Here is a 57671-nt window from a genome sequence, read left to right as displayed (position 1 = left end):
GGTCAGCTCCCCAAGCTTTGATCCCAATATCTTTGTCGGAGGCGTAAGCACCAAAGATTACAAAATTTTATCCAATGCTTTGCAAAGACCTCTTTTTAACCGTGCAGTACGTGGCGTTTATCCTCCGGCATCAACGATTAAACCATTTGTAGGGCTGGCGGGACTGGATAAAGGTTTTGTCACCACCTCTTCCGAAATCTGGGATCCTGGCAAGTTCAAATTACCTACCGCAAGTCATGTTTACAGAGATTGGAAAAAAACAGGACATGGCGTTGTTAATTTTAAACGGGCTATCGCTGTCTCTTGCGATACGTATTTTTATCAATTAGGTCATAAAATGGGAATAGCCAATATTGAAGACATGTTGGTTAAATTTGGACTTGGACAACTCACTCACGTTGATCTTCATGAGGAGGCTAACGGTATTGTTCCCAGCGCTCGTTGGAAAAAACAAACCAAAGGCGTTTCCTGGTATCCAGGCGACACATTAATCTCGGCTATAGGTCAAGGTTTTATGTTAGCAACTCCCCTGCAAATGGCAAACGCTACTGCATCTCTGAGTCAACATGGCCAAAGGTTCAGGCCACATTTACTCACCAAAACGGTAAACAGCGATACAGGAGAAATTGAAGAATACAAACCTGTAGAAGAATACCCCGTCTATCTAAAAGACGAAGCCAATTGGGATATTGTAGCCGATGCCATGCACAGCGTGCTGACCAGTAATGAAGGTACTGGATATCGGTTTGGACGCAATCCACCCTACCCTGTTGCCGGAAAGACCGGAACAGCCCAGGTATTCAGCGGCAGGCAGTATGAAAAATCAAAATACGAAGACATCCCGGAGGCACTTCGTGATAACTCCTTGTTTATCGCATTTACTCCGGTTGACAAACCAGACATAGCGATTGCCGTTGTGGTTGAGAATGATGTCATTGCATCAACAGTAGCTCGTAAAGTCCTCGACGCCTATTATCAAATACATCCGATTAAAGTGAATCCATGAACAGACATCATTCCAAACCCGTGTACCGATTTACTGCAAAAGCGCTGCATTTGGATTTTCCATTGCTTGGTTTATTATTGACCCTCATTACTTTTGGTCTTTTGATCCTTTACAGTGCATCTAACGCCAATATGGGTATGATTTTACGTCAATCCATGCGACTTATTATCGCATTATTGATCATGCTGGTTCTTGGATTTATTCCCCCTCATAAATATAAAATCTGGACTCCATGGATTTATGGCACGGGTTTAGCGCTTCTTTTGGCGGTTATGTTAATGGGAAAAATTGGCAAGGGAGCGCAACGATGGCTTGAGCTTGGGCTTTTTCGTTTTCAACCATCTGAAATAATGAAACTTGCGGTTCCCATGATGGCTGCCTGGTATTTTGATCGCCAAGCGAATCCGGGAAGTCTGCGCTCTATATGCATTGCCGGAATAATCATTTTTATTCCAGCACTCTTGATTGCCAAACAACCTGACCTGGGTACTGCAATAATGGTTGCGTCAGCAGGGTTGTGTGTGGTATTTCTTGCCGGAATTCGTTTTAAATTAATTTTATTGCTGATCATACTGATGGGTTTGGCTGTTCCAGTTGTATGGCACGTCATGCACGATTACCAAAAACAACGAGTTTATACTCTACTCGACCCCGAACAAGATCCACTGGGTGCCGGTTATCATATAATCCAATCCAAAATAGCTATAGGATCAGGCGGGCTAATGGGTAAAGGCTGGCTAGAGGGCAGCCAATCCCATTTAAATTTTTTACCAGAACATGCAACGGATTTTATCTTTGCAGTAAGCGGTGAAGAATTTGGCTTTGCTGGTGGATTTGCCATTATTGCACTTATTGTTTTAATCTCGTTGAGAAGTTTGAATATTGCCAGTAATGCCCAAACCAGCTTTACCCGATTGCTTGCCGCAAGCCTTGCCATGTCTTTCTTTTTATCCGGTTTTGTAAATATAGGCATGGTCATGGGAATTATACCAGTCGTGGGAATTCCTCTCCCATTGGTTAGCTATGGCGGCACTGCTATGGTTACATTTTTAGCCAGTTTCGGGATATTAATGTCTATCAGTTCGCATCGAATTTTATTTAACAGCATCAATTAAAACCGGTTATGACAATTGGCGTTGCACTTACAGCAACGCCGCTACCGGCCCGTAGCTTCTTCTGTGGATTATACAAGGTCCCAAACGAACTAAAGCCTCTCTATGTGCAACTGTAGGGTATCCTTTATGATCCGCAAAACCATATCCAGGGTAAATTTTATCAAGCTCCTCCATTTCCTCATCACGTAATACCTTCGCAAGAATAGACGCAGCACTTATCGCAGGAATCAGGCTGTCCCCCTGAACAACAGCCTTACAGGGCATAGAAATTTTGGGAATATGAATGCCGTCAACCAAAACAGCTTCAGGCACAACAGGCAAAGCCTCTACCGCCCGCTGCATTGCCAGCAAGGTGGCATGATGAATGTTTAATGCATCAATTTCCTCAACTTCTGCTCGTCCATAAGCAAATGCTAAAGCGTTTTCTTTAATCTCTAATGCCAGCTGCTTGCGTTTTTTTTCACTCAATTTCTTTGAGTCTGCAAGCCCTGCGAGAGGCTCTTTTAAAATAACAGCAGCTGTAATTACAGCACCTGCCAAGGGGCCTCGCCCAACCTCATCTACTCCGGCAATTATTAAAGCGTTATCAAAATCCATTGTATTATTCTCTCTAATCAGTAAGGTGTGAGATAATACCCCGATAAAATTGATTTATCACCTAAGAAATGCGATCATGCGTACAAATTATTAGCAAATGAAGAACCATGAATAAAATTCGATGCGCCGTAATTGGTGTTGGTTATCTGGGTCGATTTCATGCCCAAAAATATAAATTAATTCCTAATGCAGAATTGGTTGGCGTGTGCGACAGAAATCCTGATGTAAGCACTGCGGTAGCCAATGAGCTGAATGTAACCCCTTTTTTTGATTATCGTGATTTATTTGGCAAAGTTGATGCGGTCAATATAGCCGCTACAACAAACAAACATTATGAAATTGCAAAAGCATTTTTGGAACAAGGCATACATGTTTTAATCGAAAAACCAATAACCGAAACCGTAGCTGAGGCAGAAGAGTTAATCCATCTTGCAGCAGCTCATAACGCCAAGCTCCAAGTCGGTCACCTGGAACGATTTAATGCAGCTCGCCTTGCGGTAGAGCCTTATTTGGATAACCCCTTATTCATTGAATCCGAGCGTCTTGCTCCTTTTAATCCAAGAGGAACCGATGTCAATGTGATTCTGGATTTAATGATTCATGATATTGATATCATTCAAAATATGGTTAAAAGTCCAATTTCCTCTATTGTTGCACAAGGAACGCCAATATTGACCAAAGAAATCGATATTGCAAACGCCAGAATAACTTTTGCAAATCAATGTGTGGCCAACGTCACGGCAAGCCGCATCAGCTTTAAAACAGAGCGAAAAACTCGAATTTTCCAAAAAAATTCCTATATTTCGATTGATTATCATAAAAAAAAGTTTGCTGTATTTAAAAAAGGGACTGGTGAATTATTTCCAGGAATTCCTGATATTACCAGTGTTTCTCAAGAGTTCGAAAAAGGCGATGCCTTACTAGAAGAAATAAAAGCGTTTATCCATTGTATTGAACAAGACCACACGCCGCTGGTAACAGGACAAGAAGGACGTGATGCGCTGCAAACAGCAGAACAAATTACATCGCTAATCCATAATAATCTCAGCGAACACTATGCTTAACACGAAACATGTAGTCATTGTTGCAGGCGAAGAATCCGGTGATGTGCATGCGTCAGTTTTAATAAATCAGTTAAAAATGGCATATCCCGGCATACGCATTAGCGGTATAGGCGGCAAACACATGCAAAAAGCCGGTGCTGAGCTTATTTCTGATTTGGCACGTTATGGCGTTACTGGATTTACTGAGGTATTTGCCTATTTTAATATCATTCGTAATGCATTTAATGCTATAAAACATCATCTTAAAACTCAAAAACCCGATTTATTAATTCTTGTTGACTATCCCGGCTTTAATTTAAGATTAGCAAAATATGCAAAGAAAATATTAGGGCTGAAAATTCTCTACTACATCAGTCCACAAATTTGGGCCTGGAAAGCTAATCGAATACATACGATCAAAGAGTGTATTGATAAAATGGCAGTAATTCTGCCTTTTGAAAAATCAATTTATGAGCAGGCTGGTGTACCAGTGTGTTTTGTTGGGCATCCTCTCGAAAAAAAAATATCGTCTACTCCCGATGCTGTATCCTGCAGAAAAGCTCTGCAATTACCATTAGATTCGCCTGTATTTGCTCTTCTGCCAGGAAGTCGCACCCATGAAATCGAACGCCATATGCCTGTTCTAAGAGACACAGCGAAACGAATACATGACGAAAACCCAAAGATACATTTTGTTATTCCCATTGCAGGTACTGTTAATGAAGAGAACATTCTCTCCTTTTTTAGAGAACTCAATCTACCCATTACCTTTGTGCAGGGCAAAGCTTTGGAATGTATGTCAGCTGCTGATTTTGTTATCGTTGCATCTGGAACCGCATCACTTGAGTGTGCTTTGCTCCAAAAACCTATGTGCATCATATATAAATCTTCATTTTTAACCTATCTCATGGCCATGCGCTTGATTAAAGTGAAATATCTTGGCTTGTGTAACCTTCTGGTTAATAAAATGATGATCAGCGAATTTTTACAATACGATTGTAATGCTATTGAAATATCTCGATATATTTCTCGTTTTCATGAAGATTCTGAGCAGCCAGACAAAATGATCAATCAGCTTTCGGCCCTAAAAGAGTCTTTGTCCGCAAACAAATCCGACTGCTCTTTGTTTGAACTCGTAGAGAGTGAATTGTCCTAAAAAAATGCGTGGTTTTCTTTAGAAAATATAGATAATCAATTAACCTTCATGTACAATAAATCTTGCTTTCATTTATTCAAGTGCGAGCAATTGGATTGTATGATTTAATTAATAATAAGGAAGTTAAGATGAATGTCATTGATACACAAGCGGCGACTCAAAGCATCAAACAAGAACAAGGTCTACAAGATTTAGTGTACAGTTTGGTTACCCGCTTTCTTGCCGAAAATAAATCCAAATCAATTGATGATCTTTATGACATGATTTTGTCAGAAGTTGAGCCACCTTTACTTCAGGCCGTTATGGAAAAACGCCGTGGCAATCAATTGCAGGCTGCCAAAATGTTGGGAATCAGCCGTGGTACCATCAGGAAGAAACTACAACGTTATTTCGGCACCAAATATTTTCGCTTAACTGACGAATAAAACCTGCTTATTCGGATCAGGCTCGTTTAACGAGCCTTTTTTTTTACCAAGATCCCGGCCGGGGTGCTTCACTGAAAAAATGGCGAACATTCAGTCTTAAGTGGTGCTCTTGAAAAACCCTGTCGCATCAATTAATTTTATTCCCTGCCCAAATAGGGGTTCTTCCACAGGATCCCTATAAGTTGTTTTATCATTTAAAATTACATGCCTGCTTTTATATGTTGTACCTATATCTTAGGTAATTAATACGATAGTTCTTCAAGAAACTCTTCTAAATTATGAATTACCGCCCTAAGAGATTGGTTCAACTGGCTTATTTCTGCAACTTTAAAATCTTTGGTTGCTATAGATTGCATCATGAATCCCTGCTTTTCCAGTTCCATGCAGGCTTTTTGAGCTTTTTCGGTCAGAAAAAAGTGATAACAGCGTTTATCTTTTTTATTTTGCTTTCGCCGGATTAATTCATCACGTTCCATACGCTCCAAAATACCCACAACAGTTGGCTGCTTCAATCCGGAACTTTTGGTAAGTTCTTTTTGATTTTGACCGTCTTTTTCCCAAAGTCTAACCAAAAAAATAGTCTGGCTGTATGTAACTCCCAGTTCTTCCAAATTGATATTGGCCGTACGCTCGAATAAACGAGCTGCCTTTTTTATTAAAACGCCGGTATGTTCATCAAGATTAAATGTCATTTCTTCCCCGTATTAGGGCTTCTTAGTGGGAATTTACGTAATTTCCCAGAACACCCTTTCACCCCTTTTTCTCTTAGGGCGTTAGCTAGTAAATTGTTTTATTTATTATTCAGGTTCAGTCAACCCATTTTTTATTGATTACCAACATGTCGCATTGCGACAAAAAAGTAAAGCTATGACTGACTTTGGAGTATTTCACAAAAAAAAATATGTGCATTAAAGAACTTTTTTATCTGGAATTGATTATTCAAATCCATTTAATAAATTGTCCACTTGAATAGAATACACATCAATAAAAGCCCTTTTTACCGCCCCTATTTTTTGATAAAAATTTTGCCCTTGCATATTATCCTTCATGCACCACAGATTCAAACGCCCAATATTTTTTTCTTGGGCAATTAAAGCGAGTTGATCCATATAGTTGATTCAGATCATTAACTCGCACTGTTCTGATGGTATAATCAACACTGGTTTTATCCATTCACTCCTCATATCACTCAGAAAGCTAATCGGTTGAGATTCAAAAATTGACCACCGTTTTTAAAGAAAAGAGCCAGTATACAGTTAACCACAGTAAAGCTAAATGATGCAGCTTATATTTTATTATTAGTACACAATAAAAAGATGGCTGACACTGAAATACGAAAAGAATTCTATAAAATTATTTTGCAGTAAACATCACAACAGCTCATCCCCAAAAATAAAAAATCCGCACTATATGCCAGCGTTTTATCTGGCGGCAATATTATAAAAAGAAAATGTCATTATTCAAGCCAAATAAACGAGCATCAATCAAACCAGAGTCTACAGCCCAAACCAGCAAGGAGTTCAGAGGGTAGTTATGGTAATCCCTTACCTCTTGCAAAGTCTTTTTTTAAGTGAACCAGATAAATTACATAGGACGCTATATATATTGACAAGCTCATTGTCTCCGAGTAATCTGCCCTCTGAGAGCACTCTCTCTTTGTTCAATATTTTGAAAGGATATCAGATGTTAATAAATAATTTGCGTTTTATCTCCCTGGCTTCATTACTCTTCGCCGGTACCGCTTTTTCAGGCACTTCCGCTCCTTTACTTGCTGTCGTTGAAGAAAATGCCAATCATGTCAGTATCTATAATCCGGAATCTGGCAAAAAACTCGGCAGCTTGGAAATTGGCTTTTTACCGCATGAAATCGCAGTAACCAAAGATGGAAAAACAGCTTATGTCAGTAATTTCGGCATTAGGGATTATGATAGTGGCTCGGGTACGCCGGGAGCATCTATTTCAGTCATTGATTTACCAAGCCTAAGTGAACAATATCGTTTATATACTTTCGATCCGGCGGATTATAAAGATTATGAGCAAATTGATAGTGCACCGCACGGCGTCAAATTACGTCCTCCTTATGAAAACCAACTATTCGTCAACGTTGAAAAAGGACACAAAGTGTTGGTTTTTGATGTTAATGAGAAAAAACTGGTTAAACAAATTCCTGTAAATTCTAATACGCATAATCTGTATTTTTCTCCTGATGGCAAAACCTTATGGTTGATGGCTGGCAAGGATGGAGTCATACGTGTCGATGCAGATTCGGGACAGGTTACCGGTTCAGTAACACTTCCCACTGCGGTGCGCGGACTTAAGTATACGCCTGACAATCGCTATTTGATGGCTTCAGCAGTAAATCAAATTGTTTTTATTGACCCAGATAGCATGACAATTCAAAGACAGTTCAACAACTTGGGGGTTGGCCCAATTCTATATTCCGATATAACGCCTGATCAACGCTATATCATCGCACCGGCTGCCTTTGATCATCAAGTCATTGTTATTGATGTCGCATCGGGTAAAGTCATTAAACGACTGGTTACCGGATTGAACCCGATAAATGTCCTTATAAGCACTGATGGTCAATTTGCTTATATATCCAATGCAACAGATAAACACATTTCCAAAATTGACCTTAATTCCTTTGAGGTAACGTCCTTCCGAACTCATGAAGGACCAAATGGATTAGCCTTTATTCCCTCTTTTAAGAATAAGGCACATAAAACCCTGACATTGGGTGTTGCACTACCCTTCACCGGTTCAGATGGCCTCAAGGGACGAGAAATGATGCGTGGTTACGAATATTGGCGTAGTACTCTGACGAAAGCAGGTGGACTTGTCATTGATGATCAGGCTTATGATGTAAACATTGTTTATCTGGATACGGAATCTCAACCTGAGAAACAGACAACCCTGACCCAAGAATTGATTAGCCAATACAAAGTACAAGTTTTGCTCTCCACTTACGGTGATGCAGCTTATGCACTTGAAAAAAAACAAGCAGAGTCGGCGCAGATCCTGATTACCCCAAAACTCACCGAAGCGATGCCGTGGCAGCCTGATGATCTGGCCAGAGGGCATGATTATTTTATAACGACGCATCTCTATGAGCGAGGTTATATTGCACAATATAATTTTAAACCGTCATCTTGGTCAGCTCAAGCCACAACGACAGGCTTGCTTCTACAAAATGCGCTGCAAACAGCTCATTGCCTGGATAAGGATACAGTGACCAGAGTATTCGATGAAAACCACTTTGATTTCTTTTATCCTTACAATAATGGGAGTGTCAAATAATGTTTCTAATCATGCGAGTTTTATTAATTCTAGGAAGCATGATAAATTCGAGCTTTGTTTTCTCTGCAGCTTCCATAGATTATGTCTTTGCTCCAGAGGATCAAAGACATGTGCTTTATGTTCCAGATCATAACACACGTTCCCCAGCAATTCTGTTATTACATGCCAGTACAGGTATTGAAAAAGTAAATTACGATTGGGCGACACGCCTTAAAGATCGTGGGTATGTTGTTTATATGATTGACAGCTTCAAACCTCGAGGCTGGGAAGACAGGCGTTCAGTTGGTTGGGAAAAAGCAACCCAGGCACAACTCGAAGATGTGTTACCAGCTTATGAATACCTTCGTCAGCTCCCTTATGTTGATGCGTCACGCATTGGTATCCTTGGTTTTTCCATGGGAGGATTTGATGTGCTTAACGTTATGGAAGCAAACCCGGCTTCTGTGCAAAGATGGCATAATTTGCCATTCAAAGCTGCTGCTTCATTTTATCCCGTATGCCATCGTATTGCTGCAAGTACACAACTACGTAAAAACACCAAAGTGTTCATAGGCGAGGATGACGACAGAGCCCCCACATCCGATTGCATCCGTTTAATAAAAAACAGTCATTCATCAGATAATCCAGTATCGATTTTGATTTATCCGAACGCATTGCATGGATTTGATAACTTTGAATTCCCAGAGTCCAAAGAAATTGTTGATGAACAAGGCGAACATTATCATATTGGTTTTAATGAGCAGGCCAGACAAAAATCCCTGAAGGATCTGCCCGATTTTTTTGATGCTGTTTTAAAATAAATTTATGAGGAACCTTGAATAATGACAACAATTGCTATCGTAGGCATGGGAATCAGTGTTACAGCTAGCTTTTGTCAAATAGTTAACCATTTGTTATCTATAGAGCCACAGCTTGAATCCGACATAACCATTGCGCTTTTTGAAACTAGGGAAGATCATTTTGCTACAGGAGCCGCTTATAGGATAGATGCACCGCATATTTGGACGTTAAACAATCCAGCAAAAGATTTCAAATTTATTCCAGACGCACAACCTTTGAGCGACTGGATTACAGATAATCTTGCGAATTTACGAATCCAATTTCCGGAAATGAATGAAGAATATTGTCCTCGTGCAGTAGTAGGGCATTTTCTTAAGGCGCTCTATGCTAGCCACAAAAGTAAAGCGGAACTTCACGGTATAAAGGTAATCGAGCATTTTGAGAAAGTTCTTGATTTCGATCCACTGGACGCTGATAGATGGTCACTTAAAACACAAACATTACAAATTGAAACCGATTTTTTGTTTTTGTGTTTCGGACATGTACCTGCACATCATTACCCTCATCTGGAATCAAAACCCGGCTATTATTCAGTAACAACGCCACTCTCCGCTTTCGATGACATCCCTTCAGATGCGCCTGTTTACATATTGGGTGGACAAGCCAGTTTTGTTGATTATGTTGTTTGGCTGGCAGTAACTAAAAACCACCAGGGAATGATGACATCCGTAACCAGAAACCCATCCATCATTACGACAAAAGGCAACCCGGATACTTGTGATCCAGCACCTTTGGAAGTACTAAAAGAATCGCTCCTCACTCACACGCCATGCAGTATGCCGTTTTCATCAGCCAGGGATTTTTTTTGGAGAACATATAAAATGGCTGCAAAAGATCCAATTGATCCTCAGGCACAACCGTCTACATTGACAGCGTTATCTTATCAACTGGCTAAATATGAAAAACAAACTTTACTGCCAGAATCGACACCTTGCGGAAACATCGATGAATTACGAGCCTTTGTTAAAGCCTTCTATTTCAATGGTACCTATGAAGCATTTTGGTCTGCATTAACAGCCGAGGGTAAAGAGTCTTTTAACAGATTAATGTACACGCAAATAATGGCGTATTTAACAGGCATTACTCCTGTTAATACACGATTATTATTAGAATTATACAATTGCGGTCGAGTTATTGAAAAATCGGGATTGGTAGATGTTGAGTATGATGAAGAAAGTCAGGAGTTTTTACTTCGCTTTTCAGAGAGTGGGGTAGAAAAGGCAAAATACCTAATCGATACTTCAGGCTATAGCTATGACCTTACCTATTGCAACCTGGACTCACCTTTGCTTCAAAGTGCTTTAGTAAAAGGAGTACTGGTTCCAAAACCCTTTGGTGGTATTGAAATAAATGACGCCGGTCAGCCTAAAAATATCAATGGAAAAGTTCAACCCACCCTCTTTTGCATTGGACCGGTTGCTTCTTTTGGTGATAAATACCCGACACCGCACGCTTCTTTTATGGTTTACAATGCCTCGGATAAAGCAGCAACAATACTGGGTGATTATTTGAAGATGCCGTCTGGTACCAGTCAAAGCCTCAATAACTATTAATCAGGATAACACCATGTTTACTCAATTGATTCTATATATTTTTATCCTGATTTATCTTATTAATAATGCTTTTTCTGTTCGGCAAAGTATCCCTTCAGTATAACGCAACCACTCACTACATTTAAATTTTAAGGACGATTTATATGATAATGCCAAGAGTAAGAAACCCAATATCAATAATTTTAATACTTGTTTATTCTAGTAGTAATTTGTTTGCAAGTACGATAGAAAATACACCAATAAACCAGAAAATAAAAATTGTAGGAAGAGAGGAAGGATTAGCATTTTTTAACCTTAATGTAACAACCTTTTATTTTACTGAAAAAGAATGTGGAACTGATTGTAGGCGCATTATGTTAACTTCAAATGAACATAATACCACTGGAACAATATCATTTACCCTCCAGGATAGGCATTACTGTCATGCTTCCGAGGGTAAGATCACTATTCCTTTTACTAACAATGGTAAATACATTACCACTCCTTTAAAAACATATAAGGTACGCCTTATGAGTCAATGGTGCCCATCTATATGGCAGGATGTCATCGTCACGGGAGACCCAGAAAATGGGTTTAAAATTAAGATTTATAGAGCAACTGAATGAAAACTCATTAACTAAGTCAAAAGCCATCTTTGATGGCTGCCTAAATGTTCTATTATGATAAGTAAAGGGATAGAAGTAACAAAAGGAGATTCTGGAGGGGCCTGATTGAGCGATATGCAGTGTTTTAAATGATAAATAACGACAGACTCGTTGGATTATTCAAATGCATAGTGAAATTACTTTGGGCTGCCTAATGGAGCTGTGCATAATATGTGACCCATCGTAGGTTTACTCAGGTATGTTAAAAAAATCCTCCCCCTGCGTTTTATTTAATGCTCCTCTAAAAATACGAAAATTCTGGTAATCCCTCATTACATTCGGGATGACGAGAGAGTTCGTCATTCTGAGCTTTGCAATGGATCTCCTAAAAATGGCAGGATACCAAATTCAGGAGATCGCTCATTGCATTCGAGGTCACGAAGTACGCTTAGAGATGCTATTTATTATGAAGCAGCAAGAAGCTTGTTCACTCGATTGACGAAATCAGCCGGATTATCCAATTGACCGCCCTCAGCTAAAACAGCCTGTTCGAACAACATAGTCACCCATAACTCGAACTGACTGTCATCCTGAATATCATGCAATCTTTTGATCAATACATGTTCTGGATTAATCTCAAATATGGGTTTACTGACGGGTACTTGCTGTCCTGCTGCTTGCAAGATCCTTTGCATTTCAAGTCCCATGTCTTGCTCATCGGCAATAATACAAGCTGGTGAGTCTGTTAATCGGTTAGTAATCAGTACGTCTTTAACTCGCTCACTTAAAATGGTTTTAATGTGCTTGATAACTGGCTCAAGTGTTTTTTCCTGCTCTTTGATCTGCTCAGCAGACTCTTCGTCATTAAACTCTACTTTTCCTTTGGAAATTGATTGCAGTTTTTTGCCAGCAAATTCACTCATATAGCCCACAAGCCACTCATCAATTTTGTCACTAAGTAACAAGACTTCTATACCTTTTTTCTTGAATATTTCAAGATGAGGACTGTTTTTCGCTGCGTTATAGCTCGATGCCGTAATATAATAAATTTTATCCTGACCTTCCTTCATACGGCCTACATACTCTTCCAAAGTAACTTCCTGTTTTTCAGAACCGCTCACGGTCGTAGCGAAGCGTAGTAATTTGGCAATTGCTTCTTTATTTGCAAAATCTTCTACAGGCCCTTCTTTAAGTACCAAACCAAATTCATTCCAAAATTTTTGATAAGTTTCTTTATCATTTGTACTCATTTTTTCCAGCATAGCCAGAATACGTTTGGTACAAGCAGCACGAATACTTTCTACCTGTTTGTTGTCCTGTAAAATTTCTCGAGATACATTGAGAGGCAAATCACTGGCATCTACAATACCTTTTACGAATCGTAAATATCGTGGCAAAAATTGTGTTGCATCATCCATTATAAATACACGTTTAACATACAGCTTTAACCCATGTTTTGATTCATGTTGCCATAAATCGAAAGGCGCATGGCTTGGGATATACAGTAACGTGATGTACTCATGCTTTCCTTCAACATGATTGTGCGACCAGGAAAGAGGATCCATGTAATCATGAGAAATGTGCTTATAAAGCTGTTTATATTCCTCATCGCTAACATCTGATTTTTGCATGGTCCATAATGCGGTGGCCTTATTCACCGTTTCGAATTCATTGGATTCTTTATCTTCTTCCGAGACTTTTTTCATCTCTATTGGCCAACAAATATGATCTGAATATTTGCTGATAATGGACCGAATTCTCCAGTTACTTAAAAACTCATCGTTTTCATCTTTCAAATGCAATGTTATTTCTGTTCCACGAGACTCTTTCTTCTCATAGCCAATGGTGAATTCACCATCTCCATGAGATTCCCATACAATCGCCTCTTCCGCTTTTAAACCGGCACGTCGACTTTTAACAGTTACTTTATCAGCGACAATAAATGCAGAATAGAACCCTACTCCGAACTGGCCTATTAATTGAGAATCTTTTGATTGTTCACCTGTGAGCTGACTCATAAATTCTTTGGTGCCTGATTTGGCTATGGTACCCAAATTCTCAACCGCTTCATCCCAACTCATGCCTATACCGTTATCAGATATAGTGATGGTTTTCAGTTTTTCATTAACCCCAATTGTAATTTTTAAATCAGAATCGCTTTCATAAAGCGAACTGTTAGAAAGTGCTAAAAAGCGTAATTTATCAAGCGCATCTGAGGAATTGGATATTAATTCACGAAGAAAAATTTCTTTATTGCTGTACAATGAATGGACAACCAAGTGCAGCATTTGCTTGACTTCGGTTTGAAAGCCCATTGTTTGTTGTTTGCTAACCATTACACGATCTCCTGTTCTTCATTTAAGAAATAATGGTTCCTATATGAGGGTATATTCTTAAATTTCAAGTAGCAGTGGATAATTAATCCGCAATTACTTACAAATAAAACCTGTTATTCAAACAGATACTATCACTCAGGATTGTCTTAAAGCATTACCACTCAAATCCAGCCATAGTCAGGGTTCCTCCTGAATGAATAATCAATACATTACCTTGCAAATGCTGTTGTTCTGTAAATTGTCTTGCAGAATGAAATAATTTTGCAGAATAAATGGGATCAGCCAGTATGCCTTCTTCACGAGCCAAACGTTTGATTTCACACCGAATGGTATGATTTAAAGAACCAAATGACTTCGCAGTAGAGGGATAAAAACAATGAACTTTATGAGGGATCATCCCTATCCAATCATAGAGCTTCGTTTTAAACGTACATTCATCATCAGCCAGTAACAGCACATAAATCATTGCCTGGTGATTGATATCAGTCAACCCCTTAATTAATCCAGCAGCTGAAAAGCCTGTACCGGCATCAACAAAAATGTGTTGAAATTTGATTCCTGTTAGCTTTTCATTATCTATAATGTCCTTGGCAAGGCTTATAGCACCCTCCATTGCGGCCGTAACACTGGCTCCTTCTGTAAGAACAAATCCCGGCTCTTTAAGATCTTTAAGGTACTTATTGGCGAGATCATTAACAACTGACCAATCATTCCTGTTCACCCAAACAATTTCGTGTTCTTCCAGAAATAGACGACTTAATTTAAAATTACCCCGTATTTCAGCAGTTTTCGGCTGAAGCAAAAAAGCGGTAACCCTCATTTGAAACTCTCTTGCGATTTGCAAAGCAGCGAGCAAATTATTGGACTGTGGCCCAGCTATAATGATTAAATGCTTGATGCCCTCATGAAGTAAATAAGGCATTAAACTGGCATATTTACGAATTTTTGAGCCACTGATACCACAGCCCAATTCATCATCTCTTTTGGCGTAACACACCACCCCATGATTAGGGAAGTGATTGAGCCTATGAATTCTGCTTGATAAATTCCACATACGAAGCCCAAACCTGTTATAAACTTAGTGATCTCTGATAAAATCCAAATGATGAGCTGATGAGGATGATTCATTGAATCGGTATCCGGTATCGTTAAACTGTTTTATGCCATCAACTGAATCAATTCTATTGTGCATCAAATATTTTGCCATTAATCCCCGCGCTTTTTTAGCATAGATGCCTATCATTTTAATTTGGTTATTTTTATGTTCATAAAAATTAATAGTCACAACAGGATAGTTAATTTTTTTTATATCAATGGCTTTAAAGTACTCACTAGATGCCAAATTAATTAAAACAGGGTTTGGATCATGAGCCAAATGTTCGTTTAAAGCAGCAGTGACTGGCTCACGCCAAAAATCGTAGAGATTTTTTCCTTGAGGATTGTTTAATTGAACCCCCATCTCAAGTCTATAGGGCTGAATTCTGTCCAAGGGTTTTAGAAGCCCATAAAGACCCGATAAAATGCCTAAATGCGATTGTGAATAAATGATGTCGTCATAATTCCAGGTTTTGGCTTGTAATCCTTGATATACATCACCCTGAAATAAATACAAAGCCGGATATGAATCTAAACCAGAAACGTCTGCACATTGAAAGCGTTGATATCGGTCGTAATTTAAAACAGCCAAATCCCTGGATAAATCCATTAATTGTGCAATATCCTCACTAGTCTTGGATTTCATTATTTTTGCCAACAAAAGCGCCCTGTTAATTAAAACGGGTTCCGTTGTTTCGTTGGGAAAAGGTTTGGTAATGGGTAATAACTTTTTTGCAGGAGACAAAAGAGTAAACATGAGCGGCATACCTGTGAACACGAATAACAATCAGCCTAATCTAACAGCATTTAAAAAAAACGCCAAGCCCAAAAGCAACACCAGAGACTTATGGTATCTCATTTTGAGTTAGTACCGTTATGACACATCTCATTCCATGCGTGTCTGGTAATGAGAAAAATCGATGTTTTTTTAGTTTCTTCTGGTTCCCGGAACCATACCCACTCGAGGTCTATGCATAAAAATAGTAATATTTTCACTGGTAAGAAGCACTTCACCTTCAGAATTAATGATCTGAACAGCTAATGTATGTTTTCCCCTGTAAATTCCATTTAACTGAAAGACCAGATTCGGCTGAGGTTCACCCATTGGAGCACCATCAAACAAAAGTTGCAAATTATCTCCATCAGCCAGTGCAGGCTCCATTTCAACAGCGACCAGAACAAATCCTTGATTATTTCGTATAGTGGCTTCATTAAGTGGTTGAATGATTGCAATTTTTGTGTATTGATTTTGTTCTTCTTGGGCTGTTGATTGTTGTTCCTGATTTTGCTGACCACCCGTATTTTGGCCTACAGGAGGTGAATACCCTGGAACATTAGGAATAGTGATTTGTTCTGAACCAGGATGAGGCTTATCGCTAAAATGAACTACTCCTTGGCTGTCAATCCATTTGTAAATTTGCGCATGTGCAACACTAATCATCAAAAAAGATGTAACAGCCAGAAGTAGCCTAATCATTGGTTGATTCCTTAGAGACTGTAATAAAGCTCAAATTCATAAGGATGCGTCAAGCTTCTGATTTTGGTGATTTCTTCTTCTTTCATCGCAATATAATTGTTAATGAAATCTCGGGTAAACACATCACCGTGCAACAAAAACTCATGATCCGTTTTCAGATGATCCATAGCCTGCTCCAGTGAAGAACACACAGTCGGAACATCAACAAGTTCCTCAGGCGGCAAATCATAAAGGTCTTTATCCATCGGTTGACCTGGATGAATTTTTTTCTGAATTCCATCAAGACCAGCCATCATCATAGCGGCAAAAGCCAGATAAGGATTAGCTGTTGGATCCGGAAAACGCACTTCAATGCGGCGACCTTTAGGATTATTCACATGCGGAATACGAATTGCAGCGGAGCGATTTCTAGCTGAATAGGCTAATAAAACCGGCGCTTCAAACCCAGGAACCAACCGCTTGTAACTGTTAGTTGATGGATTGGTAAAAGCATTTAGCGCACGAGCGTGTTTAATAATTCCACCAATATAATAAAGTGCGGTATCAGACAAACCAGCATATTGATCGCCTGAAAATAAATTGACGCCGTCCTTGGTTAAGGATTGGTGGCAATGCATGCCGCTTCCGTTATCCCCAACTAAAGGTTTAGGCATAAATGTAGCAGTTTTGCCGTAATTATGAGCCACGTTATGGATGACGTATTTTAAAATTTGTATTTCATCTGCTTTTTGAGTCAGGCTGTTAAAGCGGGTAGCGACCTCACATTGGTTTGCGGTTGCCACTTCATGATGATGCGCTTCAACTACAGTACCCAAAGATTCTAAAGTCAAGCAAATAGCAGATCGGATATCGTGTGAGGAATCAACTGGAGGTACAGGGAAATAACCACCTTTTAAGGGAGGACGATGACCTATATTGCCACCTTCCATTTCTTTACCAGAATTCCATTGTGCTTCATCAGAGTCTATTGCATAAAAAGAACCACTGATATTAGTTTCCCAGCGCACATTATCAAAAAGGAAAAACTCAGGCTCTGGACCAAAATTTACAACGTCTGCAATTCCAGTAGATTGCAAATAGGCTTCGGCACGTTGAGCAATAGAACGAGGGCAACGCTCATAACCAAGCATGGTCTGAGGGTCAACAACATTACAACGTATAAAAAGAGTATTATCCTGAAAAAAGGGATCAAGCTTGATTGAATTTAAATCAGGTAGCAGTGCCAAGTCAGACTGATGGATTTTTTGCCAACCTTTGAAGGAAGAGCCATCAATCAACTTTCCATTTTTGATAAAATCATCGTCTATTGCTGAAACGGGTAGAGAAATATGCTGTTCTTTACCACGAATATCAGTAAATCTCAGATCAATAAATTTTGCATCATGTTCCTTTATTGCATCAAGTACTACATTTATACTCATTTTATAATCTCCTGGATAGTCCGGATATAGTGTACCTTAAGTGACTTATGAATCCCAATAGATTACACTCTATAGTTTTATCCTTCATCTAAAAGAATATGGGCGCATACCAATACCAGGCGCTGAAGAAAAATGGCAGTGTGAACAAAGGGGTTATCGAAGCGGATTCCGAGCGCCATGCCCGACAATTATTAAGAGATCAGGGCTTTATACCTACCCAGGTTCATGCGCTGGCTCAGCAGCGCACAGGCAATACTAAAGGTAAAATTTCCGCAGCTGATCTCTCATTATTAACGCGACAATTAGCCACCTTGCTTGCGGCAGGAATTCCTGTAGAGGAATCCTTGCGAGGCGTTAGCGAACAAACTGAAAAAGATAAAGTCAGAGAACTAATCATAGGTATTCGCGCCAAAGTTCTTGAGGGATATGGGTTAGCGCAGGCTATGTCTTATTACCCTAACGCATTTCCAGAACTCTATAGGGCTACTGTGGGCTCAGGGGAGCAAACAGGTCGACTTGATTTGGTTTTGGAAAAGCTGGCTGATTACACCGAAAATCAACAACAAACCAGACAAAAAGTACAACAAGCGCTTATATACCCCATACTGATGATTCTGGTCTCTACGGCCATCATCAGCTTTTTACTTACCTTTGTTGTACCCAAAATAATAGAAGTGTTTACCAATAGCGGTCAAACCCTTCCGGGTATGACCGTGCTTTTAATCAAGATAAGCGATTACATCAAGTCTTATGGTCTGTACAGCCTGGCTGTTTTAATGATGATGGTAGTAGGGTTTAAAAAAAGTTTGAACAACATCAAAATTAAAACAACATGGCATTATTTTTTATTAAAATTACCCATAATATCCTATCTGGTAAAAACCATTAATGTTGCACGATACATCCATACCTTTGGTATCTTGTTCGCCGCAGGCGTTAGCGTACTTGAAACCATGCGTGTTTCAGCAAGCCTGGTTACCAATGTCGTAATGCGCCAGTCTTTTGATACGGCAACACTCAGAGTAAGAGAAGGAAGCGGAATAAGTGAAGCTCTGAAAGAAACACATTATATTAGCCCTATGGCCATTCACCTAATTGCCAGTGGTGAAAAAAGTGGCCAACTTTCCAATATGATGGAAAGAGCAGCGAGCCATTTGGATAATGAAGTCAAACGACTTATTGATACGTCTTTAACTCTATTGGAACCTTTAGTCATTTTATTTATGGGGGCAGTTGTTTTGTTTATAGTCCTGGCAACATTATTGCCTGTATTTTCTATGGAACAACTGGTGGCTTGAACGACAAACATTATTTATTCATCACCGAAACAGAAGCATGTTATAATTTACCCTAAAGTTTTGAGAGGAACATCAATGAACAAGCAAAAAGGTTTTTCTTTAATCGAAATTATGGTTGTTGTTGTTATCTTAGGCATTCTCGCATCTATTGTCGTGCCCAAAATCATGGGACGCCCTGATGAAGCACGAAAAGTAAAAGCCAAACAAGATGTTCTGGCCATTCAAAATGCACTGGATCTTTATAAGCTCGATAACGGGTTTTATCCAACCACAGATCAGGGTTTAATCGCTCTTGTCGAAAAACCAACCAACAACCCCTCTCCTGCTAACTGGAAACAATATCTCAAATCGGTTCCTAAAGATCCATGGGGCAGAGATTATTTGTACCTCAATCCGGGACAACATGGAGATGTTGATGTATTCACTCTGGGTGCAGAGGGACAACCCGGAGGCACAGGCATCAATGCGGAGATTGGTAATTGGGATGACCACTAATCGAGGCTTCACTTTAATCGAGATCCTCATAGTTATCGTGATTTTAGGCATTACCGCAGGTTTTGCCTTAATTTCTTTTGGGGACTTTGGAGAAAGCAAACGCATTCGGTTTGCGGCAGAACAAATGGCAAACGCAATACGCCTGGCGCAGCATCAAGCAATTCTGGAAAGCAGTACTATGGGACTTCGTATTGACAGTCGCAGCTATCAAATTTTGAAATTTCAGGAATCCGGGCAATGGAGCCCAATATCGAATAAAGGGATTTTTAAAATAAATTACTTCCCTAAAAATGCAGTTATTACCCTAAAAACAGGCAACAAAATCTCTGGGGGAACTCCGGCGATAATAATCAACTCATCGGGAGACATGACTCCATTTGTCATTATGTTTGCCAATATCAAAGAGGAAATGGTGACTACTTTAACAGGAACCCATAATGGCACTTTATCGTTTGATGCGGTAAAACCTCAATGATCCCTCAACGCAAAACTCAAATTAATTTATGTGGATTTACATTAATCGAGGTATTGCTTGCCCTTGCAATTATAGCTATTGCTTTAACCGCTTTGTTAAAAGCGACGGCGCAAAACATTGAAAACACCCATAGACTCAAAGAAAAAACCATCAGTCACTGGATTGCAATGCAGGGTGTTTCAATGATTCAGTTAAATTTGTTACAGATAAATCAAAGCCAGGAATCAACCCAGGCGACAAAAATGTTGGGAGAACAGTGGTACTGGAGAGCAAAAATTAGCAACACACCTATAACTAAAGTCCAACAGATTACTATTTCAGTTAGCTCAAAACAATCAGGACCATTCAGAGAAGAATTGATTGCGTACAGGTATTTGCCATGAAGAAGTTTAAGGGCTTTACCTTGATTGAAATTTTAATCGCTCTGACAGTATTCTCTATTTTAGCCACTATTACCTCTTCAACTTTATACTACGCCTTTAATGCCCGTGCTCGAGTTAATGAACAAGCCGAGCGTTTAAACGCATTGCAATTAGCAGTAAGTATAATCCAGCAAGATACTATCCAGGTTGTTGATAGACCTGTTAGAGGAAATGAAATGCGTCTTTTTCCCGGATTTGTTGGACAACCACGTTATCTGGAATTCACTCGAGACGGGATCATTAACCCCAAAAGTTCTGAAAAACGAAGCAGCCTGAAACGGGTTGCATTAATCTGTGAGGACGAAAAACTGATACGTCGAACCTGGTCAAGCCTTGATCCTTTAGACAGAAATGATTATGAAGATAAAGAGTTGGTAAATCATTTAAGCGATTGCTATTTCAGCTACCTCAATCAAAATCTAAACGTTTTATCAGAATGGCGAGAACAAGCGCTTGCCCAAAATCAACAACAAGAGCCCTTTCCCAAAGCCATCCAACTCAATATGACCCTGGATGATTGGGGTAAATTAAACTTTTTGGTTGTCATAGCGGAGGCACTTTATGCATCCACGTAAAGCACTTTTGGGAGGCGCTTTGCTTACTGCTCTATTTATCATGACCCTGGTCGCTATTGTTGCGACTGCCATGAGCACACGCCTGCAACTGGATATATACAGAACTCGTTTGATGATTATTCACGACAAAATGTATCTTGCCTCACAGGGAGTTACATTTTGGTCTTTAAGTGAATTAAAAAATAACAAAAATAAATTTACTCAGGCTAATGCTCAAGGAATGGTTAAAGAATTCCCTAAAAATTATCAATCGATTTATCAACAAGTCACTCTGTCAGGGGGGCTTTATGATCTGCAAGCTCGCTTTAACCTCAACAATCTGCTCGAAAAACAATACGAATTATCCTTTAGTAATCTTCTGGGTATCCTTGCTCCTAATTTGAATACTCAGGATAAGAAAAACTTCGTCCTGGCGATAAAAAACTGGCTTGGGCCTTATGATCTTGCTCAAGGTAACGATGTATTTGCTTCTTTTTATCAATCACAAAAACCCGCATATAATTCCAGCCATCAGATCATGAAAAGCCTGTCTGAATTACGACTGGTAAAAGACGTTAGTGCTTCATTATATTTGGCTCTTGAACCTTATATTACGGTACTGCCTGAAACAACACCGGTTAATATCAATACCGCATCTCCAAAAATACTCATGTCTCTCGGTAATGGTCTTAATAGTGCCCAAATAAACGAACTTATGATGGCCAGAGGCGAAACAGGCATTACTCAGCTTAAAGAGATTAATGATCTGGTCAGGAAAATTGACCTGCCTATGAAACAAATAACCGTAGAAAGCACTTATTTCCTAAGTATTAGTGTGGCTCAAAGTGATGAATTTAAACTGAAAGTTTATACTTTGCTCAAACGTGACAAAGACAAAAAAGGAAAAATATCTGTTCGCATTATAAGAGAGAGTATGAATTACATGTAATTCCCAACGCCCATATCATTGGCAATTACTCTTAAATAATACTCATAGTTTCGTTAGGGTGCTAGTCATCAAAATTCTGCTGGACTTTCAAAGGTCCAAGTCCCTTGATGAATTTGTCGCTTTCCATTTTTTCTTGATCGGTAAGCTTTCCTTCCAAAGCCTTGAGTTGTTTTATAGCCTCTTCATTTTTGTTATCCGCCGCAATTTTAAACCAGGCATAAGCCTTAACCCAGTTTTTATCGACACCCAAACCTGCCATATACATGTAGCCTAATTTAGCTTGTCCAACGGAGTTACCTTGACTCGCTGATTTACCAAACCAATACGCCGCTTGTTGGTAATCTTTATCTACTCCTGTTCCAGTCAAGAGTAATTGTCCCAATTGCACTTGAGCTTCCGGTTGCCCTTTTTCTGCAGCTGCCTGATACCAATAGGCCGCTTTTTTGGGATTTGCCTCTACGCCATAACCTTTTAAATAATAATAAGCCAAATAAGTCTGTGCATTAACATGACCATGATGCGCAGCTTGTGAGAACCAATAGAAAGCGGCAGCATCATCAGCGGGAACTCCACCCTGCTCCCCACTGTACAACAACCCTAAACTGTACTCGCCTTTTTCATCACCTTGTTCGGCGGCTTTTTGATACCATTCCAGTGCTTTGTTAACATCTTTGGGCGTTCCTTTACCGGTCATATAATGATATCCCAAATTAACCTGAGCCTTACTGTATCCTTGCTCAGCTGCTTTTTGAAACCACTTAAATGCATTGTCTTCACTAAGAGGAACACCATCACCCGTGGCGTACATCAAACCCACATTTCTTTGTGCAATAGCATTTCCTTGTTCCGCTGCCTTCATATACCATTTAAATGCTTCATTATAATTTTGTGTAACCCCTTTTCCAGTATCATATAAAAAACCAAGGCTTAGCTGAGATAAAGGGTTATTTTTGTCAGCAGATTTTAGATACCATTGATGGGCTTGTTCCAAATTTTCGGGAACACCATATCCATACTGATGCATGCGCCCCAATAAATACATGGCCTCCTCATTTCCTTCTTTAGCAGCCTGCATAAGATGAGGATAAGCAGTAGTGTAATCGCCATTTTCATAAGCAGCAAAACCGATCAGCTCATCTGCAAACGCCGTATTGATAACAAACATCAACAAGCCAAGAACAAAACTGCGCATGAGTGCTCCAATTGAACTCCCTTATTGTAAAGAGTAGGATATTAGAGCAACAAAGCAAGTAAATGAACAAAATTAAAGGGTTAATAAAGAAAAACTCCCCAGCACATTATTCCGTATCCTAACACAGTAAAGATCAAGAATAAGGTGCTGGGGAGTTGCAATAAACCGGTCACCTGTTAAAAACGAACACAATTATAGGGCTTCAAATATCGCTGCCGCTCCCATGCCGGTACCTATACACATAGTCACCATACCGTAACGACCTTTTGTTCTCTTTAATCCGTGGAGTAATGTTGCTGTTCTAATAGTTCCTGTAGCACCTAACGGATGTCCCAAAGCAATCGCACCGCCAAGGGGATTAACTTTTTCGATATCAAGATTAAGCTCTTTGATAACTGCAAGCGCTTGAGCAGCAAAAGCCTCATTAAGCTCAATCCAATCGAGTTGATCCAGACGAATACCTGCACGTTTCAGAGCTAAAGGAATCGCTTTAATTGGCCCTATTCCCATGATTTCAGGAGGAACACCCGCAACAGCAAAACTTAACAATCTCCCCATAGGTTTTAGATTATAAAGTTTCAATGCTTTCTCACTTGCCAGTAACGCTATTCCAGCCCCATCACTGGTTTGTGAGCTGTTTCCTGCGGTGACTGTACCTCGTACTGCAAATACAGGCTTTAATTTGGCAATCACATCATAAGACGTATCTGCTCTTGGACCTTCATCCTTGCTTATAGTTTTATGTTTCACAACAACTGATCCTGTCTTTAAATCAGCGTGTCGCATAGTGATTTCTATTGGACTGATTTCAGATTCAAAATCACCACGCTCTTGAGCAGCAATAGCTTTTCTGTGACTCGCAGCAGCAAATTCATCTTGTTGTTCACGAGAAATTTCCCAGCTTTTGGCTACATTTTCAGCGGTAATACCCATTCCGTATGCTATAGCGACATCTTCATCTTTAAAAATTGCAGGATTAGCGGTGTATTTATTTCCGCCTAAAGGAACCATAGACATACTTTCAACACCACCGGCAAAAGCCAAATCCATGTCGCCATTTTGAATGGATGCCGCTGCAGTAGCAATACTCTGAACACCAGAAGAACAAAAACGATTGATGGTCATGGCCGGTATGGACTGCGGTAAATCAGCCAATAATGCGGCAATACGAGCAACATTCATTCCTTGCTCAGCCTCAGGCATGGCGCAACCAACCACAATATCCCCAATTTCTTGCCAATCGACAGATGCATGTCTTTTGGTTAGTGAGCGGATGCTGTGTGCAAGCAAATCATCAGGTAATGTATGACGGAAAACACCTCGTGGTGCTTTGCCAACTGGAGTGCGCAATACATCAACTATATATACATTGGTCATTCTCAGATCTCCTTTCTTAATTGCGCAGTGGTTTGCCAGTCTCTAACAAATGACTGATCCTTGCCTGAGTTAATGGGGTTTCGGCCAAGGCAATAAAAGCCTGTCGTTCTAATTTTAAAATCCAGTCTTCATTAACCAACGTTCCTTGATTCACATTACCACCACAAATTACTTTGGCCAGCTCATTTGCAAGAAAATAATCGTGCTGAGAAATAAAACCACCCTCCAACCAGTTAATTAAACCGGCTTGTAATCGAGCATGCCCCTCTATACCTGCTACTTTAAAATTCCTTGCAATTGGGGGTAGATAATTCGCCGCTTGCATGGCTTTAACTTTTGCTAGCGCAACAAATAAGACTTCATTGGCATGCATGACTACAGAATCAGTGTGACGCATATAACCCATATTAATGGCTTGTGTGGCGCTTCCGGCAACCTGGGCAGTCGCTATCTGCTGATAATAAGGTTGGATAAAGGTGAGCAAATCTGCTTGATGAGCATGATGAGCAGCTCGCAAGGCCATTTCTTTACATCCACCACCAGCCGGAATAACCCCTACACCCGCCTCAACCAGACCAGGATAAGACTCAAACGCTGCAACAATTGCAGCACAATGCATCATCAACTCACATCCACCACCTAAAGCTCTTCCTCGTAATGCAGCAATAGTGGGTATGGAACTGTATTTCAAGCGCATAACAACACGTTGAAACTGAGCAATCATTTCATCAAGAGCGTTGAATCTACCCTCCTGAATTAAAGAAGAAACAAGGCGTAAATCAGCGCCTGAACTAAAATTGGATGCATCATTTTGATGCACTATCAGTCCTTGACATTCACGTTCAGCCACGTCAAGCGCAGCCTCAAGACCATCGAGAACAGATTGACTTATGGTATTTGCCTTGTTTTTAAAATGAACAACGGCCACATCATCTTTAAGATGCCATAAACATACGCCTTCATTTTCATAGATGATATTCGTAGTAAACGATGTTTCTTTTAATACTCTATCCGGAAAAAACTGGCGGTTATATACAGCCAGAGAACTTCTGGGCTGATACTTGTTCGAATGGGGAGAATAAGCGCCATGCTCACTATAAAACACTTCAAGGTGATTGAGCCAGTCCGGTAATTTCACTTTATTTAAGGAAGAGTTGGCTTCAATTGATTGACTAATACAGTCAGTCATTAGACGTAAACCTGCCAATTGCCAGGTTTCAAAAGGCCCCTGCATCCAACCAAATCCCCAGCGCATAGCCAAATCAACATCTCTGACGTTTTCAGCAATTGATTCAAGGTGATACGCACAATAATGAAACAAATCTTTGAAACAAGCCGCCAGAAATTGTGCTTGTTTATTATCAGAAGAAATCAGGCTTTGCATGCGAGCAACCGGATCGCTGATCTTCATTATTGCTTTTACTTCAGCGCTTACCTCTGATTTTGCAGCACCATATGTACCCGATTTGATATCGTAAACTTCTATTGTTTTACCATTTTTTCTGTAAATTCCCTGCCCTGACTTTTGCCCCAGATGCCCGTCTTTGATTAAGCCTAGCAACCACTCGGGTAATTTAAAACTACTGTGCCAGGGATCATCTCGCAATTGTTCATGCATGGTATGAATCACATGTTGCATGGTGTCCAAACCAACAACATCCATAGTACGAAAGGTTGCCGATTTTGGCCTACCCAATAAAGGGCCGGTCAGCGCATCAACCTCATCGAGACTCATGCCCATAGACATAGTGTGATGCAAGGTTGTTAATAACGAAAAAACGCCTATACGATTAGCAATAAAATTAGGAGTATCCTTGGCTCGTACTACCCCTTTACCCAAGTGACTTGTTAACCATATTTCGAGATTATCCAATAAATCTGGAGAAGTTGTATGGGCAGGAATGAGTTCAGCAAGGTGCATGTATCTGGGTGGATTAAAAAAATGAACGCCACAAAAATTAGTTCTGTGCTGTTCTGGTAAAACATGACACAAAGAATTGATGCTTAAACCGGAAGTATTACTAACCAAAACAGTATGTTTGGAAAGATAAGGCGATATTTTTTTATACAAGTCTTCTTTCCAATCCAATCGTTCAGCTATTGCCTCTATAATCAAATCGCATGAAGATAAATCCTTGAGGTCATCTTTATAATTACGAGCCTGCAAATAGGTAGCCGTTTGTGCTGATGCGAGAGGCTCAGGTTTTAATTTACTCAAATTAGCGATTGCCTTATCAATTAATCCATTAACAGGCTCTTCCCTGGCGGGTAAATCAAACAACAAAGTTTCTATTCCAGCGTTTACACAGTGCGCAGCAATTTGTGCTCCCATAACACCCGCACCCAGAACCGCAACTTTCTTGATGAAAAATGGTTCCTGCATTATTGTATCCTCTTGATAAGTCGTTAAATGAATAAATTCCACTATAGCCTCTGACAAAACGATAAACCCAGTACTATCAACACTACTTTAAATAATCAAAATTAATTGATAATAAAGATCTGTTAATCGTATCAATCTAAGTCAAATTAAAACGTATGCCTTGAGCCAAAGGCAACTCATCGCCCCAGTTGATCGTATTGGTTTGACGGCGCATGTAGGCTTTCCACGAATCAGAGCCTGATTCTCTCCCACCGCCAGTCTCTTTTTCACCACCAAAGGCACCGCCAATTTCAGCCCCTGATGTACCGATATTAATATTGGCAATACCACAGTCACTTCCACAAGCACTTAAGAAGCGTTCAGCGTTCTTTAGATTTTGCGTAAATAATGCAGAAGACAATCCTTGAGGAACACCATTCTGCAGTGCTATGGCTTCATCTAAAGAGCGATAAGACATCACATATAGAATAGGCGCAAAAGTTTCTTCCTGCACGATATCCCAATGATTTTTTACATCACAAACTAAAGTAGGCTGAACAAAAGATCCTGCTTGTTTGATGACATCGCCGCCAAAAACAATCTGTCCTCCAGCATCCTTGATTCTTGAAATAGCGCTTTTAAACTGTTCTACCGCATTTTGATCAATTAAAGGCCCCATTAAGTTACGACTATCCAAAGGGTCGCCTATAGTTATTTGTTCGTAGGCATGTTGTAACCTTTTAATAACACTCTGGTATTGAGACTCATGGACAAATAACCGTCGTGTTGACGTGCAACGTTGACCTGCTGTTCCTACCGCACCAAATACAATTGCAGGAATTGCTAAGTTAAGATCGGCTGTTTCATCCAGGATTATTGCATTGTTTCCTCCCAGCTCTAAAATTGTTTTACCCAGCCGAGCAGCGACTTGCGCTGAAACTTTTTTTCCTACCGCAGTAGATCCTGTAAATGAAATTAACGGGATGCGGGGATCATCAACCATAGCTTCTACAACATCATGCGATTCAGGTACTATCAAACTGAATATTTCAGGGCAATTATTTTGCCTCAAAACACTATTGCAAATGTGCTGAACTGCTACAGCGCATAATGGTGTTTTCGCTGAGGGTTTCCAGATCGTCACATTACCGCAAATTGCAGCCAAGAATGCATTCCAGGACCATACGGCAACAGGAAAATTAAATGCCGAAATCACACCAATAATTCCATAAGGGTGCCACTGTTCATACATCCGGTGATTGGGGCGCTCTGAATGCATGGAATTTCCATACAACATTCTCGATTGTCCCACTGCAAAATCGGCAATATCAATCATTTCCTGAACTTCACCGTCGCCTTCCTGTTTTGACTTACCCATCTCTAAAGACACCAGGCTGCCCAAGCTGTCTTTATGCTCTCGTAAAGCCTGTCCTATCTGCCGAATTATTTCACCACGTTTTGGAGCAGGAACTTTTTTCCAGGCCTCTGCCGCCAGTTGAGCACGGCTCATAATCTGCTCGTAATCAGCCATAGTACAGGTGGCAACATCTGCAAGCTTTGCTCCATTCGCAGGGCAATATGAAGTTAGAGTATGTGAGTGGTGTTCGCTTTGCCAACCCTGGCCGCTAAAAGCGCCTGGGTTGATGTCTTTAATATTCAGCTGCTTTAATAAATCCATGAAAACTCCTAAGCGTAGTATTGACCAAATCGATTATTCAGCACTTTGTCCAGATGGAATTCTTCCTGTAAAATAAGGCCCTTGTACTCGTTAGCCTGTCCCAATACCAAATCAACTACCGCACAAACTCCAGAGGCTGTGCTTACCTGAATAGCAGACCACTCCAGCCCACGAATTGTTTCAGGGTATATTTTTTTGACGTAACTTTTTTCAGTTAACTCACCCTGCTTGATTCCCTCAACAGTGACGTACACAATAACGATGTCCTGATATGTTTTGGGAATGGCGTTTTCCAGAATGCGTTTTAAGGTCGAACGGTCATGGTTTAAACGTAAGTCATTCATTAAAAGGCGCATTTTCTCACAATGCCCGGGGTATCTCATGGTCTTATAATTCATGGACTTGACCTTGCCAGAATAAAGCTCGCCCAAACTGCCAAGACCGCCTGAAGTATTAAATGCTTCGTATTCACAACCATCAATTTGGATGGATTCCAGCCCCTCTAGCGGCGCCATTACAACAGCTTTGCCATCCTCAATACCGTAACAAGGATTTCCATACTCATTGATCACGCCGTCAGTAGACCAGGTTAAGGAATAATGCAGCGCATTATTGGCTCGTTGTGGCAGTGCCCCTACTCTGAGCTTTGCATGATGACACTGCTCAAATTCCTGCATCAAGGAATTTGCGGCGATACTGATAAAACCGGGTGCTAACCCACATTGAGGTACAAATGCAGTTTGAGCGTTTTGGGCTATGACTTTTACTGCCTCGGTAACAGCAGTGTCTTCTGTCAAGTCGAAATAATGTGCTCTGGCTGCTTTAGCAGCAGTAGCAACATGGGTGTTTAAAAAATACGGCAAACTGGATATGACCGCAATTATTTTATGTTTTTCAATGTAGGCTTGAGTGGATTGTTCGTCTTTGACATCCAAAGCAACCGTTTTAATTTCAGGCAATGCGTCCAGCAAGCGAATCACGTCAGAGCCATTAAAATCTACATCTGCCAAATGAACCTGATAAGCTCCGCTATCTGCCAATAAACAAGCTATCAAGCTACCTATCTTCCCTGCACCAGTAATCATTACGTTATACATACAATCCCTCTCCTTTGTAAACGTGATTATCCTACACAAAATAAATCGGATTTAACAGACAAAGGCAACAAAATCACTTCGAGAACACATAGATCTCACAATGGTTCATTAATTATCAAGTATATGAAGCTTGACCTGCAGGGCATAGTCATTTATCTTGACCCATTTCATTATTAGAATTGTCCATGAACCCAGCAACCCTCTCCGACTCAGTCTTAATGGAATCCCCAATCCGTGTTAACTATTCCTCATATTTAGCAGTTTTTTTTGCAGGTCTTTTAGGGCCGTTGGGATTTGCTCCCTTTCACATGCCTGGGTTGCATATAGCCAGTCTTGCCTTGTTATTTTTCTATGCACAGCAAGGCATTAAAAAACAGAGTTTTTTGCATGGTTTTCTTTTTGGTTTGGGTTATTTTGGTTTGGGAGTCTCCTGGGTAATTATCAGCATTCACGATTACGGTCAGCTTAATTATCTGCTTGCAGGAATATGCACTTTGGCTTTTATTGCATATCTTTCTTTATTTCCAGCCATAGCTGTATATCTTTTTACAATTCTCAATAAAGCACATAACAAACGAAACCGCATCCTGTTGTTTAGCGCTCTGTGGTGTCTGAGTGAATTGCTGCGTTCTCACTTGTTCAGCGGCTTTCCCTGGCTAATTACAGGCACTACTCTGATTGATACACCAGTCAAGTACCTTGCGCCAATTATTGGACTGCAGGGTTTGAGTTTTGTTGGTGTCTTTCTGGCATGTCTATTAACCCTTGCATTAACGGAACGGTCTGGCAAACGATTTGTGTATCTCAGTGTATTTGTTCTTATGCTTATCCTTCCATATGCCGGAAAATACATGCACTGGACAGAGGTCAAAAAAAATCCAGTAACTGTTGGCGTTGTGCAAGCGAATCTTTCCATGCGTGACAAATGGGATGAGCATTTATTCTGGGATCTTTTGAAATATTATGAAAAAACCACAGAACAACTTTTAGGAAAACAACTGATTATTTTACCGGAATCAGCAATTCCTTTGCCAGCGACTTATCTCGAAGAATATCTGGATAAATTGCATGAAAAAGCGCTTAAAGCAAAAAGCGCATTGATTCTTGGAATTTTACAACCTGCTGATAGTAACGAAACCCACTATTATAATTCCATAATCAGCTTGGGAACAGCTCGTGGCGAACACATCAAAGAACACCTTGTGCCATTTGGAGAGTACATACCCAAACCCTTTTTAGCAATTAACCGATGGATGAATTTACCAGAGCCCAACATTTTACCCGGTACGCTTCATCAGCCATTAATGAAAATAGCCAATCATCCTATAGCCAGTCTGATTTGTTATGAAATTGCTTACCCTAATCTGCTTAGAGTGCAAATGCCCAATGCGCAATGGATAGTTTCTATCAGCGACAATGGCTGGTTTGGCCGTTCGCTTGCCAGCTATCAACAATTGCAAATGGCGCAAGTACTTTCTCTACTCACTGGAAGATATCAGGTTGTAGTGAATAATGACGGCCTTTCTTCTGTAATCAACAGTTATGGTGAGATACTTGATAGCCTTCCTCCTTTTAGTTCGGGGATTTTACAAAGTGAGATTTTTCCTGCCGTTGGGTCAACCCCCTGGATTTACTGGAATGAATATCCAGTGATTTTAATCTGCGCAACTGTAGTTATTTTTGCTCTTTTTTTAAGACTAAGACGATTAACTAAGCAATAATCTATTGCTGGCGAGGACAAGAGGGGTTATCCTAAGCGCTTTACAGTCACTTACTTTACTGGACTATGGAAAATACCTATAAACCCCAAGAAGTTGAAGAACAAGCTCAACAATATTGGCATAAAAAACAATGCTTTAACGTAACCGAAGACTTAAACAAAGAAAAATTTTACTGTTTGTCTATGTTTCCCTATCCCAGCGGAACCCTGCATATGGGGCACGTCCGTAATTATACCTTGGGAGATGTAATAGCTCGCTACCAAAGAGCTCTTGGTAAAAATGTTCTGCAACCCATTGGTTGGGATGCTTTTGGTCTTCCTGCTGAAAATGCAGCAATTAAAAATAAAATTGCTCCAGCAGTATGGACCAAAAAAAATATTGCAGCAATGAAAGAACAGTTTCTCCGCTTAGGTAATGCCTATGACTGGAAGCGTGAATTGACCACCTGCGATCCTGAGTATTATCGTTGGGAACAATGGTTTTTTATTCGTTTGTTTGAAAAAGGACTGGTCTACAAAAAAAATGCCGTAGTCAACTGGGATCCGGTTGATCAGACGGTACTTGCTAATGAACAAGTTGTTGATGGGCGAGGCTGGAGATCCGGCGCATTGGTTGAGCGTAAAGAAATATCACAGTGGTTTATTAAAATCACAGCTTATGCGGATGAACTATTAAGCTCGCTTGAAACACTTGATGAGTGGCCTGCACAGGTAAAACAGATGCAGCGTAACTGGATAGGTAAATCCATTGGAACTGAAATCTATTTTAACGTCAATAATTATCCCAAACGCCTGAAAATCTATACAACCAGACCAGATACCCTGATGGGAACGACCTATCTTGCTGTTGCTACTGATCATCCGTTAGCCAAAGAAGCAGCAATTCATAATCCAGAGGTTAAAGCATTTCTTGACAGTTGTCAGGGCACAAAAATGGCCGAAGCAGAACTGGCAACCATGGAAAAACGAGGCGTAAATACAGGCATGACTGCAGTTCATCCTGTCACAGGAGAAGACATACCTGTCTGGGTTGCCAACTTTGTTCTGATGCAGTACGGCTCTGGAGCGGTAATGGCTGTTCCGGCCCATGATCAGCGTGATTGGGAGTTTGCTCATAAATACCAATTGCCAGTCAAGGAAGTGATCAAACCTGAGGATGGCAAATCCCATGATTTTTCACAGTCTGCATATACGGGCGAAGGTACATTAATCAATTCCGGCGAGTTCAATACCTTGCACTCGACCAAAGCTGTAGAACTGATAACTCAATACCTGGAAACTCATGAGGCCGGTAAAGCCACCATTAATTACAGACTAAGAGACTGGGGAGTTTCACGACAAAGATATTGGGGTACCCCCATTCCTATGATACTTTGCGAACAGTGCGGTATCGTTCCTGTTCCAGATGAAGAGCTTCCGGTCACCTTACCGGAAAATGTTGAGATCACCGGTGCAGGCTCACCCTTGGCTCAGTGCTCTGATTTTGTCAACGTACTCTGTCCCAAATGTGGCCAGGATGCTATGCGAGAAACAGATACCTTTGACACGTTTATCGAATCCTCTTGGTATTATGCACGCTTTGCGTGTAAAGGTCAGGAAAGTGCGATGTTAGATGACCGGGCTAAATACTGGACTCCTGTTGACCAATACATCGGTGGTATAGAGCATGCGGTGATGCATCTTCTTTATGCTCGTTTTTTCCATAAACTAATGCGAGATGAAGGATTAGTCAATTCCGATGAACCTTTTAAAGCCCTATTAACCCAAGGAATGGTCTTAAAAGACGGTCAAAAAATGTCCAAGTCGGTTGGTAACGTGGTTGATCCTAACCACCTGATTAATACTTATGGCGCAGACACCGCTCGACTTTTTGTCATGTTTGCTGCACCACCCGAACAATCATTGGAATGGTCAGATACAGCTGTTGAAGGCGCACACCGTTTTCTTAAGAGAGTATGGGCTTTTGCACACCAACATGTAAACTTGTTTGTGGATATCAATGACATTATTTTAAGTGGTAACGGTACCGTAGATTGGCAAAATACCGAAACCCGTCTAAAAAAATCACGGCATGTAGTGCACCAGATCCTGGCTCAGGCGAATAATGACTACGAAAGGAACCAATTTAACACTGTTGTTTCCGGATGTATGAAATTATTTAATGAAATGTCCAGTTATGACATACAAACTGAAGAAGACAAGTTTTTTATTCATTCGTGTATGAGCATCTTACTCAAACTACTGGCACCCATTACGCCTCATATTTGTCATCACATCTGGCAACAGCTAGGCTTTGAAAAAGCCATAATTGACGCACCATGGCCTAAAGTTGACAAAAGTGCCCTAAAGACAGATGAAGTTGATTATGTTGTTCAGGTGAACGGAAAGTTGAGAGCTCAATTTACCGCTAGTGCCGAAGCTACGGAAGAAGAGTTGATAGAAAAAGCCAAACAACATGCCAGCAGCTTTCTTGAACAGGTGACTGTCAAAAAAGCAATAGTAGTGGCACACAGGCAATTAATCAATCTGGTCGTAGGTTAATGAAAGCGAGATACCTGCTCAGTTTGCTTTTATGCGTTCTGTTATCTGCTTGCGGATTTCATCTACGAGGGATTATTGAAATCCCTGAGTGGTTAAACAACGTATCTATTATCTCCAGGGATGGAGATAAAGACCTGATTAGTAAAATGAAAACCCAGTTGGAAGGGTACAAAATTGATGTAAATCCTGATCCCTCTAAAGCAAAATACTGGCTGATTATCAACAAATCTAATGTACATCAGCAGATCATCAGCATAGGGGCAAGTACAACTCCTAGGCAATATCAGTTAATAATGACCACCGTGTTTTCACTACAAACACCCACAGGCCAAGTGATCAAAACACCAAAACAAATCACGGTCACTAGACAACTTACGGTAAATAATAATAGAATTCTTGGCTCTAATGAGGAAGAGAACATTTTATTAAGCGAAATGCATCAGGATACCGTAATTCAGATTCTCAACCGGATTAGCCACAAATAATCAATTAATTTATTGAATGGCTCTACGATTATATCCTTATTGATTTTCGTAAAAGGTTTATGCCATTTTAAACAAAGTTACATCACTACAGTCGATTAAACTATAAATAACCGCCATTTGATGCATACAGAGAATCTCAAAGGAATGGCACCATGATACAACGTGGAGATCTCTCTAAACATTTGGGATGACATTGATAGTTCATTTAAATTTCAATCGGCTGTAGTAAACAAACAAAACGTCTACCTAAGATCAGTATTCAGATTGCAGAATGACCAATACGGATAGGCTGAACACTAAAGAGAAGCGATCATGCAAATTAAATATCAAGCACTGATGCAACAAATCCAAAAAAAAATTGCGCCTGTTTTCGTTGTAACTGGCCAGGATAATTATCTCATTGACGACTCAGTGCGTAACATCAGATCCGCAATCAAAAAGACATATGACTGCGATGAAAAGATGATTTCAGTTCAAAACTCAGAAGACTGGAATGAAGTTATAGAAGAGGCAAACAGCTACTCTTTATTTGCTGACACCCTTCTACTTAATATTCTTTATGATAAAAAATCAATAGATGCTGCTGGAAAGAAAATTCTGGGAGAGTACCTTAAATCGATTAATTCTCGTTGTTTCATAGTGATTAGAGCGCCAAATGTTCCATCAAAACAATTAACCTGGTTATCCAATCATCAAGAAGTTGTAGTCATTGTAGCTTACCCACTCAGTACTGAGGCATTAAAAGGCTGGATTCAATCCCAGTTTAAATTAAATAATTTAAATGCAAAGTCTGAAATTACCGATTTAATTATTCAGTATACTCAAGGAAATATGCTTGCTTGCGCTCAAGTCATTGAGAAACTGGCTTTGTGTTATCCAGAGGGCAGTCAAATGACGCCTCAAATGGTATCGGAACATTTGTTTGATCAATCCGAACACTCGCTCTATGAACTGGTAGATGCCTGTCTTCTGGGACAAGCAGACAAAGCCATACACATCTTAAGACAATCAGCCAACAATAAATCTGAACCAACTCTGGTTTTATGGATGCTTACTCAAGAGGTGCGTCAGTTACTCCAACTGAGCTTTAAGACTCGTATAGGAACACCCCTGCAAAATGCATGCAGTGAATTGAAAATATGGCCGCAAAAAGTTAATTTTTACCAAGTAGCCAGCAAGCGATTTGATGAGCCCTATTTACGACGATTACTTTATTACTGCAAAGCTATTGATGAGCAAATTAAATCCAGTATCAATAACCAGACATGGAATTCTTTAGAGAAACTGACCCTGGCGCTTAGTTTAGGAAAACAATGTACAGTTTAGCTATCTTTGGTGGAACCTTTGATCCGGTTCATAATGGACACATTCAAACGGGTATCACCATACAAAACAATTTTCATTTTGATTCATTTTGCTACCTTCCTTGCAAAATACCAGCACTTAAGCCGCCCGCTCATGCAAGTAACGAACAAAGAATAGAAATGCTGCGGTTGGCTTTAAAAAACCGCCCTGATTTTTCTGTTGATTTAAGAGAAATCAAACGTAATTCACCATCTTATATGGTTGAAACCCTGAAGAGTTTTAGAAAAGAACATCAAAATGCATCAATTACTCTGATTTTAGGATACGATTCTTTTATTTCCTTACCCCAATGGCATCAATGGACACAAATTCTTACTCTGGCAAATATACTGGTAATAAACAGAAATCACTGCAAACAAACTGCTATACCTGAAGAATTAAATCCATTTATGATACAACATCGGAATGACAGCAAAGACGCCTTATTAAACACTAAAGCAGGTACGATTTGTTTTTTTGATGCGGGCAACTATCCAATTTCGTCTACCGATGTGCGCAATAAATTAAGAAATAAACAAGACGTAACTAATGCCCTACCGCAAAGCGTTTATGAATACATTAAACAGTGGGCATTGTATCAATAATATTCTCAGTTTTATCAACGGTTTTAACCTGTTGGATAAACTCAGGTATGTGCGAAGAGAGTAAAGAAACCAAAGGATCGAAATGGGCATATAGCTTTGAATCATTAGAATACTGTTGATAAGGCAAAGAAGTCAGCTTTACTGCAACCATAAGTAAGGCCACAATAAAAACGCCACGTACAAATCCAAAACCCATGCCCAAAGTTCGATCTGTACCACTTAAACCGGCTCGTTTTAAAATAAAGCTAAGAATGGCATTAACCACACCACCGGCGAATAAAGTAGCAAACATGATAATGATAAACGCAACCGCAGTTCGAGCTGATTGATCCTGTATGTAGGATTGAAGCCAAGGATCCAGATTTTGCGAATAGTTCATTCCTAACCAAATGGATAAAATCCAGACACACAAGGCTACAAGCTCTTTTACAAAACCACGAAACAAGCCGGTCAATACCGATAAGGCAATTACGGAAATAATGGCAATATCAACCCATTGAAAAGGCATAGTTAACTAACTCCGGTATTTACAATAAAGCCATTCAACTGCATGGCACTCGCTAATTGATTCTTTAATTTCATCACGTCAAGTTTACGAGGTGAATGTCCAACGTACACTTTATAGATAGCCCCATTTCGGTTTGCAATCTTCACAAAATTTGCTTTATATCCCTTACTGCGTAGGCGATTAACTAAAGACTGGGCATTCGTTACTTGTGAAAATGAAGCCAATTGCAGCGCATAAACGTCTTTTTTATTAATGGCTGCGAGTTTTGGTTTGACAACAGAAACAGAGGTTCCTCGTTTTGCAACGGGATTATATCGGGAAACAGCAACGACAGGATGCTTTCTTTGTTTCACAGCGGCAATAACGGGTTGTTTGGTTACTGTTTGTTTTTTTATAGTCTGTTTTGCTGTTGAACTGGCGGCTTGGTTTAAGGCAATTTGAACTCGTTCTGGTTTAGTAATTGATTCAGCCTTGGCGACAGAACGTTCTTTTTTCGACACAACCAAATCCGATTTTATAGGCTCTGCTCGGACAAGATCCGATAAATGATTTTCTGCTGAAACCGGAGGAATTTTAACTTTTGCAATCTTGATTGTTTTGAACACGTCCTCTTCGTTTGCAGAAATTACTTCAGGAGCTAACGGTTTAGGTGGTAACTTGACGTGAACGTTATAATTTTTTTCAATATTTTGACTGGATTTTTTTAAAACAGCAGGGGCAAAAATAGCTCCTAATGAAATAATAACTGCCAGACCAATTAAACGATGTTTCAGTTTCTCATCCATTACGAGTTTCATTGTATCTCCTTCTGCTCCAAAATATGATGTTGGGCAGCCATTACCTGACTAACCGTAAAAAATGACCCGTAAACAACGATTAAGTCATCTGAATCAGACTGACTTAACGCATGTTCAAAGGCGAGAACCGGATCAGTATAACAAAAATCCACATTCAGTGCTGCATTTTTAAATTCGGTCATCAATAACTCACTGCTTGCAGCACGTTTATTATCCAATTGTGCAGGATACCAAATATTAATACAATCACCTAAAGGTACAATTAAACCAGAAATATCTTTATCCTTCAATGCAGAGAAAATTGCATGCACTCTTCCGTTAATTCTCATTTGCTTAATTCGTGCTGCCAGGAGCCTCGCAGCTTGGGGATTATGAGATACGTCAAACAAAATTTGGCGATTATTGAATTTAATTAGTTGTAATCTACCAGGCAAAAAAATGCTCTTCATTGCAAGCCGGTAATGTTCATTTACAACAGGTAACTCATGCCCCAGCAAAAGAGAAGCGGTAAGGGCCGCAGATGCTGATTTAAGCTGAATTTGAGGTACAGGCAATTGATCAATTACTCTTCCAGAAAAATGATGAGTCCAATGAGATTGATGCACTTGATAGGAATAATGTTCATTATACAAAAAACCCGAGCAACCGATCTCATCTGCACGCTTGAGGATGCTTACTGGTGGTTGTTCGTCAGCGTAAACAAACGGTTTTTTATGGCGCAAAATACCTGCTTTTTCATATCCTATGGCATCTAAAGTAGTGCCTAAAAATTCTTGATGGTCATAATCTATGGTTGTTATAATCGCCAGATCCGCATCAAGGATATTCGTGGCATCCAAGCGACCGCCCAAGCCTACTTCCATAATCAGCACATCAAGCTTTTGTCTTTTAAAGTGCCATAACGCTGCTAAAGTTGTCATTTCAAAATAGGTCAGTTCAACTTGTCCTCGCCCTTCCTCAACGGCGCAAAAAGCACAACACAAATCGTCATCAGATACAGACTTCATGTTCACTCTTATTCGCTCATTAAAACGAACAAGATGTGGTGAAGTGTATGCACCTACTTTATATCCGGCAGTATGATAGATGGTTTCAAGAGCACGTACGGTAGAACCTTTACCGTTAGTACCTGCAACGGTAATTATTTTAGCCTCAGAGACAAGAAGACGCAGTTTTTTTGCCACTGATTCAATGCGAGTCAGTCCCAGCTGGATTTCTCGGGTGTACCGAGACTCCAGACTGGTAAGCCAGTGGTTTAAATCCCACTCGCTTAAAGGATTATGCAAAATGACTCCCTGTATTTTTACCTGTCAGTTTGGCCACGAGCTCTGCAACAGTAGAGCGCAGATTTTTTCTTTCAACGATCATATCTATATGCCCATGCTCCAGCAAAAACTCGCTGCGCTGGAACCCTTCTGGCAGGGTTTGTCTTACGGTTTGCTCAATAACTCTTGGGCCTGCGAAACCGATTAAAGCATTTGGTTCTGCGATGATGATGTCACCAAGACTGGCAAAACTTGCTGAAACACCGCCCATTGTAGGATCAGTCAGGACCACAATAAAAGGTAATCCTGTTTCAGCAAACTTGGCTAATGCTGCAGAAGTTTTCGCCATTTGCATCAAAGAGAACAGACCCTCTTGCATGCGCGCACCACCGCTTGCTGTGAAACAAATGTAGGGACGCCTTTCTCGGGTTGCGATATCCACAGCCCGCACGAATTTTTCGCCAACGGTTGCCCCCATTGAACCACCCATAAAATTGAATTCAAAAGAGCTGACCACGACGGGCTGTTGCGCTAAGGTTCCCTTAACCACAACAAGAGCCTCTTTTTCACCTGTTGCCTTTTGGGCTTGCGAAATTCTGTCTTTGTATTTTTTTGAGTCTCTAAATTTTAACCTGTCTTGCGGTTCAAGCTGAGCGGCAATCTCTTCCTGACCGGACTCATCAAGAAATTGAGCAATTCGAGTTCGCGCTGAAATTCGGTGGTGAAAATTACATGATGGGCAAACCATGAGATTTTTTGCCAACTCAGTACTGTAAAGAACTTCATTGCAACCCGAACATTTAACCCACAATCCCTCTGGAACTCCCTTTTTTTGTGATGTTTCAGTACGAATACGGGAGGGTAACAGTTTTTTAAACCAGCTCATAAGTCAGAACCTATATAGTGAATCGGTTAATATTATACACAAAACATAAACAAGCTGCATTTTCTCATTATTAAACATTTAAATCCACTTAATAAAACAGCAAAAATGTACCATTATGCACTTTATTCTTCAGCGACAAAAATCGTAATGCATTAATTTAACTAAGTATTTTTTCGTTGTTTTCAAAAAAATGCACTAAATACACTAAAGTTTTTCTGTACCGTTCCGATAACAAAAGTGGGTACGGTAAATTCTTCAAAAAATAAAATGAATTTATCGAACAATCTAAAAAGGATTCAGGTCTGAGGAGACTACAATCATGGCTCAAGTAATCAATACAAACGTAGCGTCGCTCACAGCCCAACGAAATCTGGGTGTATCAGGTAACGCAATGCAAACATCCATTCAACGTTTATCATCAGGTTTTCGTATCAACAGTGCGAAAGATGATGCTGCGGGTTTGGCAATTTCTCAGCGTATGACTGCACAGATTCGTGGTATGAATCAGGCAGTACGAAACGCTAATGACGGTATCTCTCTGGCTCAGGTAGCAGAAGGTGCGATGCAAGAAACAACCAATATTTTGCAACGTATGAGAGAGTTGTCCGTTCAGGCAGCTAACTCCACCAACAACTCATCTGACCGTGAGTCAATTCAGAGTGAGGTATCTCAATTACAAAGCGAGTTAGACCGTATTTCTAATAATACTGAGTTTAACGGACAAAGAATTCTGGACGGTTCATTCACCAATGCCAGCTTCCAAGTAGGTGCTAACGCCAACCAAACCATTAACTTTAGTATTAGTAGCGTTAAATCGTCTGCTATTGGCGGTATCGCAACTGAAACAGGTACTGAAGTATCTGCAGCAGCAGCTACCGACATTACTATCGCTGTAGGTGGCGGTTCTGCTACCAGCATCAACTCATCAGCTGGATTTGCAGGATCTCTTAACGGTCAAGACGGTACATCCGCTTATGCCAAAGCAGCAGCAATTAATGATGCAGGTATTGCCGGACTTTCCGTAGTAGCGAATACAACTGGAACTCAAACTGTGGGTGCTATTGGTGGTACTGCTGCCGATACTTATAACCTCACAATCAACGGTGTTGCAGTATTTACGGGTCAAGACGTTGCTACAGCAATGACTAACTCTACACTACGTGATGCCATTAACGGTGTAAGCGATCAAACAGGCGTTATTGCAACCCTGAACGGTGGTGACTTAACATTATCCGCTGCTGATGGCCGTAACATTACTGTAACTGAGAGTGGTACTGGTTTTACTGCAGGTACTGACGGTATTACTGTTACTGGCGGTGACTTTGACGGCGTACTGAGAGGAACTTTGTCTATCAGTGCAACCGATTCTCTGGCTATTGGTGGTACTGTTGCAACTGTAGGTTTGAGTGCCGCAATTGCCAAAGATACTCTTGGTATCGACTCACTGGACGTCAGTACTGCTGATGGCGCACAAACTGCAATCAAACGTATCGACTCTGCTCTTAACAGTGTAAACGCTAACCGAGCCAGTATGGGTGCGTTGCAAAACCGATTTGATTCTACCATAGCTAACTTGCAAAACGTATCAGACAACTTATCCGCTGCACGCAGCCGGGTTATGGATGCTGACTACGCTGCTGAAATGGCTAACTTGACCAAGAACCAAATCCTGCAACAGGCTGGTACAGCAATGTTGGCACAGGCTAATAGCATGCCACAATCTGTTCTCTCACTGTTAGGTAGGTAAGATGTAACAACCGAGGTGTAGCGTTTGCTACACCTCGGTTTGTTTATACCCAGTAAGTAGTATGGGTATGAAGGAGTAGTAAAATGAAGATTGAATCAGTACCTTCAGTAAATCAAATCAACCAAAGTGAATTTATTCACGGGGTTGATGAAGTCATTAAAGCCGGACAAAACAAACCCGTACAGACAATGTTGGACGCTGAAACCAGACAAACACTGGATGAAGCAACTGGACTTATCCAGACTATAGTATCCGATAAGCTTTCGGACAAAGTGATACGTAAAATGCCATCTGATGAATACTTGCATTTATTAAGTTTGCTTGATGAAATAATTAGTGGTTCTATAGATAAGCACGTTTAATAAATGGACCTGTTTGATGTGGCTTAATCAATGGGACAGTTCAGATTAACTTGAATAAGGGAACATCATGAGTTTATCATCTCCAGGCGTAGGATCAGGGTTAGATGTCAAAACCTTGGTAGATGCCCTAGTTAAGGCAGAGATTACTCCTGCACAAGTTCGAAAAGACAAACAACTCAATAACGTCAATACTGAATTGTCCGCTATAGGGCAATTGAAAAGTTACTTATCGAATTTACAATCCACGTTGACCAAATTATCTGATCTTAATCAGTTTTACACCATGAAATTTTCCATGAGCGACACTGATTATTTTTCAACGTCGATAACCTCCCAAGCGGTTAAAGGTACTTATCAAGTTGAAGTACAGAAAATGGCTCAGCAACAAAGCCTGGCTAGTGGCTACATGACCAATACCGGCAGCGGCACCATGACCATAAACTTTGGAACATACAACGGTGACAAGACAGTATTTACTCCCAATGCAACAACTACCCCTGTTACGGTCACAATCGCTCCGGGTAGTGATAGTCTTGTCGCTGTCAGAGATGCGATAAATAATGCCTCTACTGACGTTACCGCAGCTATAGTCAAAGACAATCTGGGATCTCGATTAACGATTACCTCATCAAAATCAGGCGAAGATTTTGCCATGAAAATCAGCGGAGGAATAACCTCGTTAAATTACGACCCGACAACCGGGGTAAATAACTTATCCGAGACTATTGCTGCTCAAAACAGTAGTGTAAAAATTAATGGCGTATTACTTAGCCAAAGCAGCAATCAATTACAAGATGCAATTTCAGGAGCAACCATTACCCTTAAAAAAGCCGAAGTCGGTAAAATCATCACCCTGAATATTGATGATAATAAGGATCAGTTAAGCAGCTTGATGAACGAGTTTGTGAAACAATACAACGATACCATGACATTCCTGACCAACTTAACCGGTTATAACGCAACAACGAAACAAAGCGGCGTATTTCAGGGCGATCCCCAGTTTCGAAATTTAAAACTAAATCTTAACAAATGGGCAACTAGTCCTATTGCCAATGGCGATAGCCCCATTAAGTCCTTAGCTGATTTGGGAATTACCACCAACAAACAGGGCTTGTTAGAGATTAATCAAACGAAATCTAAAAAAGCTTTGGATGATAATTATAAAGAAATTGGAGCATTATTTGCTAAAACAGCCACAGCTACCGATACCAACATCAGAATCAAATCAGTAAATACAAAAGTTAAAGCAGGAAGTTATGACGTTGCTTTGACAGAATTTACTGCTGGTCTGAGCATGTCAGGAACCATTGGTTCACTTACAGCAACTTCTTCAGATGGTCTCACTTTAAAAGGCTCAGGAGCGCTAGATGGATTGCAATTAAATGTTCTTTCAGGTTCTGCTGGATCTCGTGGCAAGGTAGTAGTGAGCGACGGCATTGCGGTGTTGATGAATTCTTTCATAGACTCCTATATGAACACGGATGGAGACTTGAACATCAGAGCAGAACAATTAAACAATCAAGTGAAACAACTGGGCAAATCCCAAGAGGCAATAGACTTAAGAAGCGCCTCTATTGAAGCACGATATTTCAGACAGTTCACTGCACTGGATCAGCTGCTGACCCAGCTACAAAATACCAGCGGATATTTGACGCAACAATTGGCGAATTTACCGCAATTAAAAATAAAATGAGATTGAACCCATGAAAAATCCATACATGCACATTTCAAATCAATACAAATCAATAGAGTTACAAACTCGTGTTGATACAGCATCACCTCATGAGCTTATTGATTTATTGCTGCAAGGAGCCCGATCACACATTGCGACAGCTCAGGGAAATATTCAAAGAAACCAGATTAAGGATAAAGGAGAGCACATAGGCAAGGCGATTAGTATAGTAGAAGGATTAAAAACCAGTCTTAACAAAGATCAAGGCGGTGAAATTGCCGAGAATTTACTGAAAATATACGATTACATTCAAAACATACTTTTAAAAGCCAATTTGAATAACGATGAGGACTTATTAGCTCACTCGAATATGTTGCTTGCTGAAATTCATCAAGCCTGGCAATCAATAAACGCAGCCAAAGACTCCTGAACACTGCGGTAATCTTGCAACAGAGCCTAGTAAAGTGCATATGATAAATATCGCCCTCACTGATAAGCACACTGTGGCTCAGTTTTTTATATACCTTTTAGCTCTACCAATCTTCGTTATCCAAAATCGTGCTGCTTCATGAGCAGTTCCCCAAAAAAGTGTATTTAAATTCAGCAAATATACCTCTAAATAGTGTTAAGTAAATACGCTTATTGCCGTTACATGACATACAAAGAATAAAAATAGAGAACATTATGAGCAAGATTATGTTATACATAACTGCGTTATTAGGGTTCTTGTTCACAGTGCAAAACAGCTTTGCCTTTGTGCGCTACGGGGAAACATTGTGCAATGCGCCTGACTATTTTTGCATGAAGGTTAAAAATGGAGAGAGTTGGGAAACATTATTTCCTAATGTTGAAGAGCGAGATATAGTAAGGCGAATCAACAGAATGAACATCAGTTTAAAAGCTGGAATGATTATAGCCATTCCCAAAAATATAGAGCGGCTGACCATATACGACGTCTCTCCCTTCCCTCGATACATAGAATCAGATGGTGAAAAAACGATTTATGTCAGCCAAAAAAAAATGGCTTGGGGCGCTTATGATGAAGATGGAGAGCTTCTTTGGTGGGGGCCGGTTTCTTCAGGCGTCGGAAAATGTAATGTTGCGGGAGGATGCAGTACCCCAACAGGATCATTTCGTATTATAAGAAAACAGGATATTGAGTGCGTCTCGACAGTTTTTCCCCGGCGAGCTAATGGAGAAAGCGGCGGTGCTCTAATGCCCTATTGCATGCACTTTTTTAGGGGATATGCTCTGCACGGCAGTTATGAAGTTCCAGGATACAGAGCAAGTCACGGTTGTGTTCGAATGTTCATTGAAGATGCTCGCTGGCTTAATGAGGAATTTATTGATTTACCGGGAGGCGGAATGCGAGGAACTCGGGTTGTTCTCGATGCTCCTGATGACCCCAATGAACAATAAGCACACAAAAAATTCCAAATAGACAAATAAAAAACATTTTGATATCATTTTAATTGATGATATTTCTCGCCATGTATGTTAACTTATAAAGTTGACTTTGTGATTAAAAAAACCGCACTCTCAAGGGAGCTACATGAAATTGTGTACCTGCGTTGTTCATCGATTGTTTTGGTCTGTTATGTTCGCAAAATCAAACTACCTTGGCAAATCTGGAGAATAAGAAAAGAATGACTCAACAAAATACACAGCCAGAGTTAATGCACAACAACACCCTACAATCCTTGATGTCCTGGTTGGTATGGGGCTTGGGATGTATGTTTTATTTCTACGAATGCCTTTTGCAGGTATCTCCAAGTGTCATGAGTAACGAGTTGATGCGGGACTTTTCCGTTACCAGCCAAACGCTTGGCGTTCTATCAGGAATTTATTTCTATTCCTATGCAGCCATGCAATTACCTGGTGGTGTGTTAATGGATTATTTTGGTCCACATCGCCTTTTGACACTTGCGACTTTGGTCTGTGCAGTAAGTACTATTGCATTTGGCATGACCGATAATTTCCTAATGGCCTGTATTGCACGCCTGATGATTGGTTTTGGTTCTTCATTTGCCGCAGTTGGAACAATGAAGCTTGCCGCAAACTGGTTTCCTGCGCAAAAATTTGCCTTACTAACTGGACTAATGGTTACAATAGGAATGTTAGGTGCTATAGGCGGAGAAACGCCATTGGCTCTGCTGATTGATGCGTTTGGCTGGCGGCACAGTATGATAATCATGGGGATCATTGGCCTGTTTTTAGCGGTTTTAATTGTAATGGTTGCCAGAGACACCCCAAAAAACTATCACTCCCCGGTGCATACTCATGCCGAAACAGAAGAAGAACGCTTATTACCCAGTCTAATGACCTTGATAAAAAACAAACAGCTCTGGCTCGTCGCCACATATGGTGGACTGATGTATATGGCAACGCCAGTATTTTGTGGACTTTGGGGCGTTCCTTTTCTGATGAATAAAATGCTCATTGCCAAGTCAACTGCTGCCAACTACATTTCACTTGTATTTATTGGCTGGGCAATAGCCAGTCCTTTATGGGGTATATTCTCCAATCGCATAGGTCTACGAAAACCACCTATGTACATAGGTTGTATCGGAGCGTTAATTTGCTCTAGCCTCTTTATTTTTGCTCCTGTGGGTTCTGCTTTTGTCATGCAATTCTTACTCCTTTCTTTTGGGCTTTTTTCCGCAGGCTTTCTGCCAGCATTTTCTGTCGCAAAAGAACTGTGTAATAAAAAATACGTGGCAACTGGCTTAAGTTTCATGAACATGATGAATATGATAGGAATTGCCCTCGCCCAACCACTTATAGGCTACATTCTTGATCAAATGTGGCAAGGAGAAATGAGCGGTACTATCAGACTTTATCCTGTTGAGGCGTACCACACGGCATTGGCGATTCTGCCTTTGGGCATGCTCATTGCGTTACTTATTTTGCCCAAAATTAAAGAAACCTATTGCCAAAGCATCCATTAATGAAATAATACGGCGTTTTAAAAGTAGAATGAATATGGCTAAAAAATTATATATAAAAACCAATGGTTGCCAAATGAATGAATATGATTCTTCAAAAATGGCAGAAGTTTTATCTGAGTCCCATGGTATGGTTAAAACCGATAAGGTTGACGATGCGGATGTGATTTTATTGAATACGTGTTCAATTCGAGAAAAAGCTCAGGAAAAAGTATTCTCTCAATTAGGTCAATGGCGAGAATACAAGGCTAAAAATCCGCACGTGGTTATTGGTGTAGGAGGATGCGTGGCCAGCCAGGAGGGAGCAGATATTATCAAAAGAGCTCCTTTTGTGGATATCGTTTTCGGCCCACAAACCTTACATAGGCTTCCTGCTTTACTTAATGAGCGCCTGGAAAAAAACAAATCCGTCGTCGATATCAGCTTCCCTGAAATCGAAAAATTCGATCATCTTCCCGCTCCTCGTGCAGAAGGCCCCACGGCTTTTGTATCGATAATGGAAGGTTGCAGCAAATACTGCAGCTTTTGTGTGGTTCCTTACACTCGTGGTGAAGAAATCAGTAGACCCTTTGACGATGTGCTTGCCGAATGTTACCAACTTGCAGCTCAAGGCGTAAGAGAAATCAACTTATTAGGGCAAAATGTAAACGATTATCGTGGCAAAATGGAACAAGGCGAAACGGCCGATTTGGCATTATTAATTCATTATATTGCCGCAATTGACGGAATTGGTCGTATACGGTTTACAACGTCGCACCCCTTGGCATTCTCAGATAATCTGATTAACGCTTATGCCGAAGTGCCCGAATTGGCAAACCATTTACACCTCCCCGTGCAAAGTGGCTCCGACAGAATTTTAGGTTTAATGAAAAGAGGATACACCGCTCTCGAATTTAAATCGAAAATCCGAAAATTACGTAAAGTACGCCCCGATATTCGATTATCAACAGATATTATCGTAGGGTTCCCTGGCGAAACAGATAAAGATTTTCAGGATACCATGGACTTGGTCCATGATATTGGATTTGATACATCGTTCAGTTTTATCTACAGTGCCAGACCAGGAACGCCCGCAGCGAATCTTCCTGACGACACCCCTCTCGACGTTAAAAAGCAACGCTTGCAAGTACTGCAAAACAGACTGTTGTTAAATGCATCTCGATACAGTCAGTCTATGATAGGTACCTCTCAAAGAATTTTGGTCACGGGTTTTTCTAAAAAAGACAGCAACCAGTTAGCTGGACGGACAGAATGTAATCGAGTAGTTAATTTCGAAGGCTCTGAACACCTTATCGGTCAATTTGTTACACTGCAGATCACTGATGCCCTGCCCAACTCCCTCCGAGGCCGCTTGACTGAAGTTGAGAAGCAACCCGTCTGATGATAGAACACATCCAAAAACGCATTACAATTTCTCGCGAGTATCACAGTCAGCGTATAGACAGTGTACTCGCTCAACTGCTGCCAGAATATTCCCGTTCGCAAATCAGCAACTGGATAAAAACGGGATCAGTAACCCTCAATAACCAATCGTGCAAACCAAAAGATAAAGTTCTTGATGGCGATTTGATTGATCTTCAGGTGGATTTGAATACTGTAGATCCTGATTTTACTCAGTGTGAACCGGAAGACATTCCCCTTGATGTTATTTTTGAGGACGAAGAGGTTCTTGTTTTGAATAAACCAGCAGGTATAGTAGTACACCCCGGTGCTGGAAACAAAGAACACACTTTGGTTAATGCCTTACTACACCATGCTCCAGACTTGCATCATTTACCCCGCGCAGGAATTATTCATCGGCTGGATAAAGACACCACAGGATTATTAATCGTTGCGAAATCATTAACAGCTCACACGTCCTTAATCAGACAAATGCAAGCAAGAGAGATTAAACGCCATTACATTACTCTGGTGCTGGGGCATGTCTTGTCTGGGGGTATTCTTGATACCGGTTTTGGCAGACATCCCAGAAACAGGCTAAAGATGGCAGTCACCGGACAAGGCAGGCAGGCAATCACGCATTATACAGTTAAAAAGCACTATGATGACTTTACCCTCCTTGATGTCAGTCTGATGACAGGAAGAACGCATCAGATAAGAGTTCATATGGCTTACATTAACCACCCAGTTGTTGGCGATCAACTCTACGGTGGAAGAATTCGCTTTCCAAACAATGCCAGTGAGCAGTTCCGAACTCAGTTGCAACAGTTTAAAAGACAAGCTCTGCATGCACGCACACTTACCTTTATTCATCCTAAAACAGAAAAAGAGTTGACATTTAAAGCGCCCTTACCTGATGATTTAAAATTGTTGCTTGATACTCTGGACGAGCATTATGAATACTAGATTAGCTAATTGGTCTGCCCCTGCAAATATTTCTGCATTAAGTACTACTCGTATGTCAGGATTTAGTTTACCGCCCTATCATGAAAACAATCTTGGTTTGCATGTAGGCGATAAGGTCGAACATGTTCTGAAAAATCGCCAGCAAATTAATGAATTGTTAAACTTACCCGGCGAACCGGTATGGTTAGAGCAGACTCACAGTACCATATGCATCATTCCAGAGCAGGACTCTAATCGAAATGCGGATGCGGCGATTACCCGTTCACCATTACACCCCTTGGTCATTCTCACTGCAGACTGCCTTCCCATTACGTTGTGCTCCATTCACGGTGACGAGATTGCAGCCATTCATGCCGGCTGGAAAGGCTTGTTCCATGGCATTCTCGAAAATACTTTGGCTAAAATGAATACTCAGGCCTCCGATGTGCTGGCATGGATTGGACCGGCAATTTGCCAAAATTGTTACGAAGTAGGCGAGGAAGTCCATCAATCCTTCACCGAAAAGTATGCATTTAGTCATGCAGCATTTAGGCCCTCTGGTAGTAAATGGTTAGCAAACCTAGCTCAAATTGCGGAGTTAATACTCAACATGAATGGAATAAGGGCTGTATCTCAATCGAATTTATGTACTTATGAATCAAAAAATGAGTTTTATTCCTACCGCAGAGAATCACAAACGGGTAGAATAGGAACCTTTATCTGGTTTAACGATCAACCTCGGGATGAATAATATGATAAAACACTTAAAATTATTAGTAAGCACTTTGCTTCTATTAACAGTCTCTCTTGCAGTGGAAGCGGACGAGACTGTTATGCCCAATCTGGCGCCTGTATTAAAAAATATCATGCCAGCAATTGTTAATGTCGCAGTTCAAGGCTATTTACCCAGCGATGCATCAACCTCACCGTCTGATGGAGATGATGACGCAGGACCACAAAATAAACGCCACTCTCGAGTACCTGATAAAGGTCGTAAATTTGAAAGCATTGGTTCTGGCGTTATTATCGACCCCAAATCAGGCATCATTGTCACTAATGACCACGTAATACGTAATGCCAACTTAATTACCGTAACCTTGCAAGATGGCCGACGTTTAAAAGCTCGCTTGATTGGCGGTGACAGTGAAACCGATCTGGCTGTGCTGAAAATTGATGCCAAGAATTTAAAATCACTGGTCATTGGTGATTCAGATAAGCTTCAGGTAGGTGATTTTGTCGTAGCTATAGGTAATCCATTTGGTTTAAACAGCTTTGGCAACAGCCAGTCAGCAACTTTTGGTATTGTGAGCGCTCTGAAACGTAGCGATTTAAATATCGAAGGAGTAGAAAACTTTATTCAAACCGATGCAGCGATTAATCCTGGAAACTCAGGTGGTGCGCTGGTTAACACCAGAGGTGAGTTGATAGGAATTAACACAGCAATCATTTCTCCCTATGGCGGAAATGTAGGGATAGGATTTGCCATTCCAATCAATATGGTAAAAGATGTAACCCAACAAATTATTAAGTTTGGTTCTATCCACCGTGGATTGATGGGAATATTTGTTCAGCACTTAACACCTGAGTTGGCGCAATCCATGGGTTATCCTGAGGATTTTCAAGGTGCTTTAGTCTCACAAGTTAATGAAAACTCCCCTGCTGAAAGTGCCGGATTAAAAGCTGGTGATATCATCGTACAAATCAATGATACCAAAATCACACAAGCAACCCAGGTTAAAACAACGATTAGCCTGTTACGGGTTGGTTCAACCGCTAAAATCAAAATAGTACGTGATAACAAGCCCTTGACCCTAAACGCTGAAGTGACTGATATCAAAAAACATGAACAAAAACTGCAATCCAATAATCCATTTCTTTATGGATTGGCTCTTCGCAATTTTGAACAAGAATCGCCACCACATGGTAATGTAGTTGGAGTACAGGTAGTAGGCGCATCGGAAAGCAGTGCCGGCTGGCGTGCAGGTTTAAGACCTGGAGATATTATTATCTCAGCAAATAAAGCGCAAATTAAAGACGTAAAAACACTGCAATCTATTGCTCAGAATAATAAACAGCAACTGTTGGTTCAAGTATTACGAGGACCTGGTGCTTTATTCCTGCTAATCATTTAACCCTCTGCGTACTTAAAAAGGCAGGCATCAACAAACCAACCATTGATGCCTGCACTTTCTACCCAGACAAAGGTCATTATACCCTGTCATAAAATGTGGACAGATCCAGCCAATAATTAGGGCAATTTTCAATACGCCCTAATTGTCCTGTAAGTTATTTTTAGCTGATAAAATACCCTTGTTTGATAGACTACTGGTCAAGCTTAACTCAACAAAAAATAAAAAAATAAAAAAAACAACAAACAGGCTTGACATTATTCTGCGAAAAGTACAAAATCCTGCGTCTTGTGGCTATGTAGCTCAGCCGGTTAGAGCGCGGCACTCATAATGCTGAGGTCGGTGGTTCGAGTCCACCCATAGCCACCAATCCTTCCCAAATTAAAATTCCTTAAGTTAGTTATCAAAAAAGCTATTGAAAGTAATCAAATTTAGTTATTATGTTACTATTCATGATTTTACGGTTTTTCAATGCGATCTTTAGTAATTGTACTGCTAGCCTTAATCTGGTCTTCGTTGCTTCATGCTAATGACGTTAATATATCTACCGTCACCCAAAATGGCACTACGATTTTTTATCTCCAGGCAGGAGCATTCAACCTGAAAAAAGATGCGGAGCAACGTGTACAGGCTCTTGCAAAATTAACGCAGCAAAAAATCGAGATTAAAAATCTTGCAGACAAACATTTGTATTTGGTTCAAATAGGACCCATAGAAGATTACCAGTCCGCCAGGGAACTAAAAAATACCTTATCTCAAAAACCGGAAAACCAACACAACAGTACTTCAACCTATAAAACTACTTCATCTGCAGCGAATCAGACAGCTCAACATTCTGAACAACCCGATTCATTACCATCAGCTACTAAACTTTGGAATTTAAGAAATGCTGACATACGAGCAGTCATCTCCGAAGTATCGCGGGTTACCGGTAAAAATTTTGTTATTGATCCCCGAGTACAAGGAAAAATTTCAATTATTTCATCATCTCCCCTATCAAACCGTGAATTGTATCAAGTCTTTCTTTCTGTACTGCAAGTTTCTGGATACGCAGCAATTCCCAATGGAAAGATTATAAAAATCATCCCCAACATCGATGCAAAAACCCAGTCGCCTGATTTGCTTCATGAAATGAGAAATCCTCCCAGAGGGGATGATATGATGGTTTCTGTGGTTCCCGTACATTATGTGCCCTCTGAGCAACTTGTTCCTGTATTACGCCCTTTAATGCCACAATGGAGCAGCGTTTCAGCATATGCTCCTTCGAATATGCTGATTCTTTCAGGCAGAGCCAATAATATAAAAAGTTTGACTGACATCATAAGACAAGTAGATTCCTCTGCCTCTAACGGCATTGACATGGTCCCTTTGAAGCATGCCCTGGCTATGGACGTTGCCAATACATTAAAAGATTTGGTCAAAACTCAGCCCAGTATAGGCAGCAGAGCGCAAATAACTATTGCAGCAGATGATAGGTCCAACTCAATTTTAGTGAGCGGAAATAAAACCGATAGAATCAGACTGCAAATGTTAATATTAAAACTGGACAGAGAAAGTTCAGAAGGAATTAATTCAAATACTCAAGTTGTTTATCTGAATTATCTGAGAGCGGAAGATCTGGTTCCTATTCTCGCAGGTATAGCCCAGGCTAATTTTAGTGGTAATGTAGGTACAACCATTGGCACCATTACTCGCCCTGTCCTGGACAGTACTAATCCTGCGTCAAATCTGGCAAGCCTCAGTGGAGCTGATGGGCAAAGTTCGTTACAAAATATGGCACCTCAAGGGCTAAACAACTCTTCGGCAACAAGTAATACGACTTCTGCAAGCACTCAAAATGAAGGTTCAACCAAACCGACCGTGCAAATCATTGGAGAACCCAATACCAACTCCATCATCATCAACGCACCTGCCTCAATAATTCGTATACTTAAAAATGTAATTTCCCAACTTGACATCAAACCCGCACAGTTGTTGATCGAAGCGCTTGTTGCTGAAGTTGATGAAAATGATGTAAATAATTTAGGAATTGAGTGGGGCTCTGATTTGCAAACAGGCGACCCACAAAAGTTCAGACCAGGTTTTGCCATTATCAATAGCAAGACACGAACAGATGATTTTCAGGCGCAAATTTACGCTTTGGCTCGACAACAAAAAGCCAATATTTTATCAACTCCATCTGTAGTAGTACTCGATAACCGACAAGCCAAAATTCTGGTAGGAAAACAGGTCTCTGTTGCATCAACCACGCAACCCAGTAATGCTGGTGGACAAACTAACGGAGGAACTCCATTTACCACATTTGACAGGGTTAATGTGGCTTTACACCTCTACGTAAGACCCCAAATTACTCGTGGTCAGGGAATTCAGATGCAAATAGATCAAGGCAATGATACTCTTGATCCCGCAAGTACCACAGAAAGTAACCTTAATCCTACTTTTAAAATCAGCAGCATAGTGACTTCTGTACATGTTGAAAGCGGTGATATCGTGGTATTAGGCGGCTTGACTCAGGACAGTCTAGGAAATGATAATAACCACATCCCTATTCTTGGAGATATACCGGGCTTGGGCAAATTGTTTCAACACAATATTCGCAATAGAAACAAAAGAGTTCTGATGGTCTTCATCAAACCGATCATACTTCGCAGTGAACGTGATAATCTGGAAGTGACCGGATCCAAATACAATGATGTGCGTCAATATCAATTAGACTGGATTCGATCTCAGGAAGAATATGAACAAATCAACAATCAAGCCTTGTTGCCTCCGCTAACTCAAGGAAGCTTGCCGGTTCCCTTTAGCGGTTCGCCTAAAAATATTCCTCAAATGACTAAGTGATCTATGGATAAAGACGAAAAATCACTGAATCTCCCCTACAGTTTTGCAAAAAACAATGGCGTAGTTGTCAGCGAAATTAAAGATGGTATAGCGACTATTCATCACTTGCCTAATACCTCTTTACATGCGCTGGTTGAAGTAAAACGCACCCTTCAATGCGAGCTTGATTTAAAACAAACAGATGAGCATTTATTTCAACAACATCTGGCACACATCTATCAATCCAAATCATCCATACTGGATGCTGCGGAGGGTATGGAAGATGATATGGATCTTTCCATTTTAGCGAATCAGTTACCAATGAGCGAAGACCTGTTGGAAAACCAGGACGACGCCCCAATAATTCGCTTGCTCAACGCATTATTTACTCAGGCCATTAAACAAAAAGCATCGGATATACATATAGAAACCTATGAAAACAGGGTACTTGTCCGCAATAGAATTGATGGAGTACTGCAAGAAGTGCTTGAAATACAGCGTGCTATTGCCCCTTTGGTTATATCCAGAGTTAAGGTTATGGCAAAATTGGATATTGCAGAAAAGCGCATCCCCCAAGATGGGCGCATTTCTTTACGAATTGGTGGACACAATATTGACGTCAGGGTCTCTACTCTTCCTTCCAATCACGGTGAACGAGTTGTTTTAAGAATTTTAGACAAACAAGCCGCACAACTGGATTTAAACCTCTTAGGCATGCCTCAATCAACCCTTAATGCGATGCGTAAAATGATAGCCGAACCTCACGGCATCATTTTAGTAACCGGACCTACAGGTTCGGGTAAAACAACATCATTATATGCCATGCTTACTGAACTAAACCAGGTCACACGTAACATCCTCACCATAGAAGATCCTATTGAATATGATTTAGCAGGCATAGGACAAACCCAGGTTAATACTAAAGTACAAATGACTTTTGCTAAAGGACTAAGGGCTATATTACGCCAGGATCCCGATGTAGTCATGATTGGTGAAATAAGGGATTTGGAAACTGCTGAAATCGCTGTTCAAGCAAGCCTTACAGGACATCTGGTATTATCTACACTCCATACCAACAGCGCCTTGGGTGCCTTAACCCGATTAAGGGATATGGGAGTAGAATCTTTTTTAATGTCATCCAGTATTGTTGGCTTGATTGCACAAAGACTAGTAAGAAAGCTTTGTCCACACTGCAAAACCCTCCACCAGTTACGCGATGATGAGAGAGAACTTATGGGGCTTTCGCCTGATGCAGATGTTTCACAGGTCTATGAGCCTCAGGGTTGTGATTTGTGCAACCACCTCGGTTACAGAGGCAGAACAGGAATTTATGAATTAATAACTGTTGATGAAACACTAAGAGGCATGATTCATCGCCAGGAAAACATTCATACTTTAGAAAACTACTTAAGGCCAACTACACCAAGTATTCGTGATGATGGCTTTAAACGAGTACTGGCTGGTGACACGTCTTTGGCTGAAATTTTAAGAGTCACCACCCAAAATTAAAAAATTCGCTGAACTACTTCAAGCGCACTGTTTATCTTTGTAATCTTTGAAAAAGCGGGTACGGTTTAGTTAACCAAACTCTATGGACAAACCATGGGTAATTTCATAAAGCACTGAATTCACGTTAAATTGACCCTTTTCATTGAAACAATTAGCAATCGTCATATACAACACTTGATTCATAGTAAAAACATGCGCACTGGATCCGCCAAAAGTAGGTATATTCTGGATGATCCTGAAATGCCCCTCCTCCCATTGATATAAAGGTGACTGCATTTTAAATTCCCCTTTATCCCCTACAGTCAATTTATAATTAACTCTCATAAGATAATGTTGATCATTTAGATAAAAATGAACAAAATTTCGTGCGCCTGCATCAGGTAATTCTTGAAATGGACTAAACGTTTTACCATTCCATTGATATACAGACGAATTGGATTCGCTATTGGCGTAAGCGAGATAATGGGCATTGTTGATGACAAAATGTTCAAAAGATTGGGCGCCTTTACCTTTGAATTGTTGATAAATTTTAAATTGCCCATTATCCCATCGATATAAAAAACCCCCATCCAGAGAATCAGCAAAAGCCAAATAGGGTATTTTATTCATCATAAAAAATTTAAAGGACTCGCCTCTTAGTGATCGCAGCGTTTGAAATGGACTAAATTGCGTTCCATCCCATTCATAGATTATTGAACGAGTATGCTCTGTATTTAACTCATTCTCTGAATTAACAATTCCATTAGCAAAAGCCAGAAAGTGGCGTGAACCTATATTAAAATAAACCGACTGCTTGGCTCCATAGGTTAAAAATTGTTGTATGGGATAAAAAAAACGTCCATCCCAACGATATAACATGGAATAAGTTAGAGGATTAAAGGGAGATTTAGGCCCTGAATGATAACTGGCAATTGCAATATGCGCCTCTCCATTTAAATTAAAAAATGTGGCGCTGCTGTTTCCATGCCCTGGAATGCGCTGATAAACCCTAAATTGTTCTCCATGCTTTTTGTAAATAATGACATCAACATCTGCATCACCACCAATTTTATTTTGGGCTTGTTTAAGAGCCAGATCTCGTCCTGACTGGGCTGCAGCTATATAGTATTCACCACTAAGCTCAAAAGGAGTAAGCTCCCGGGCACCCGTGGTGTCAAAATACTGAATCGGGTTTAAAAGCTGTTGTGTTAGACCAGGCACAGAGAAGCCAAGCGTGAAAAAATAAAATAATACTCTCGATAAACTCATAGGACTTCCCTTGTCTCTGATTGAACAATTATTCCACCACTACCAAATTAATATCACCATGGAATAGTTTATATAGGTTGACTGGAGCATGCGTAGGATTCTCCGTGATGATCAGGTTCGGCATAATAGTAGTGACACGCTTGATGCTCCTCTGTGGGTACCAGGTAATTTTTCCATACATCAAGAGCCTTTAAAATATTAGGGATATCAGGTCTATGCACCATGCTGGGATGCATCATATGTTCAAAAATGTTCATCAGCTCATCATGGCATACTGCCTTAACGGGTATCTCATTCCATAAATACCCCAATATCAAACCGAGAGCATATATGTCTGTTTTTTCATTTTTAACGACCCAGCTGTAGTGACATTCCTCTGCAGCATAAAAAGGTGACCCTCTGCAATCTGTCGGCATATCACTTATTTCAGATATAAAACCAAAATCAATGATGAACACCTGGAATGTTTCTCCATTCTGATACACCAGGATATTGTGTGGTGTGATATCTCTATGAATCCAACCTTTATCATGTATTTGTTCTTTTAAGGCTTTGACAAGCTCTATGGTCAGTGTGTAGCGCTCCTTAATGGTTAAATTATTGTTAAGGATCACACTTTGCAAAGTAACACCGGGTAGCTCTTTCATTACAATATAGGCTTTCTCTTTATCTAATACTAAAGGCTTGGAATGAAAAATAGGACTCTTGCCCAGAGCGATAGCTTCCGCATATATACGGTCATAACAAAACTCGTTTCTTTGCACGAGACTCTGCACCTTGACCAACCGTATCCGATCGGGTTTACGTTCTTTGATAATAAGCTTGCGATGCTCGTCAAAAGATAGGGTAAATCGACAGCGAAAAAACGATCCATAATTACCTGCACCAAAAACCACATTATCCATTACTTCATAAC

Annotated in this window: 51 protein-coding genes and 1 tRNA gene (2 of these 52 running past the window's edge); 33 read left to right on the top strand and 19 right to left on the bottom strand. The window is 40.4% G+C overall.

What is annotated here, in order from left to right:
• Together mrdA and rodA are read left to right on the top strand one after the other, a co-directional pair.
• Positions 1-1006: the 3' portion of a penicillin-binding protein 2 gene (gene mrdA, locus Lwor_RS01880; RefSeq protein ID WP_058492188.1), read on the top strand. 848 nt of this gene lie to the left of the window's left edge; the window shows 1006 of its 1854 coding nt (coding positions 849-1854); the start codon falls outside the window, past its left edge; the stop codon is at positions 1004-1006.
• Complete coding sequence (rodA, locus tag Lwor_RS01875) at positions 1003-2121, top strand: rod shape-determining protein RodA (protein ID WP_058492187.1); 1119 nt, start codon at positions 1003-1005, stop codon at positions 2119-2121. Before mrdA ends, rodA begins: the two co-directional genes overlap by 4 nt.
• Positions 2122-2148: 27 nt before the next feature.
• Here the strand turns inward: rodA and rnhB are convergent, their stop codons facing one another.
• Positions 2149-2718, bottom strand: a complete 570-nt coding sequence (rnhB, locus tag Lwor_RS01870) for a ribonuclease HII (protein WP_058492186.1) — start codon at positions 2716-2718, stop codon at positions 2149-2151.
• Between the two features lie 107 nt (positions 2719-2825).
• Here rnhB and Lwor_RS01865 point away from each other — a divergent pair, with 107 nt between their 5' ends.
• The 3 genes from Lwor_RS01865 to Lwor_RS01855 all read left to right on the top strand — a co-directional run bounded on the left by Lwor_RS01865 (position 2826) and on the right by Lwor_RS01855 (position 5342).
• Positions 2826-3782: a Gfo/Idh/MocA family protein gene (locus Lwor_RS01865; RefSeq protein WP_058492185.1), complete on the top strand. Its 957-nt coding sequence runs from the start codon at positions 2826-2828 to the stop codon at positions 3780-3782.
• Complete coding sequence (lpxB, locus tag Lwor_RS01860; protein ID WP_058492184.1) at positions 3775-4917, top strand: lipid-A-disaccharide synthase; 1143 nt, start codon at positions 3775-3777, stop codon at positions 4915-4917. Before Lwor_RS01865 ends, lpxB begins: the two co-directional genes overlap by 8 nt.
• Positions 4918-5045: 128 nt before the next feature.
• Positions 5046-5342, top strand: coding sequence for a helix-turn-helix domain-containing protein (locus Lwor_RS01855; RefSeq protein ID WP_058492183.1), 297 nt, complete (start codon positions 5046-5048; stop codon positions 5340-5342).
• A 242-nt stretch (positions 5343-5584) separates the two neighbouring features.
• Here the strand turns inward: Lwor_RS01855 and Lwor_RS01850 are convergent, their stop codons facing one another.
• Entirely contained in the window at positions 5585-6034 is a 450-nt protein-coding gene (locus tag Lwor_RS01850; RefSeq protein ID WP_058492182.1) for a MarR family winged helix-turn-helix transcriptional regulator, read from the bottom strand.
• Between the two features lie 243 nt (positions 6035-6277).
• Positions 6278-6451: an N-acetyltransferase gene (locus Lwor_RS13660; protein ID WP_157063115.1), complete on the bottom strand. Its 174-nt coding sequence runs from the start codon at positions 6449-6451 to the stop codon at positions 6278-6280.
• A 574-nt stretch (positions 6452-7025) separates the two neighbouring features.
• On the opposite strand from Lwor_RS13660, the gene Lwor_RS01845 reads away from it, so the two are divergent.
• The 4 genes from Lwor_RS01845 (at position 7026) to Lwor_RS01830 (ending at position 11640) form a co-directional block, all read left to right on the top strand.
• A complete protein-coding gene (locus Lwor_RS01845) occupies positions 7026-8642 on the top strand; it encodes a YncE family protein (RefSeq protein WP_058492181.1) in 1617 nt (538 codons plus the stop codon).
• Entirely contained in the window at positions 8642-9442 is an 801-nt protein-coding gene (locus Lwor_RS01840; protein WP_058492180.1) for a dienelactone hydrolase family protein, read from the top strand. The genes Lwor_RS01845 and Lwor_RS01840 overlap by 1 nt, the downstream gene beginning before the upstream one ends.
• Before the next feature lie 21 nt (positions 9443-9463).
• Positions 9464-11035, top strand: a complete 1572-nt coding sequence (locus tag Lwor_RS01835; RefSeq protein ID WP_058492179.1) for an FAD/NAD(P)-binding protein — start codon at positions 9464-9466, stop codon at positions 11033-11035.
• A gap of 143 nt (positions 11036-11178) precedes the next feature.
• Positions 11179-11640, top strand: coding sequence for a hypothetical protein (locus Lwor_RS01830; protein WP_058492178.1), 462 nt, complete (start codon positions 11179-11181; stop codon positions 11638-11640).
• A gap of 443 nt (positions 11641-12083) precedes the next feature.
• On the opposite strand, the gene htpG is transcribed toward Lwor_RS01830, so the two are convergent.
• The 5 genes from htpG to glnA all read right to left on the bottom strand — a co-directional run bounded on the left by htpG (position 12084) and on the right by glnA (position 17948).
• The gene (gene htpG, locus Lwor_RS01825; protein ID WP_058492177.1) at positions 12084-13955 is read right to left on the bottom strand and encodes a molecular chaperone HtpG; all 1872 of its coding nucleotides are present in this window, start codon (positions 13953-13955) and stop codon (positions 12084-12086) included.
• A gap of 154 nt (positions 13956-14109) precedes the next feature.
• A complete protein-coding gene (locus Lwor_RS01820) occupies positions 14110-15009 on the bottom strand; it encodes a pyridoxal-phosphate dependent enzyme (RefSeq protein WP_058492176.1) in 900 nt (299 codons plus the stop codon).
• Between the two features lie 24 nt (positions 15010-15033).
• Positions 15034-15807: a peroxide stress protein YaaA gene (gene yaaA, locus Lwor_RS01815; protein ID WP_058492175.1), complete on the bottom strand. Its 774-nt coding sequence runs from the start codon at positions 15805-15807 to the stop codon at positions 15034-15036.
• Positions 15808-15978: 171 nt separating this feature from the next.
• Positions 15979-16527: a DUF4124 domain-containing protein gene (locus Lwor_RS01810; RefSeq protein ID WP_058492174.1), complete on the bottom strand. Its 549-nt coding sequence runs from the start codon at positions 16525-16527 to the stop codon at positions 15979-15981.
• Positions 16528-16538: 11 nt separating this feature from the next.
• Positions 16539-17948: a type I glutamate--ammonia ligase gene (glnA, locus tag Lwor_RS01805; protein ID WP_058492173.1), complete on the bottom strand. Its 1410-nt coding sequence runs from the start codon at positions 17946-17948 to the stop codon at positions 16539-16541.
• 98 nt (positions 17949-18046) lie between these two features.
• On the opposite strand from glnA, the gene lspF reads away from it, so the two are divergent.
• The 6 genes from lspF (at position 18047) to gspK (ending at position 22141) form a co-directional block, all read left to right on the top strand.
• A complete protein-coding gene (gene lspF / locus Lwor_RS01800) occupies positions 18047-19246 on the top strand; it encodes a GspF family T2SS innner membrane protein variant LspF (RefSeq protein ID WP_058492172.1) in 1200 nt (399 codons plus the stop codon).
• Between the two features lie 75 nt (positions 19247-19321).
• Positions 19322-19741 carry a GspG family T2SS major pseudopilin variant LspG gene (lspG, locus tag Lwor_RS01795; RefSeq protein WP_058492171.1) on the top strand — a complete coding sequence of 140 codons (420 nt, stop codon included), beginning with the start codon at positions 19322-19324 and terminating at the stop codon, positions 19739-19741.
• Positions 19731-20216: a type II secretion system minor pseudopilin GspH gene (gspH, locus tag Lwor_RS01790; RefSeq protein ID WP_115090890.1), complete on the top strand. Its 486-nt coding sequence runs from the start codon at positions 19731-19733 to the stop codon at positions 20214-20216. The genes lspG and gspH overlap by 11 nt, the downstream gene beginning before the upstream one ends.
• A complete protein-coding gene (gene lspI / locus Lwor_RS01785; protein WP_058492169.1) occupies positions 20213-20599 on the top strand; it encodes a GspI family T2SS minor pseudopilin variant LspI in 387 nt (128 codons plus the stop codon). The genes gspH and lspI overlap by 4 nt, the downstream gene beginning before the upstream one ends.
• Positions 20596-21213 (top strand): GspJ family T2SS minor pseudopilin variant LspJ, encoded by a 618-nt coding sequence (gene lspJ / locus Lwor_RS01780; protein ID WP_058492168.1) that lies wholly within the window; start codon positions 20596-20598, stop codon positions 21211-21213. Before lspI ends, lspJ begins: the two co-directional genes overlap by 4 nt.
• Complete coding sequence (gspK, locus tag Lwor_RS01775; protein ID WP_058492167.1) at positions 21200-22141, top strand: type II secretion system minor pseudopilin GspK; 942 nt, start codon at positions 21200-21202, stop codon at positions 22139-22141. The genes lspJ and gspK overlap by 14 nt, the downstream gene beginning before the upstream one ends.
• A gap of 61 nt (positions 22142-22202) precedes the next feature.
• On the opposite strand, the gene Lwor_RS01770 is transcribed toward gspK, so the two are convergent.
• The 5 genes from Lwor_RS01770 to Lwor_RS01750 form a co-directional block, all read right to left on the bottom strand.
• Positions 22203-23333: an SEL1-like repeat protein gene (locus Lwor_RS01770; RefSeq protein ID WP_058492166.1), complete on the bottom strand. Its 1131-nt coding sequence runs from the start codon at positions 23331-23333 to the stop codon at positions 22203-22205.
• Positions 23334-23525: 192 nt separating this feature from the next.
• On the bottom strand, positions 23526-24710 hold the full coding sequence (locus Lwor_RS01765; RefSeq protein ID WP_058492165.1) for an acetyl-CoA C-acyltransferase: 1185 nt from the start codon (positions 24708-24710) through the stop codon (positions 23526-23528).
• Positions 24711-24726: 16 nt separating this feature from the next.
• Positions 24727-27093: a 3-hydroxyacyl-CoA dehydrogenase/enoyl-CoA hydratase family protein gene (locus Lwor_RS01760; RefSeq protein WP_058492164.1), complete on the bottom strand. Its 2367-nt coding sequence runs from the start codon at positions 27091-27093 to the stop codon at positions 24727-24729.
• A 136-nt stretch (positions 27094-27229) separates the two neighbouring features.
• The gene (gene amaB, locus Lwor_RS01755) at positions 27230-28750 is read right to left on the bottom strand and encodes an L-piperidine-6-carboxylate dehydrogenase (protein ID WP_058492163.1); all 1521 of its coding nucleotides are present in this window, start codon (positions 28748-28750) and stop codon (positions 27230-27232) included.
• An 8-nt stretch (positions 28751-28758) separates the two neighbouring features.
• Entirely contained in the window at positions 28759-29847 is a 1089-nt protein-coding gene (locus Lwor_RS01750) for a saccharopine dehydrogenase family protein (protein WP_058492162.1), read from the bottom strand.
• Between the two features lie 185 nt (positions 29848-30032).
• Between Lwor_RS01750 and lnt the strand changes: the two genes are divergently transcribed.
• The 5 genes from lnt (at position 30033) to nadD (ending at position 36542) form a co-directional block, all read left to right on the top strand.
• Positions 30033-31568, top strand: coding sequence for an apolipoprotein N-acyltransferase (gene lnt, locus Lwor_RS01745; protein WP_058492161.1), 1536 nt, complete (start codon positions 30033-30035; stop codon positions 31566-31568).
• A gap of 65 nt (positions 31569-31633) precedes the next feature.
• A complete protein-coding gene (gene leuS, locus Lwor_RS01740; RefSeq protein ID WP_058492160.1) occupies positions 31634-34108 on the top strand; it encodes a leucine--tRNA ligase in 2475 nt (824 codons plus the stop codon).
• Positions 34108-34593 carry an LPS-assembly lipoprotein LptE gene (locus tag Lwor_RS01735; RefSeq protein WP_058492159.1) on the top strand — a complete coding sequence of 162 codons (486 nt, stop codon included), beginning with the start codon at positions 34108-34110 and terminating at the stop codon, positions 34591-34593. The genes leuS and Lwor_RS01735 overlap by 1 nt, the downstream gene beginning before the upstream one ends.
• A gap of 312 nt (positions 34594-34905) precedes the next feature.
• Positions 34906-35919, top strand: coding sequence for a DNA polymerase III subunit delta (holA, locus tag Lwor_RS01730; protein ID WP_058492158.1), 1014 nt, complete (start codon positions 34906-34908; stop codon positions 35917-35919).
• Complete coding sequence (nadD, locus tag Lwor_RS01725; protein WP_058492157.1) at positions 35907-36542, top strand: nicotinate-nucleotide adenylyltransferase; 636 nt, start codon at positions 35907-35909, stop codon at positions 36540-36542. The genes holA and nadD overlap by 13 nt, the downstream gene beginning before the upstream one ends.
• Here the strand turns inward: nadD and Lwor_RS01720 are convergent.
• The 4 genes from Lwor_RS01720 to accD are packed head-to-tail and all read right to left on the bottom strand — an operon-like array spanning position 36517 to position 39998.
• Positions 36517-37050 carry a CvpA family protein gene (locus tag Lwor_RS01720; RefSeq protein WP_058492156.1) on the bottom strand — a complete coding sequence of 178 codons (534 nt, stop codon included), beginning with the start codon at positions 37048-37050 and terminating at the stop codon, positions 36517-36519. The two genes, nadD and Lwor_RS01720, sit on opposite strands and share 26 nt — an antisense overlap.
• Positions 37051-37052: 2 nt before the next feature.
• Positions 37053-37847, bottom strand: coding sequence for an SPOR domain-containing protein (locus Lwor_RS01715; protein WP_058492155.1), 795 nt, complete (start codon positions 37845-37847; stop codon positions 37053-37055).
• Positions 37844-39133 carry a bifunctional tetrahydrofolate synthase/dihydrofolate synthase gene (folC, locus tag Lwor_RS01710; RefSeq protein WP_058492154.1) on the bottom strand — a complete coding sequence of 430 codons (1290 nt, stop codon included), beginning with the start codon at positions 39131-39133 and terminating at the stop codon, positions 37844-37846. The genes Lwor_RS01715 and folC overlap by 4 nt, the downstream gene beginning before the upstream one ends.
• On the bottom strand, positions 39126-39998 hold the full coding sequence (gene accD / locus Lwor_RS01705; RefSeq protein WP_058492153.1) for an acetyl-CoA carboxylase, carboxyltransferase subunit beta: 873 nt from the start codon (positions 39996-39998) through the stop codon (positions 39126-39128). Before accD ends, folC begins: the two co-directional genes overlap by 8 nt.
• Before the next feature lie 319 nt (positions 39999-40317).
• Between accD and Lwor_RS01700 the strand changes: the two genes are divergently transcribed.
• From Lwor_RS01700 to lspE, 13 genes are all read left to right on the top strand, one after another.
• Positions 40318-41745 carry a flagellin N-terminal helical domain-containing protein gene (locus tag Lwor_RS01700; protein WP_058492152.1) on the top strand — a complete coding sequence of 476 codons (1428 nt, stop codon included), beginning with the start codon at positions 40318-40320 and terminating at the stop codon, positions 41743-41745.
• Between the two features lie 83 nt (positions 41746-41828).
• Positions 41829-42107 (top strand): flagellar protein FlaG, encoded by a 279-nt coding sequence (locus tag Lwor_RS01695; protein ID WP_058492151.1) that lies wholly within the window; start codon positions 41829-41831, stop codon positions 42105-42107.
• 67 nt (positions 42108-42174) lie between these two features.
• Positions 42175-43800, top strand: coding sequence for a flagellar filament capping protein FliD (gene fliD / locus Lwor_RS01690; protein WP_058492150.1), 1626 nt, complete (start codon positions 42175-42177; stop codon positions 43798-43800).
• A 10-nt stretch (positions 43801-43810) separates the two neighbouring features.
• The gene (gene fliS, locus Lwor_RS01685; protein WP_058492149.1) at positions 43811-44209 is read left to right on the top strand and encodes a flagellar export chaperone FliS; all 399 of its coding nucleotides are present in this window, start codon (positions 43811-43813) and stop codon (positions 44207-44209) included.
• Between the two features lie 254 nt (positions 44210-44463).
• Positions 44464-45198 (top strand): L,D-transpeptidase, encoded by a 735-nt coding sequence (locus Lwor_RS01680; protein WP_058492148.1) that lies wholly within the window; start codon positions 44464-44466, stop codon positions 45196-45198.
• Positions 45199-45425: 227 nt separating this feature from the next.
• A complete protein-coding gene (locus Lwor_RS01675) occupies positions 45426-46727 on the top strand; it encodes an MFS transporter (RefSeq protein WP_058492147.1) in 1302 nt (433 codons plus the stop codon).
• A 34-nt stretch (positions 46728-46761) separates the two neighbouring features.
• Positions 46762-48105, top strand: a complete 1344-nt coding sequence (gene miaB / locus Lwor_RS01670) for a tRNA (N6-isopentenyl adenosine(37)-C2)-methylthiotransferase MiaB (protein WP_083501556.1) — start codon at positions 46762-46764, stop codon at positions 48103-48105.
• Positions 48105-49070 carry a 23S rRNA pseudouridine(1911/1915/1917) synthase RluD gene (rluD, locus tag Lwor_RS01665; RefSeq protein ID WP_058492145.1) on the top strand — a complete coding sequence of 322 codons (966 nt, stop codon included), beginning with the start codon at positions 48105-48107 and terminating at the stop codon, positions 49068-49070. Before miaB ends, rluD begins: the two co-directional genes overlap by 1 nt.
• Positions 49060-49800, top strand: coding sequence for a peptidoglycan editing factor PgeF (gene pgeF / locus Lwor_RS01660; RefSeq protein WP_058492144.1), 741 nt, complete (start codon positions 49060-49062; stop codon positions 49798-49800). The genes rluD and pgeF overlap by 11 nt, the downstream gene beginning before the upstream one ends.
• 1 nt (position 49801) lies before the next feature.
• Positions 49802-51181 (top strand): Do family serine endopeptidase, encoded by a 1380-nt coding sequence (locus tag Lwor_RS01655; protein ID WP_058492215.1) that lies wholly within the window; start codon positions 49802-49804, stop codon positions 51179-51181.
• Between the two features lie 289 nt (positions 51182-51470).
• Positions 51471-51547 (top strand) — tRNA-Met (locus Lwor_RS01650).
• A gap of 102 nt (positions 51548-51649) precedes the next feature.
• Positions 51650-54019, top strand: coding sequence for a GspD family T2SS secretin variant LspD (lspD, locus tag Lwor_RS01645; protein WP_058492143.1), 2370 nt, complete (start codon positions 51650-51652; stop codon positions 54017-54019).
• Between the two features lie 3 nt (positions 54020-54022).
• On the top strand, positions 54023-55507 hold the full coding sequence (gene lspE, locus Lwor_RS01640) for a GspE family T2SS ATPase variant LspE (RefSeq protein ID WP_058492142.1): 1485 nt from the start codon (positions 54023-54025) through the stop codon (positions 55505-55507).
• A gap of 69 nt (positions 55508-55576) precedes the next feature.
• Here the strand turns inward: lspE and Lwor_RS01635 are convergent, their stop codons facing one another.
• Both Lwor_RS01635 and Lwor_RS01630 read right to left on the bottom strand, forming a co-directional pair.
• The gene (locus tag Lwor_RS01635; protein ID WP_058492141.1) at positions 55577-56755 is read right to left on the bottom strand and encodes a hypothetical protein; all 1179 of its coding nucleotides are present in this window, start codon (positions 56753-56755) and stop codon (positions 55577-55579) included.
• A 68-nt stretch (positions 56756-56823) separates the two neighbouring features.
• On the bottom strand, positions 56824-57671 hold the 3' portion of the coding sequence (locus Lwor_RS01630; RefSeq protein ID WP_058492140.1) for a protein kinase family protein. 190 nt of this gene lie beyond the right edge of the window; only the last 848 of its 1038 coding nucleotides appear in the window; its start codon lies beyond the right edge, outside the window; its stop codon occupies positions 56824-56826.

The sequence above is a fragment of the Legionella worsleiensis genome, assembly GCF_001467535.1.
Classification (GTDB): Bacteria; Pseudomonadota; Gammaproteobacteria; order Legionellales; family Legionellaceae; genus Legionella; species Legionella worsleiensis.
Note: the sequence above shows the minus strand (reverse complement) of the source record. Positions and strands in the feature narration are given on the sequence as shown.

Coding starts and splice junctions, on each gene's coding strand:
- Lwor_RS01715 (WP_058492155.1), bottom strand. CDS start 37,847: ATGAAACTCGTAATGGATGAGAAACTGAAACATCGTTTAATTGGTCTG.
- accD (WP_058492153.1), bottom strand. CDS start 39,998: ATGAGCTGGTTTAAAAAACTGTTACCCTCCCGTATTCGTACTGAAACA.
- Lwor_RS01850 (WP_058492182.1), bottom strand. CDS start 6,034: ATGACATTTAATCTTGATGAACATACCGGCGTTTTAATAAAAAAGGCA.
- Lwor_RS01845 (WP_058492181.1), top strand. CDS start 7,026: ATGTTAATAAATAATTTGCGTTTTATCTCCCTGGCTTCATTACTCTTC.
- Lwor_RS01810 (WP_058492174.1), bottom strand. CDS start 16,527: ATGATTAGGCTACTTCTGGCTGTTACATCTTTTTTGATGATTAGTGTT.
- Lwor_RS01830 (WP_058492178.1), top strand. CDS start 11,179: ATGATAATGCCAAGAGTAAGAAACCCAATATCAATAATTTTAATACTT.
- miaB (WP_083501556.1), top strand. CDS start 46,762: ATGGCTAAAAAATTATATATAAAAACCAATGGTTGCCAAATGAATGAA.
- Lwor_RS01655 (WP_058492215.1), top strand. CDS start 49,802: ATGATAAAACACTTAAAATTATTAGTAAGCACTTTGCTTCTATTAACA.
- Lwor_RS01700 (WP_058492152.1), top strand. CDS start 40,318: ATGGCTCAAGTAATCAATACAAACGTAGCGTCGCTCACAGCCCAACGA.
- nadD (WP_058492157.1), top strand. CDS start 35,907: ATGTACAGTTTAGCTATCTTTGGTGGAACCTTTGATCCGGTTCATAAT.
- Lwor_RS01675 (WP_058492147.1), top strand. CDS start 45,426: ATGACTCAACAAAATACACAGCCAGAGTTAATGCACAACAACACCCTA.
- rluD (WP_058492145.1), top strand. CDS start 48,105: ATGATAGAACACATCCAAAAACGCATTACAATTTCTCGCGAGTATCAC.
- rodA (WP_058492187.1), top strand. CDS start 1,003: ATGAACAGACATCATTCCAAACCCGTGTACCGATTTACTGCAAAAGCG.
- rnhB (WP_058492186.1), bottom strand. CDS start 2,718: ATGGATTTTGATAACGCTTTAATAATTGCCGGAGTAGATGAGGTTGGG.
- Lwor_RS01770 (WP_058492166.1), bottom strand. CDS start 23,333: ATGCGCAGTTTTGTTCTTGGCTTGTTGATGTTTGTTATCAATACGGCG.
- Lwor_RS01735 (WP_058492159.1), top strand. CDS start 34,108: ATGAAAGCGAGATACCTGCTCAGTTTGCTTTTATGCGTTCTGTTATCT.
- Lwor_RS01635 (WP_058492141.1), bottom strand. CDS start 56,755: ATGAGTTTATCGAGAGTATTATTTTATTTTTTCACGCTTGGCTTCTCT.
- Lwor_RS01720 (WP_058492156.1), bottom strand. CDS start 37,050: ATGCCTTTTCAATGGGTTGATATTGCCATTATTTCCGTAATTGCCTTA.
- lnt (WP_058492161.1), top strand. CDS start 30,033: ATGAACCCAGCAACCCTCTCCGACTCAGTCTTAATGGAATCCCCAATC.
- Lwor_RS01855 (WP_058492183.1), top strand. CDS start 5,046: ATGAATGTCATTGATACACAAGCGGCGACTCAAAGCATCAAACAAGAA.
- Lwor_RS01840 (WP_058492180.1), top strand. CDS start 8,642: ATGTTTCTAATCATGCGAGTTTTATTAATTCTAGGAAGCATGATAAAT.
- lpxB (WP_058492184.1), top strand. CDS start 3,775: ATGCTTAACACGAAACATGTAGTCATTGTTGCAGGCGAAGAATCCGGT.
- lspF (WP_058492172.1), top strand. CDS start 18,047: ATGGGCGCATACCAATACCAGGCGCTGAAGAAAAATGGCAGTGTGAAC.
- lspJ (WP_058492168.1), top strand. CDS start 20,596: ATGAAGAAGTTTAAGGGCTTTACCTTGATTGAAATTTTAATCGCTCTG.
- Lwor_RS01680 (WP_058492148.1), top strand. CDS start 44,464: ATGAGCAAGATTATGTTATACATAACTGCGTTATTAGGGTTCTTGTTC.
- Lwor_RS01760 (WP_058492164.1), bottom strand. CDS start 27,093: ATGCAGGAACCATTTTTCATCAAGAAAGTTGCGGTTCTGGGTGCGGGT.
- glnA (WP_058492173.1), bottom strand. CDS start 17,948: ATGAGTATAAATGTAGTACTTGATGCAATAAAGGAACATGATGCAAAA.
- lspI (WP_058492169.1), top strand. CDS start 20,213: ATGATCCCTCAACGCAAAACTCAAATTAATTTATGTGGATTTACATTA.
- amaB (WP_058492163.1), bottom strand. CDS start 28,750: ATGGATTTATTAAAGCAGCTGAATATTAAAGACATCAACCCAGGCGCT.
- Lwor_RS01820 (WP_058492176.1), bottom strand. CDS start 15,009: ATGTGGAATTTATCAAGCAGAATTCATAGGCTCAATCACTTCCCTAAT.
- leuS (WP_058492160.1), top strand. CDS start 31,634: ATGGAAAATACCTATAAACCCCAAGAAGTTGAAGAACAAGCTCAACAA.
- lspG (WP_058492171.1), top strand. CDS start 19,322: ATGAACAAGCAAAAAGGTTTTTCTTTAATCGAAATTATGGTTGTTGTT.
- lspD (WP_058492143.1), top strand. CDS start 51,650: ATGCGATCTTTAGTAATTGTACTGCTAGCCTTAATCTGGTCTTCGTTG.
- htpG (WP_058492177.1), bottom strand. CDS start 13,955: ATGGTTAGCAAACAACAAACAATGGGCTTTCAAACCGAAGTCAAGCAA.
- Lwor_RS01865 (WP_058492185.1), top strand. CDS start 2,826: ATGAATAAAATTCGATGCGCCGTAATTGGTGTTGGTTATCTGGGTCGA.
- lspE (WP_058492142.1), top strand. CDS start 54,023: ATGGATAAAGACGAAAAATCACTGAATCTCCCCTACAGTTTTGCAAAA.
- Lwor_RS13660 (WP_157063115.1), bottom strand. CDS start 6,451: ATGGATCAACTCGCTTTAATTGCCCAAGAAAAAAATATTGGGCGTTTG.
- yaaA (WP_058492175.1), bottom strand. CDS start 15,807: ATGTTTACTCTTTTGTCTCCTGCAAAAAAGTTATTACCCATTACCAAA.
- gspK (WP_058492167.1), top strand. CDS start 21,200: ATGCATCCACGTAAAGCACTTTTGGGAGGCGCTTTGCTTACTGCTCTA.
- gspH (WP_115090890.1), top strand. CDS start 19,731: ATGACCACTAATCGAGGCTTCACTTTAATCGAGATCCTCATAGTTATC.
- holA (WP_058492158.1), top strand. CDS start 34,906: ATGCAAATTAAATATCAAGCACTGATGCAACAAATCCAAAAAAAAATT.
- Lwor_RS01695 (WP_058492151.1), top strand. CDS start 41,829: ATGAAGATTGAATCAGTACCTTCAGTAAATCAAATCAACCAAAGTGAA.
- Lwor_RS01765 (WP_058492165.1), bottom strand. CDS start 24,710: ATGACCAATGTATATATAGTTGATGTATTGCGCACTCCAGTTGGCAAA.
- pgeF (WP_058492144.1), top strand. CDS start 49,060: ATGAATACTAGATTAGCTAATTGGTCTGCCCCTGCAAATATTTCTGCA.
- fliD (WP_058492150.1), top strand. CDS start 42,175: ATGAGTTTATCATCTCCAGGCGTAGGATCAGGGTTAGATGTCAAAACC.
- Lwor_RS01750 (WP_058492162.1), bottom strand. CDS start 29,847: ATGTATAACGTAATGATTACTGGTGCAGGGAAGATAGGTAGCTTGATA.
- Lwor_RS01835 (WP_058492179.1), top strand. CDS start 9,464: ATGACAACAATTGCTATCGTAGGCATGGGAATCAGTGTTACAGCTAGC.
- fliS (WP_058492149.1), top strand. CDS start 43,811: ATGAAAAATCCATACATGCACATTTCAAATCAATACAAATCAATAGAG.